General features: G+C 52.1%; 60 protein-coding genes and 1 other annotated feature (2 of these 61 only partly in view). Of the genes, 37 read left to right on the plus strand and 23 right to left on the minus strand.

All coding sequences use genetic code 11. The annotated features are described in order from the left end of the window. Positions 1 to 860, minus strand: partial view of a signal peptide peptidase SppA gene (gene sppA / locus AL515_RS11145; RefSeq protein WP_061067765.1) — the start only. Its footprint begins 997 nt before the window's first position; only the first 860 of its 1,857 coding nucleotides appear in the window; the start codon lies at positions 858 to 860; its stop codon lies off the left edge, out of view. Between the two features lie 174 nt (positions 861 to 1,034). Here sppA and AL515_RS11150 point away from each other — a divergent pair, with 174 nt between their 5' ends. The 3 genes from AL515_RS11150 to topB all read left to right on the plus strand — a co-directional run bounded on the left by AL515_RS11150 (position 1,035) and on the right by topB (position 4,694). Further along, on the plus strand, positions 1,035 to 1,586 hold the full coding sequence (locus AL515_RS11150; protein ID WP_061067766.1) for an NAD(P)H nitroreductase: 552 nt from the start codon (positions 1,035 to 1,037) through the stop codon (positions 1,584 to 1,586). Between the two features lie 116 nt (positions 1,587 to 1,702). Continuing rightward, positions 1,703 to 2,746, plus strand: coding sequence for a selenide, water dikinase SelD (gene selD / locus AL515_RS11155; protein WP_048211905.1), 1,044 nt, complete (start codon positions 1,703 to 1,705; stop codon positions 2,744 to 2,746). A 4-nt stretch (positions 2,747 to 2,750) separates the two neighbouring features. Then, positions 2,751 to 4,694 carry a DNA topoisomerase III gene (gene topB, locus AL515_RS11160; protein ID WP_061067767.1) on the plus strand — a complete coding sequence of 648 codons (1,944 nt, stop codon included), beginning with the start codon at positions 2,751 to 2,753 and terminating at the stop codon, positions 4,692 to 4,694. 88 nt (positions 4,695 to 4,782) lie between these two features. Here topB and gdhA read toward each other — a convergent pair whose 3' ends face one another. Next, on the minus strand, positions 4,783 to 6,126 hold the full coding sequence (gene gdhA, locus AL515_RS11165; protein ID WP_040233659.1) for an NADP-specific glutamate dehydrogenase: 1,344 nt from the start codon (positions 6,124 to 6,126) through the stop codon (positions 4,783 to 4,785). A gap of 237 nt (positions 6,127 to 6,363) precedes the next feature. Between gdhA and AL515_RS11170 the strand changes: the two genes are divergently transcribed. Then, positions 6,364 to 6,639, plus strand: a complete 276-nt coding sequence (locus AL515_RS11170; RefSeq protein ID WP_061067768.1) for a YnjH family protein — start codon at positions 6,364 to 6,366, stop codon at positions 6,637 to 6,639. Here the strand turns inward: AL515_RS11170 and AL515_RS11175 are convergent. Beyond that, a complete protein-coding gene (locus AL515_RS11175; protein WP_048211902.1) occupies positions 6,599 to 7,012 on the minus strand; it encodes a pyrimidine (deoxy)nucleoside triphosphate diphosphatase in 414 nt (137 codons plus the stop codon). The genes AL515_RS11170 and AL515_RS11175 overlap by 41 nt on opposite strands. A 79-nt stretch (positions 7,013 to 7,091) precedes the next feature. Here AL515_RS11175 and AL515_RS11180 point away from each other — a divergent pair, with 79 nt between their 5' ends. Together AL515_RS11180 and AL515_RS11185 are read left to right on the plus strand one after the other, a co-directional pair. Continuing rightward, positions 7,092 to 7,661, plus strand: a complete 570-nt coding sequence (locus tag AL515_RS11180; protein WP_061067769.1) for a carboxymuconolactone decarboxylase family protein — start codon at positions 7,092 to 7,094, stop codon at positions 7,659 to 7,661. Further along, positions 7,654 to 8,277 (plus strand): CDP-alcohol phosphatidyltransferase family protein, encoded by a 624-nt coding sequence (locus tag AL515_RS11185; RefSeq protein ID WP_061067770.1) that lies wholly within the window; start codon positions 7,654 to 7,656, stop codon positions 8,275 to 8,277. The genes AL515_RS11180 and AL515_RS11185 overlap by 8 nt, the downstream gene beginning before the upstream one ends. A 7-nt stretch (positions 8,278 to 8,284) precedes the next feature. On the opposite strand, the gene AL515_RS11190 is transcribed toward AL515_RS11185, so the two are convergent. From AL515_RS11190 to xthA, 7 genes are all read right to left on the minus strand, one after another. Next, positions 8,285 to 9,592 carry a rhodanese-like domain-containing protein gene (locus AL515_RS11190; RefSeq protein ID WP_061067771.1) on the minus strand — a complete coding sequence of 436 codons (1,308 nt, stop codon included), beginning with the start codon at positions 9,590 to 9,592 and terminating at the stop codon, positions 8,285 to 8,287. An 88-nt stretch (positions 9,593 to 9,680) separates the two neighbouring features. Then, entirely contained in the window at positions 9,681 to 10,313 is a 633-nt protein-coding gene (locus AL515_RS11195; RefSeq protein ID WP_048211898.1) for an ATP-binding cassette domain-containing protein, read from the minus strand. Continuing rightward, positions 10,313 to 11,848, minus strand: coding sequence for a hypothetical protein (locus AL515_RS11200; protein ID WP_061067772.1), 1,536 nt, complete (start codon positions 11,846 to 11,848; stop codon positions 10,313 to 10,315). Before AL515_RS11200 ends, AL515_RS11195 begins: the two co-directional genes overlap by 1 nt. After that, the gene (locus AL515_RS11205) at positions 11,821 to 12,990 is read right to left on the minus strand and encodes an ABC transporter substrate-binding protein (protein ID WP_061067773.1); all 1,170 of its coding nucleotides are present in this window, start codon (positions 12,988 to 12,990) and stop codon (positions 11,821 to 11,823) included. Before AL515_RS11205 ends, AL515_RS11200 begins: the two co-directional genes overlap by 28 nt. A 31-nt stretch (positions 12,991 to 13,021) precedes the next feature. Beyond that, complete coding sequence (locus AL515_RS11210) at positions 13,022 to 13,732, minus strand: TVP38/TMEM64 family protein (protein WP_048211895.1); 711 nt, start codon at positions 13,730 to 13,732, stop codon at positions 13,022 to 13,024. Continuing rightward, a complete protein-coding gene (locus AL515_RS11215) occupies positions 13,729 to 14,385 on the minus strand; it encodes a TVP38/TMEM64 family protein (RefSeq protein ID WP_192575277.1) in 657 nt (218 codons plus the stop codon). Before AL515_RS11215 ends, AL515_RS11210 begins: the two co-directional genes overlap by 4 nt. A gap of 222 nt (positions 14,386 to 14,607) precedes the next feature. Continuing rightward, entirely contained in the window at positions 14,608 to 15,414 is an 807-nt protein-coding gene (gene xthA, locus AL515_RS11220) for an exodeoxyribonuclease III (RefSeq protein ID WP_003030642.1), read from the minus strand. 444 nt (positions 15,415 to 15,858) lie between these two features. Between xthA and astC the strand changes: the two genes are divergently transcribed. The 7 genes from astC to ves all read left to right on the plus strand — a co-directional run bounded on the left by astC (position 15,859) and on the right by ves (position 23,645). Next, entirely contained in the window at positions 15,859 to 17,079 is a 1,221-nt protein-coding gene (astC, locus tag AL515_RS11230) for a succinylornithine/acetylornithine transaminase (RefSeq protein WP_061067774.1), read from the plus strand. Then, on the plus strand, positions 17,076 to 18,110 hold the full coding sequence (gene astA / locus AL515_RS11235) for an arginine N-succinyltransferase (protein ID WP_048211892.1): 1,035 nt from the start codon (positions 17,076 to 17,078) through the stop codon (positions 18,108 to 18,110). The genes astC and astA overlap by 4 nt, the downstream gene beginning before the upstream one ends. Further along, positions 18,107 to 19,585 carry a succinylglutamate-semialdehyde dehydrogenase gene (gene astD, locus AL515_RS11240; protein ID WP_061067775.1) on the plus strand — a complete coding sequence of 493 codons (1,479 nt, stop codon included), beginning with the start codon at positions 18,107 to 18,109 and terminating at the stop codon, positions 19,583 to 19,585. Before astA ends, astD begins: the two co-directional genes overlap by 4 nt. After that, entirely contained in the window at positions 19,582 to 20,925 is a 1,344-nt protein-coding gene (astB, locus tag AL515_RS11245) for an N-succinylarginine dihydrolase (protein WP_061067776.1), read from the plus strand. The genes astD and astB overlap by 4 nt, the downstream gene beginning before the upstream one ends. Further along, positions 20,918 to 21,883, plus strand: a complete 966-nt coding sequence (astE, locus tag AL515_RS11250) for a succinylglutamate desuccinylase (protein WP_061067777.1) — start codon at positions 20,918 to 20,920, stop codon at positions 21,881 to 21,883. Before astB ends, astE begins: the two co-directional genes overlap by 8 nt. Positions 21,884 to 22,231: 348 nt before the next feature. Then, complete coding sequence (gene spy, locus AL515_RS11255) at positions 22,232 to 22,717, plus strand: ATP-independent periplasmic protein-refolding chaperone Spy (RefSeq protein ID WP_061067778.1); 486 nt, start codon at positions 22,232 to 22,234, stop codon at positions 22,715 to 22,717. Between the two features lie 352 nt (positions 22,718 to 23,069). Further along, entirely contained in the window at positions 23,070 to 23,645 is a 576-nt protein-coding gene (ves, locus tag AL515_RS11260; protein WP_048211887.1) for an environmental stress-induced protein Ves, read from the plus strand. Positions 23,646 to 23,702: 57 nt separating this feature from the next. On the opposite strand, the gene nadE is transcribed toward ves, so the two are convergent. Further along, the gene (nadE, locus tag AL515_RS11265) at positions 23,703 to 24,533 is read right to left on the minus strand and encodes an ammonia-dependent NAD(+) synthetase (RefSeq protein WP_048211886.1); all 831 of its coding nucleotides are present in this window, start codon (positions 24,531 to 24,533) and stop codon (positions 23,703 to 23,705) included. A 210-nt stretch (positions 24,534 to 24,743) separates the two neighbouring features. On the opposite strand from nadE, the gene osmE reads away from it, so the two are divergent. The 8 genes from osmE (at position 24,744) to cedA (ending at position 31,083) form a co-directional block, all read left to right on the plus strand. Next, positions 24,744 to 25,085, plus strand: a complete 342-nt coding sequence (gene osmE / locus AL515_RS11270) for an osmotically-inducible lipoprotein OsmE (RefSeq protein ID WP_003030621.1) — start codon at positions 24,744 to 24,746, stop codon at positions 25,083 to 25,085. 298 nt (positions 25,086 to 25,383) lie between these two features. Continuing rightward, complete coding sequence (gene chbB, locus AL515_RS11280) at positions 25,384 to 25,704, plus strand: PTS N,N'-diacetylchitobiose transporter subunit IIB (RefSeq protein WP_003832547.1); 321 nt, start codon at positions 25,384 to 25,386, stop codon at positions 25,702 to 25,704. Between the two features lie 82 nt (positions 25,705 to 25,786). Beyond that, the gene (gene chbC / locus AL515_RS11285) at positions 25,787 to 27,145 is read left to right on the plus strand and encodes a PTS N,N'-diacetylchitobiose transporter subunit IIC (protein WP_040233680.1); all 1,359 of its coding nucleotides are present in this window, start codon (positions 25,787 to 25,789) and stop codon (positions 27,143 to 27,145) included. A 54-nt stretch (positions 27,146 to 27,199) separates the two neighbouring features. After that, the gene (gene chbA, locus AL515_RS11290; RefSeq protein ID WP_061067779.1) at positions 27,200 to 27,547 is read left to right on the plus strand and encodes a PTS N,N'-diacetylchitobiose transporter subunit IIA; all 348 of its coding nucleotides are present in this window, start codon (positions 27,200 to 27,202) and stop codon (positions 27,545 to 27,547) included. Positions 27,548 to 27,560: 13 nt separating this feature from the next. After that, the gene (chbR, locus tag AL515_RS11295) at positions 27,561 to 28,400 is read left to right on the plus strand and encodes a transcriptional regulator ChbR (RefSeq protein WP_005120798.1); all 840 of its coding nucleotides are present in this window, start codon (positions 27,561 to 27,563) and stop codon (positions 28,398 to 28,400) included. Between the two features lie 123 nt (positions 28,401 to 28,523). Next, a complete protein-coding gene (locus tag AL515_RS11300; protein ID WP_048211884.1) occupies positions 28,524 to 29,879 on the plus strand; it encodes a 6-phospho-beta-glucosidase in 1,356 nt (451 codons plus the stop codon). A gap of 12 nt (positions 29,880 to 29,891) precedes the next feature. Beyond that, the gene (chbG, locus tag AL515_RS11305) at positions 29,892 to 30,650 is read left to right on the plus strand and encodes a chitin disaccharide deacetylase (RefSeq protein ID WP_061067780.1); all 759 of its coding nucleotides are present in this window, start codon (positions 29,892 to 29,894) and stop codon (positions 30,648 to 30,650) included. 190 nt (positions 30,651 to 30,840) lie between these two features. Then, complete coding sequence (gene cedA / locus AL515_RS11310) at positions 30,841 to 31,083, plus strand: cell division activator CedA (RefSeq protein WP_231591575.1); 243 nt, start codon at positions 30,841 to 30,843, stop codon at positions 31,081 to 31,083. 65 nt (positions 31,084 to 31,148) lie between these two features. Here cedA and tcyP read toward each other — a convergent pair whose 3' ends face one another. From tcyP to hxpB, 4 genes are all read right to left on the minus strand, one after another. Then, entirely contained in the window at positions 31,149 to 32,540 is a 1,392-nt protein-coding gene (gene tcyP, locus AL515_RS11315; protein ID WP_061067781.1) for a cystine/sulfocysteine:cation symporter, read from the minus strand. A 135-nt stretch (positions 32,541 to 32,675) separates the two neighbouring features. After that, the gene (locus AL515_RS11320) at positions 32,676 to 33,275 is read right to left on the minus strand and encodes a metal-dependent hydrolase (protein ID WP_086523651.1); all 600 of its coding nucleotides are present in this window, start codon (positions 33,273 to 33,275) and stop codon (positions 32,676 to 32,678) included. Positions 33,276 to 33,358: 83 nt separating this feature from the next. After that, positions 33,359 to 34,120: a 2-dehydro-3-deoxy-D-gluconate 5-dehydrogenase KduD gene (gene kduD / locus AL515_RS11325; protein ID WP_061067782.1), complete on the minus strand. Its 762-nt coding sequence runs from the start codon at positions 34,118 to 34,120 to the stop codon at positions 33,359 to 33,361. Positions 34,121 to 34,267: 147 nt separating this feature from the next. Then, positions 34,268 to 34,936 (minus strand): hexitol phosphatase HxpB, encoded by a 669-nt coding sequence (gene hxpB, locus AL515_RS11330; protein ID WP_061067783.1) that lies wholly within the window; start codon positions 34,934 to 34,936, stop codon positions 34,268 to 34,270. 167 nt (positions 34,937 to 35,103) lie between these two features. Here hxpB and AL515_RS11335 point away from each other — a divergent pair, with 167 nt between their 5' ends. Beyond that, positions 35,104 to 35,640, plus strand: a complete 537-nt coding sequence (locus AL515_RS11335) for a YniB family protein (RefSeq protein ID WP_061067784.1) — start codon at positions 35,104 to 35,106, stop codon at positions 35,638 to 35,640. Between the two features lie 75 nt (positions 35,641 to 35,715). Here AL515_RS11335 and AL515_RS11340 read toward each other — a convergent pair whose 3' ends face one another. Both AL515_RS11340 and pfkB read right to left on the minus strand, forming a co-directional pair. Further along, on the minus strand, positions 35,716 to 36,576 hold the full coding sequence (locus AL515_RS11340) for a fructosamine kinase family protein (protein WP_061067785.1): 861 nt from the start codon (positions 36,574 to 36,576) through the stop codon (positions 35,716 to 35,718). Positions 36,577 to 36,845: 269 nt separating this feature from the next. Further along, positions 36,846 to 37,775 (minus strand): 6-phosphofructokinase II, encoded by a 930-nt coding sequence (pfkB, locus tag AL515_RS11345; RefSeq protein ID WP_061067786.1) that lies wholly within the window; start codon positions 37,773 to 37,775, stop codon positions 36,846 to 36,848. Positions 37,776 to 38,062: 287 nt separating this feature from the next. Here pfkB and AL515_RS11350 point away from each other — a divergent pair, with 287 nt between their 5' ends. Then, on the plus strand, positions 38,063 to 38,821 hold the full coding sequence (locus AL515_RS11350) for a DUF481 domain-containing protein (RefSeq protein ID WP_048211874.1): 759 nt from the start codon (positions 38,063 to 38,065) through the stop codon (positions 38,819 to 38,821). Between the two features lie 165 nt (positions 38,822 to 38,986). On the opposite strand, the gene yniD is transcribed toward AL515_RS11350, so the two are convergent. Further along, complete coding sequence (yniD, locus tag AL515_RS11355) at positions 38,987 to 39,094, minus strand: small membrane protein YniD (RefSeq protein WP_003030590.1); 108 nt, start codon at positions 39,092 to 39,094, stop codon at positions 38,987 to 38,989. A gap of 303 nt (positions 39,095 to 39,397) precedes the next feature. Between yniD and thrS the strand changes: the two genes are divergently transcribed. The 14 genes from thrS (at position 39,398) to selO (ending at position 52,190) form a co-directional block, all read left to right on the plus strand. Continuing rightward, positions 39,398 to 41,326 carry a threonine--tRNA ligase gene (gene thrS / locus AL515_RS11360; protein ID WP_040233697.1) on the plus strand — a complete coding sequence of 643 codons (1,929 nt, stop codon included), beginning with the start codon at positions 39,398 to 39,400 and terminating at the stop codon, positions 41,324 to 41,326. Positions 41,327 to 41,329: 3 nt separating this feature from the next. Beyond that, a complete protein-coding gene (gene infC, locus AL515_RS11365) occupies positions 41,330 to 41,872 on the plus strand; it encodes a translation initiation factor IF-3 (RefSeq protein ID WP_048997935.1) in 543 nt (180 codons plus the stop codon). 96 nt (positions 41,873 to 41,968) lie between these two features. Then, entirely contained in the window at positions 41,969 to 42,166 is a 198-nt protein-coding gene (gene rpmI / locus AL515_RS11370) for a 50S ribosomal protein L35 (RefSeq protein ID WP_003030583.1), read from the plus strand. A 55-nt stretch (positions 42,167 to 42,221) separates the two neighbouring features. Then, positions 42,222 to 42,578, plus strand: a complete 357-nt coding sequence (rplT, locus tag AL515_RS11375) for a 50S ribosomal protein L20 (RefSeq protein ID WP_003030578.1) — start codon at positions 42,222 to 42,224, stop codon at positions 42,576 to 42,578. A gap of 120 nt (positions 42,579 to 42,698) precedes the next feature. Then, positions 42,699 to 42,823: a sequence feature (Phe leader region), on the plus strand. Next, complete coding sequence (gene pheM, locus AL515_RS23800; RefSeq protein ID WP_001386830.1) at positions 42,704 to 42,748, plus strand: pheST operon leader peptide PheM; 45 nt, start codon at positions 42,704 to 42,706, stop codon at positions 42,746 to 42,748. It overlaps the preceding feature by 45 nt. Positions 42,824 to 42,947: 124 nt before the next feature. Further along, positions 42,948 to 43,931: a phenylalanine--tRNA ligase subunit alpha gene (gene pheS / locus AL515_RS11385; protein WP_003832580.1), complete on the plus strand. Its 984-nt coding sequence runs from the start codon at positions 42,948 to 42,950 to the stop codon at positions 43,929 to 43,931. Positions 43,932 to 43,946: 15 nt separating this feature from the next. Next, positions 43,947 to 46,334, plus strand: coding sequence for a phenylalanine--tRNA ligase subunit beta (pheT, locus tag AL515_RS11390; protein WP_061067787.1), 2,388 nt, complete (start codon positions 43,947 to 43,949; stop codon positions 46,332 to 46,334). A gap of 4 nt (positions 46,335 to 46,338) precedes the next feature. After that, positions 46,339 to 46,638, plus strand: coding sequence for an integration host factor subunit alpha (ihfA, locus tag AL515_RS11395; RefSeq protein WP_003030571.1), 300 nt, complete (start codon positions 46,339 to 46,341; stop codon positions 46,636 to 46,638). Between the two features lie 120 nt (positions 46,639 to 46,758). Beyond that, a complete protein-coding gene (gene btuC, locus AL515_RS11400; protein ID WP_101741707.1) occupies positions 46,759 to 47,739 on the plus strand; it encodes a vitamin B12 ABC transporter permease BtuC in 981 nt (326 codons plus the stop codon). Between the two features lie 74 nt (positions 47,740 to 47,813). Beyond that, positions 47,814 to 48,365, plus strand: coding sequence for a glutathione peroxidase (locus tag AL515_RS11405; protein ID WP_048211871.1), 552 nt, complete (start codon positions 47,814 to 47,816; stop codon positions 48,363 to 48,365). Continuing rightward, a complete protein-coding gene (gene btuD / locus AL515_RS11410) occupies positions 48,365 to 49,114 on the plus strand; it encodes a vitamin B12 ABC transporter ATP-binding protein BtuD (protein ID WP_061067788.1) in 750 nt (249 codons plus the stop codon). The genes AL515_RS11405 and btuD overlap by 1 nt, the downstream gene beginning before the upstream one ends. Positions 49,115 to 49,191: 77 nt before the next feature. Then, on the plus strand, positions 49,192 to 49,656 hold the full coding sequence (locus AL515_RS11415; RefSeq protein WP_003832591.1) for an NlpC/P60 family protein: 465 nt from the start codon (positions 49,192 to 49,194) through the stop codon (positions 49,654 to 49,656). A 316-nt stretch (positions 49,657 to 49,972) separates the two neighbouring features. Next, a complete protein-coding gene (locus AL515_RS11420; protein ID WP_061067789.1) occupies positions 49,973 to 50,683 on the plus strand; it encodes an EAL domain-containing protein in 711 nt (236 codons plus the stop codon). Between the two features lie 64 nt (positions 50,684 to 50,747). After that, on the plus strand, positions 50,748 to 52,190 hold the full coding sequence (gene selO, locus AL515_RS11425; protein WP_048211868.1) for a protein adenylyltransferase SelO: 1,443 nt from the start codon (positions 50,748 to 50,750) through the stop codon (positions 52,188 to 52,190). Here the strand turns inward: selO and AL515_RS11430 are convergent. The 5 genes in view from AL515_RS11430 to AL515_RS11450 are tightly spaced (at most 47 nt apart) and all read right to left on the minus strand, a layout consistent with a single transcriptional unit that may run on beyond the window. Further along, complete coding sequence (locus AL515_RS11430; protein WP_048211867.1) at positions 52,187 to 52,966, minus strand: heme ABC transporter ATP-binding protein; 780 nt, start codon at positions 52,964 to 52,966, stop codon at positions 52,187 to 52,189. The two genes, selO and AL515_RS11430, sit on opposite strands and share 4 nt — an antisense overlap. Then, complete coding sequence (locus AL515_RS11435) at positions 52,959 to 53,951, minus strand: FecCD family ABC transporter permease (protein ID WP_061067790.1); 993 nt, start codon at positions 53,949 to 53,951, stop codon at positions 52,959 to 52,961. Before AL515_RS11435 ends, AL515_RS11430 begins: the two co-directional genes overlap by 8 nt. Continuing rightward, positions 53,951 to 54,772, minus strand: coding sequence for a heme/hemin ABC transporter substrate-binding protein (locus AL515_RS11440; protein ID WP_061067791.1), 822 nt, complete (start codon positions 54,770 to 54,772; stop codon positions 53,951 to 53,953). The genes AL515_RS11435 and AL515_RS11440 overlap by 1 nt, the downstream gene beginning before the upstream one ends. Continuing rightward, positions 54,769 to 55,800: a hematinate-forming heme oxygenase ChuS gene (gene chuS, locus AL515_RS11445; RefSeq protein ID WP_061067792.1), complete on the minus strand. Its 1,032-nt coding sequence runs from the start codon at positions 55,798 to 55,800 to the stop codon at positions 54,769 to 54,771. The genes AL515_RS11440 and chuS overlap by 4 nt, the downstream gene beginning before the upstream one ends. Before the next feature lie 47 nt (positions 55,801 to 55,847). Further along, positions 55,848 to 56,396, minus strand: partial view of a TonB-dependent hemoglobin/transferrin/lactoferrin family receptor gene (locus AL515_RS11450; protein ID WP_061067793.1) — the final stretch only. It continues 1,437 nt past the right edge of the window; the window shows 549 of its 1,986 coding nt (coding positions 1,438-1,986); its start codon lies beyond the right edge, outside the window — the gene reads right to left on this strand; its stop codon occupies positions 55,848 to 55,850.

Below are 56,396 nucleotides of genomic sequence, written 5' to 3' on the forward strand. Positions count from 1 at the left end.
GAGGCCAGTGCATCCACCAGTTTGTTGTCGAGCGCATATTTCGCGGTATCACCATCGACTTTCGTCAAACCGTCAAGCATCGCCTGCGCGCCCGGGAACACCTGCTGCGCAGGGATTTGGCGGTTGGCGGCGACCGTGTCGAGATAGTTCTGCCACAGCTCGCCTATCCAGCGGCTGTCGGCTTCACGCGCGGCAGGAGACATATCATCGCGGATAAACGGTTCTACGGCAGACTTATAGGTACCGACGCGGAACACGTGCGTGGAAACTTTCAGCTTGTCGAGCAGGGATTTGTAGTACAGACCGTTAGTGGCAAAGCCGTGCAGATCAACGGAACCCTGTGGAGAAAGATAAATTTTATTGGCGAAACTGGCGAGGTAGTACTGCCCCTGGCTGAAGTTATCGCCTACGGCAAAGACCGGTTTACCGCTGTCGCGGAATTCACGTAGCGCTTTGCCAATATACTGCATGGACGGCTGGTCAGCTCCGGCAAAATTTTTCAGATCCATCACGATGCCGGTGATGTTGCGATCATCTTTTGCCTGGCGAATAGTATTCACGATATCGAACAGGGAGTTTTCCTGCAGGCGATCGGAACTGGCGCCAAACAGTTGACGACCAATAACGCTTAAGCGACTGGTGCTCGATGGCTTATCGACAATCACCCCCGAGATATCCAGCAACAGTGCGCCTCGCTCAGCATGTTCGCTGGTACTGCTGCTACTGACCTGCATCCAGATACCCACGCCAACCAGCACCAAAAAGATGAAGAACAGGTTAAGCACAAATTCACGGACGAAATTGAGTAATCGCCATGTCCATTTAAAAAATCCGGCAATAAATCGCCACAGGGTTCGCATGTATTCTCCCTACCGATTAACAACACGCCACCCGAAATTCCGGAGAAAGGCGTTAAGATGAGGCTATCGTAATGACCCGGCAGGCACTTGTCAGCAGGAATCGCCGCCTGTGCTGTAACAAAATCCGCCCACGTGTTAATTTTGTGAACAAATATCATTGTTGGAGTTAAGCAAATGGATGCACTCGAATTACTTATCACCCGTCGTAGCGCTTCTCGTCTTGTCGAACCAGCCCCGGCCGGAGAGCAACTGCAAAATATTCTGCGCGCCGGTATGCGTGCGCCAGACCACAAGTCGCTACAACCGTGGCAATTTTTTGTGATTGAAGGTGAAGGACGCGAACGCTTTAGTGCCGTGCTTGAAAAAGGCGCAATCGCCGCAGGTAGCGATGAGAAAGCTCAGGAAAAAGCGCGCAGCGCACCGTTTCGCGCGCCGCTGATTATTACCGTGGTGGCGAAATGTGAAGAAAGCGACAAGGTTCCGCTGTGGGAACAAGAAATGTCTGCCGGTTGTGCTGTGATGGCTATGCAGATGGCCGCAATTGCCCAGGGCTTTGGCGGTATCTGGCGCAGTGGTGCATTAACCGAAAGTGCGGTCGTTCGTGAAGCATTCGACTGTCGCCCGCAAGATAAAATCGTCGGTTTCCTCTATTTGGGAACGCCGCAGCTAAAAGCCTCCACGACAATTAACCTTGCCGATCCGAGCGCATTCGTCCGTTATTTCTGATATCAACGGCAAAACTGTCTGGATTATGAGCAAAGAGACCCGAATTCAGACAGTCACTCTTACCACATCATGGAATGAGCGCTACCATATCCGGATTGCAATGACAGGAGATGTCCATGAGCGAGCACGCTATTCGTTTAACGCAATACAGCCACGGAGCCGGTTGCGGTTGTAAGATTTCCCCCAAAGTACTGGAAACCATCCTGCACAGTGAGCAGGCGAAGTTTGTTGATCCGAACTTACTGGTGGGTAATGAAACTCGCGACGACGCGGCGGTATACGATCTGGGGAACGGCACCAGCGTTATCAGCACCACCGATTTCTTTATGCCGATTGTCGATAATCCGTTTGATTTTGGCCGCATCGCCGCGACTAACGCCATCAGCGATATATTCGCTATGGGCGGCAAACCGATTATGGCAATTGCTATTCTGGGCTGGCCGCTGGATAAGCTGGCGCCGGAAATCGCCCGCGAAGTCACCGAAGGTGGACGTTTTGCCTGCCGTCAGGCGGGTATCGCGCTGGCGGGTGGTCACTCTATTGACGCCCCTGAGCCTATCTTTGGCCTTGCGGTAACCGGCGTTGTGCCGACCGAACGCGTGAAGAAAAACAGCACCGCAGAGGCAGGGTGTAAGTTATTCCTGACCAAGCCTCTGGGGATTGGCGTTCTGACGACAGCAGAGAAAAAATCGCTGCTGAAGGACGAACACAAAGGACTGGCGACGGAAGTGATGTGCCAGATGAACATTGCCGGCGCGGCATTCGCCGAAATCGATGGCGTGAAAGCCATGACCGACGTTACCGGTTTTGGTCTGCTGGGGCATCTGAGTGAGATGTGTCAGGGCGCAGGCGTTCAGGCGCAGATTGTCTACCAGGCTATTCCTAAGCTGCCCGGCGTTGAAGAGTACATCGCGCAGGGTGCAGTACCCGGCGGTACCCAACGTAACTTTGCCAGCTACGGACACCTGATGGGTGAAATGCCGCAATCGGTACGCGATCTGCTCTGCGATCCGCAAACCTCCGGCGGTCTGCTGCTGGCGGTAACGCCGGAAGCTGAAGCCGAAGTGAAAGCCGCAGCGGCGCAGTTCGGTATCGATCTCACCGCCATTGGTGAGTTAGTGGAAGCTCGTGGCGGTCGCGCCATGGTTGAGATTCGTTAACCCGATGCGGTTGTTTATTGCCGAAAAACCAAGTCTGGCGCGCGCCATCGCCGATGTGCTACCCAAGCCGCATCGCAAAGGTGACGGCTTTATTGAATGCGGAAATGGACAAGTGGTGACCTGGTGTATTGGTCACTTGCTTGAGCAGGCGCAACCAGACGCCTACGACAGTCGTTATGCTCGCTGGAGTTTGGTCGATCTGCCGATTGTCCCGGAAAAGTGGCAACTGCAACCGCGCCCCTCGGTGACCAAACAACTTAACGTCATTAAGCGCTTTTTGCATGAGGCCAGCGAAGTTATTCACGCCGGTGACCCCGATCGTGAAGGGCAACTGCTGGTGGATGAAGTGCTGGATTACCTGCAACTGGCACCTGAAAAGCGCCAACAGGTACAACGTTGCCTGATTAACGACCTCAACCCGCAGGCCGTGGAGCGGGCTATTGAGCGTCTGCGCGCCAACAGTGAGTTTATTCCACTGTGCGTCTCGGCGCTGGCGCGTGCGCGTGCGGACTGGTTGTACGGTATCAATATGACGCGCGCTTACACTATTCTTGGACGTAACGCGGGCTATCAGGGCGTACTTTCGGTCGGGCGAGTACAAACGCCGGTGCTCGGGCTGGTTGTGCGTCGTGATGAAGAGATTGAGAACTTCGTCGCCAAAGACTTCTTCGAAGTGAAAGCGCATATCGTAACGCCCGCCGATGAGCGGTTTACCGCTATCTGGCAGCCGAGCGAAGCGTGTGAGCCGTATCAGGATGAAGAAGGGCGCTTGCTGAATCGCACGCTGGCTGAACACGTGGTGAACCGCATTAACGGTCAACCGGCGATAGTCACCAGCTATAACGATAAACGGGAATCAGAATCCGCGCCGTTGCCGTTCTCGCTGTCGGCGTTGCAGATTGAAGCGGCGAAGCGCTTCGGTTTAAGTGCGCAAAACGTTCTGGATATCTGCCAGAAGTTGTATGAAACCCATAAGTTGATTACCTATCCGCGTTCGGATAGCCGTTATCTGCCGGAAGAGCACTTTGCCGGACGTCATGCGGTGTTGAACGCGATTAGCGTCCATGCACCGGATCTGCTCCCGCAACCGGCGGTCAATCCCGATACGCGAAATCGCTGTTGGGACGACAAAAAAGTGGATGCGCACCACGCCATCATTCCTACCGCCCGCAGTTCGTCCATCAATCTGAATGACAACGAAGCGAAAATTTACAACCTGATTGCCCGTCAGTATCTGATGCAATTTTGCGCAGATGCGGTATTCAGGAAGTGCGTTATTGAGCTGGATATTGCCAAAGGCAAGTTTGTCGCTAAAGCGCGTTTTCTGGCGGAAGCCGGATGGCGCACGCTGCTCGGCAATAAAGAGCGCGACGAAGATAATGACGGGACGCCGCTGCCGGTGGTGGCAAAAGATGACGAACTGCTGTGCGAAAAAGGCGAAGTGGTTGAACGTCAGACTCAACCACCACGTCACTTTACCGATGCCACGCTGCTGTCAGCGATGACCGGGATTGCGCGATTCGTGCAGGATAAAGAACTGAAAAAGATCCTGCGCGCAACAGATGGTTTAGGTACGGAAGCGACGCGCGCCGGAATTATCGAACTGCTGTTTAAGCGCGGGTTCCTGGTGAAAAAAGGGCGTTATATCCATTCCACCGATGCCGGAAAAGCGCTATTTCACTCACTGCCTGAAATGGCGACGCGTCCGGATATGACCGCGCACTGGGAATCTGTCCTGACCCAAATCAGTGAAAAGCAATGTCGCTATCAGGATTTCATGCAGCCGCTGGTGGGGACGCTGTATCAGCTTATCGATCAGGCGCGCAGCACACCGGTACGACGCTTTCGTGGAATTGCTGCACCTGGCGGTAGTGGTGATAAGAAAAAGAGCGCGCCGCGTAAACGTCCGGCGAAAAAAAGCCCGCCATCTGAAGAGGCGGGCCTGTAAGTTTGTAGGCCTGACAAGCAGAGCGCATCAGGCTTAGCCGGATGCGGCACCTGTGTCTTATCCGACCTAATGGTCTACAGAGAAGATATTAAATCACACCCTGACCCAGCATCGCGTCGGCTACCTTCACGAAGCCCGCGATGTTGGCGCCACGTACGTAGTTGGTCTGCTTGCTTTCGCCGCCGTATTCAACACAGGCATGGTGAATATCCAGCATGATGTGGTGCAGACGCGCATCCACTTTCTCCGCTTTCCAGCCCAGACGTGCGGCGTTCTGCGCCATTTCCAGACCGGATGTGGCGACGCCACCGGCGTTGGCGGCTTTACCTGGTGCAAACAGTACGCCAGCTTCGAGGAACAGGTCGGTGGCTTCGATGGTGGTCGGCATGTTCGCGCCTTCAGCCACGGCCTTGACGCCGTTGGCGATCAGCATTTGCGCGGCTTCCACATCGAGTTCGTTCTGCGTGGCACACGGCAGGGCGATATCGACCGGAACTGACCACGGTTGTTTGCCTTCCAGGTAGGTCAGGCCAAACTCACGGGCATAATCTGCTACACGACCGTCACGGCTGTCTTTGATTGCGCACAGACGCGCCAGTTTTTCTTTGGTAAATCCGCTTTCGTCAACTACGGTACCGCTGGAATCGGAGGCGGTAACCACCCGCGCGCCAAACTCCATGGCTTTCTCAATGGCGAATTGCGCCACGTTACCGGAGCCAGAAACCGCTACGCGCATGCCTTCAAAGCCCAGACCATGGCGTTTGAGCATCGCTTCGGTGAAATACACCAGACCGTAGCCGGTGGCTTCCGGGCGAATCAGGCTGCCGCCGAAAGAGAGACCTTTACCAGTAAAGACGCAGGCGCTGTTGTTGGAGAGTTTTTTCATCATCCCGGCCATAAAGCCGACTTCACGGCCGCCCACGCCGATATCGCCCGCCGGAACGTCGGTATCGGGACCTAAATGGCGGAACAGTTCGGTCATCAGCGCCTGGCAGAAACGCATGATTTCGCCTTCGCTTTTCCCTTTCGGATCGAAATCGCTCCCGCCTTTACCCCCGCCCATTGGTAGCGTGGTGAGGGCATTCTTAAACGTCTGCTCGAAGCCAAGGAATTTCAGGATCGACAGGTTCACGGAAGGATGGAAACGCATACCGCCTTTGTATGGGCCAATGGCAGAGCTAAACTGCACGCGCCATGCGCGGTTGACTTGCACCTGATTGCGGTCGTCCAGCCAGACTACGCGGAACTGGATCACGCGCTCCGGTTCAACCAGACGTTCCAGCAATGACATCTGACGATAACGTGGGTTTTGCTCGAGGAAGGGCCACAGCGTGGTCATTACCTCACGAACGGCTTGCGCGAACTCGGTCTGATTCGGGTCGCGCTTTTGCACATGGTTAAGAAATGACTCCAGAGAACATGTCTGATCCATAGATATAAGAACCTCTTATGTATTGATATGGTTATATTTTTGATATTTGTGTTAAGTGTTTTGCAGTTTTTGACTATACCACCAGCACTGTGACGAGACGCAAGAAAAAATTAATCCCGCTAAGTAAATTAATATTGCGTCGTGGGTCATAACCAAAAACGATGATCGAAGAGGCTAAAGTTTCTGCCGGTTTATACCGTTATACTGAGCATAGATGTCAGTTAAAAAGGAAAGAATATGCGCCGTTTAATCATGGCAGGTGCGTTGGCACTGATGTCCAGCGCGACGCTGGCAAATCAGCTTTATCGCCCGGACGTGCAGGTGAATGTGCCGCCGGAAGTGTTTAGTTCCAGCGGCCAGCGCGCGCAGCCATGTAATCAGTGCTGCATTTATCAGGATCAAAACTATTCAGAAGGGGCGGTGATTAAAGCCGATGGCGTGCTGCTACAGTGCCAGCGCGATGAAAAAACCATCAGCACGAATCCGCTGGTCTGGCGTCGCGTAAAAGAATAAACGCTTCCAGTAGCGGGATATCGGCAGGCGCCAGCGGATAACGCAGCGCCTCTTCGGGTGAACACCAGACGATATCCTGATGCTCATACGCCTTCAGTTCTCCCTGATATGACGGTACATGCCAGGCATGTAAGTGAATCAGTCGGCCCGAAACCTCGCGTTGATGGCTGGCAATGTAGCGCCCCACGACTGCCTCAATGCCCAACTCTTCACGCAGTTCACGGGCCAGCGCATCTGGCTGACTTTCGCCCAGCTCAACCTTACCGCCGGCAAACTCCCACATGCCTGACTGATCCGCATGCTGCGGACGCTGAGCCAGTAAAATTTTGCCATCACGTTCAATAATAGCGGCGACCACGTCGAGGGTTTTCATTATATTCATCAAGATCTAACGACAGAAAATGACATACTATCGTTATCTTTGTTTTATCTAAAGTATTCAGGAGCCACCGTTGAACGAACCTCAGTCGTGGGTAAAGCCGTTAACGCGTATCCCTTCCAGTCTAAAACCGCTCGCTGCTACGCAGAAAAAACATTATGGCGATGTGCTACATCCTACGCGCTGGTGGGGGCGGATGCCGTTTCTGTTCTGGCTGGTAGCGCTGTTTGTCGGATTTCTGGAGCGTAAAAAGGCGCGTTTAACGCCGGTGATGCGCGCGCTGTTGATGACCCGCGTTTCTCAGGTGTGCCACTGCGCTTTCTGCGTTGATGCTAATAGTTTACGGTTGGCTGAACGCTGTGGCGCGCTGGATAAAGTCTTACAGGTTGCCAACTGGCAAGAATCGGCGCTATTTAGCGCAGAAGAGCGAGTAGCGCTGGCCTATGCCGATGCGGTCACTGCCACGCCGCCACAGGTTGATGCTGCGCTGAAAGCGCAGATGAAGCAGCATTTTACCGAGGACGCCATTACGGAAATGACCGCGTTGATTGCGTTTCAAAATCTCTCGGCGCGTTTTAATGCTGCTCTCGATATTCCTTCCCAGGGGCTGTGCGACAGCTTTATAGGACGCCCGCATGCTTGATCGTCATATTCATCCGCGATTAAAACCGCTTTTGCATCGCTGCGTAAGCATTATTGATAAACCGGCGATTACCCCGGACGGGCTTACGCTGGTCGGTTTTGCCATTGGCGTGTTGGCCTTGCCATTTCTGGCGTTAGGCTGGTATCTGGCAGCGCTGGCGGCCATTGTGCTCAATCGGCTTTTTGATGGGTTGGATGGGGCGCTGGCGCGGCGCAGAGGGCTAACCGACGCAGGCGGATTTATTGATATCTCGCTCGATTTTCTGTTTTACGCCTTAGTGCCGTTTGGTTTTATGCTCGCCGATCCGGTGGCTAACTCGCTGGCTGGTGGCTGGCTGCTGTTCGCCTTTATGGGAACCGGCAGCAGCTTTCTGGCCTTTGCCGCGCTGGCAGCGAAACATCAAATTGATAACCCGGGCTACGCGCATAAATCGTTTTATTATCTGGGGGGACTGACCGAAGGTACCGAGACGATTTTGCTGTTTGTGTTGGGGTGTCTGTTCCCGGACTATTTTGCCGTGATGGCGTGGGTCTTTGGCGCGCTGTGCTGGATGACGACGTTTACCCGGATCTGGAGCGGATACCTGACGCTGAAAACAGTTCAGCGCCAGGAATAATCAGAGATTACTTGCTGCTGTCCGGACCCCGTTCACCGCTGGCAACCGGATTTTTTGGATTGCTGCTCCACTCATACCAGCCGCCGTCGTAGACGGAGACGTTTTTCCAGCCCATCGCACGGGAATACATAAACGTTTCTGAAGCGCGCCAGCCGGTACCGCAATAGAAAGAGACCTGTTGATTCGGCAGGATATTCCATTGCTTCCACATGGCGGCGATGTCATCCGCGCTGCGCATGGTGCCATCCGGGTTATGAAAATCTTCCATATGCGTGGAGTCGCTGCCTGCGTGGCCCCAACGTGCGCCTGCAATCTCACCTTTTGGCTTAATGTAGCTGTAGCCACTGGTGGTACCGACAAATTCTGGCCATGAACGAATGCTCACCAAAGACGCATCCTGGCGATGCAGCAGACCGCGAGCCTGTTCCATATCGAGCATCAACTGCGGCTGGGCAGGAATGGTCACGCCGAAATCTGGTTCTGGTTTCACCGATGGCGCCGTGCCGCGTTCGACCGGTAAACCTGAGTCGGACCAGGTTTGCCAGCCGCCGTCGAGCAGACGAACATCTTTCACGCCGGCGTACAGCATAATTTGCGCCACGCGCGCAGCGGCATAGACATCGCGGCCATATAAAATCACCGTGGTGTCATGGCGGATACCGTGTTTCGCCAGCATCGTTTTGAGCTGTTCGTCGGACACTTTGTTCCACAGCGGTTCGCTTTCGACTTCGTTGGTATCAATGTAGCCCGCACCAGGGATGTGGCTCAGCAGATACAACTTCGGCGCGCCCCAGGCGGCCTCAATCACTTTCCAGTCGCCCGCCGGTTTAGCAGTTACGTTTTTACCCTGCTGCAGGTCGTGCAGCCACTGCGGGTACACCAGCTGTTCGAAGTGCGGCAGACGTTGCAGGCGGGCTGGGTCCGTAAGCGCATCGCTGAGGGTGGAGATATGGTTAAAGCCCACTTTTTGCAGGCGGGCTTTGACAGCCTGTATGTCGTTATCGCTGCCATACAGTGCCACCGGCGTGTCAGTGTTGAGTTGATGTGATTTAACCCAGGCGCTGAGTTGTTCATCATTCATCTTGTCGAGCCAGGCGGCAGACAGGTTCAGTGCGGAAGGTTCGTGTCCTGAAGGACCATTAAGCGACTGCGGCCAGCCGTTGTAAAAAGCGCTCTGACGGGTATCGATCGCCGCGCCTTGCTTTTGCTGTAACTGGTCGAGGGTGAGCGTCTGTGCTGTTTCAGCAGCCCAGGAAGAAGCGCAAGCGAGCCCTAAAGCCAGTGCCAGCGCGGTCATTTGAGAAACACGTTTCATCGAATAGCCCGACGTTGAAAAAAAGAGGACGACATTCTGTGCCGCCGGTTACGTAAAAACCTTGCGTTAACGCAGCATATCGCCACATTCACGCCCAGTTTTCCATCTGAAATACACGGCCTGCTGGCGGGACATCCTGCGCGTCATGGGTAACCTGTACCACTGGAATACCCAGCTTACGTACCTCGGTAAAGACCCACCGGCGAAAGGTATCGCGCAGCGACGTGTCCAGCCTGCTAAAGGGTTCATCGAGTAACAGCGCCTGGGGCTGCGCCAGTAGCGCGCGGAGCAGAGCGACTCGCGAACGTTGTCCGCCGGAGAGCGAAGCCGGATCGCGCGAATAAAAACCGGCCAGGTCCGCACGCGCGAGAGCGCTTTCCACCGCATGTCGTCTGGTGGAACCCTGTAGAGTGGCGGGTAGGGCCAGCAGTAAATTCTGCCCAACGCTGAAATGGTCAAACAGCAGTGCATCCTGAAACAGAATGCCAATCTGGCGCTGCGCCGTAGGCAGAGCGTCAACGCGTCGTGCGTTGAGCCACAGCTCGCCTGATGCCTGAAATTGAGGTGACAACGCCCCGACCATCCACGAAAACAGCGAAGACTTTCCACTGCCGGAGGAACCCATAATCGTGACAATGTCACTTTTATTAACCTGAAAGGTAACGTTCTTCAGCAGCGCAGTCGCACCCTGGTACAACGAAAGGTTTTGCACAATGAGCATTAGCGGAGTCCTTGTCGAAAGCGGCCAATCCACGCGGCGAGAATGGCTGCGAGTGCGAAAACGAGCAGTGGTAGAAGAAGCTGCCATAGCGCCTGAGTTGCCAGAATCGCAGTGCTACCGCCGCTGCTTAATGCCACCGCTTCGGTTGTCAACGTGGGAAAGCGTCCAGCGCCTAACCACAGCGTCGGCATATACTGGGCGATACTGACAGAGAATCCGACCGCGAAGGCAATCAGAGCCGGGCGAGCCAGTAGCGGGCATTTTACCTGCCAGAATATGCGGCCCCGCGTCCAGCCAAGCGTTTGTGCAATCAAAATCAATCGCGGGTCAATGCGCTGCCAGGCCGGTTTAAGCACAAATAGCATCCAGGGCATCACCCATAGCAGGTGTCCCCAGACAATGGTCCTCATCAGTCCATCCTGCCCGGCATATAACGCCAGCAAATACTGGCCGGTTACCAGCGGCAGTGCAGGCAAAATCAGCGGTAGCCAGACCCAACGGTGTCCGGTTTGCGGTCCCCATTCCAGCCAGGCAAAAAGTATCAGCAGAGCCAGCAGGCTGGAGACGAGTCCCAGTTGCAGACTATTGCCGAGCGCCTCGCTATTTAGCGATGAATAGTTGGCGAGCAGCGCCAGAACCAGTGCGCATAGCACACCGTTAAGGGGCAAAAGTTGTACTAATGAACGTTCGATTGTACAGGATGGAAAACGCAGGCGTTCACCATTTACTGCCGGGATAGTACGTCGCCAGACGCGCCACAACAAATAACCCACCAGCGCGATAATGAGGAGCAACAGCACCAGTAACAGGCTGGCGAGTGCGCCTTTCGCCTGCTGTTCGACATCGCCCTGACTGAGCCATTGCCAGCTCAAAACTGCCAGTGTTGGCGGATTTCCGGGGCCAAGGACGATTGCTACATCCACAACGGAGAGTGACCAGGCAACAATCGCCAGCATCGCTTTGCCTAAGGCCGGGCCGATAGCGGGCAGTACCAGCCAGTTCAGGCATTGCAGTCGGTTGTAACCCAGCGAATCCAGCACGATAACCTGCTGCGAAAGTTGTTTTTCACTCAGTAGAGCCGAGAGGATCCATAACAAAAAAGCGCTCTCTTTCACCGCCAGCGTCACGCCAAGCCCAATGCCGTAACGGTCTGGCTGTGGGCTGAGGAACGGTAGCCATTGCCAGATTTTACCGCCTTCGGCAAAAACCAACAGCACGCTGGTGGCGAAGGCAACATGCGGGATCGCCAGCAGCCACGGAAGACGGGTGCTTAGTCGCGCCCAGCCTGCGCCGGGCCATAAAGCGAGGATTGCCAGCAGCGCGATGATCAGTGCGCCGCCGGCAGCCAGTCCTGTGGAAACAAGCGTCGCCAGTAACGCCTGCGGAAGTTGAGGGTCGGCAAAGAGAGCCAGCCAATGGGTTAGGCTAAGGGCTGGCGCTATCAGAGAGAAAGCCGCTGGCGCCAGCGGCAGATAAACTGCCGCCATGATGGCCCAGAGTAGCAAAATTAATGCGTACCGTAGCGGCGTAGCCATTCTTGTTCCAGAGCGTTTACCCAGGCAGCATGCGGTTCCGGCAGAACGGCAGGGAGTCCCTGTGGGATCCGCGCCAGCAGCGCATCACGCTGTTCGACAGGTAATTTTTGTGGATCAAGCACCGAAGGATCTCCCCAGACAGTTGAGTCGGCTTTACGCAGTTGTGCTTCGGGCGAAAGCAGGAAGTTTGCCACGACTTTTGCTCCGGCACTGGCGCGGGCATTCGCCGGAATGGCAACAAAGTGCACGTTGCCGAGCATGCCCTGTGAGAAACCAAAACTGTAGCTGCTTTTAGGCAATTCGCCGCTGGCTACTTTTTGCTGCGCGTGGGCAGGGTTAAAGGTCAATGATAAACGCAGGGTGCCGCTATTGAGCAGTGCATCCATTCGTGCTGGCGTGGGCGGAAAATCTTTGCCTTCACGCCAAAGTACAGGGTGCAAGGTATCAAGATAATGCCACAATGGCGCGGTAACGTCGGCGAATGTCGCTGTATCAGGCGCGATTTTAAGTGCTTGTGGTTTGGTGGTGAGCGATATTAACAGCTGCTCCAGAAACGCCGTGCCGGTAAAGTCGGGCGGGCGCGGATAGGTCACCGTGCCAGGGTGCGCCTGCGCAAATTCAAGCAGTGCCTGCGGAGATTGCGGCGGCTGCGCGGTGAGATCGCGCCGGGCAATGAAGGTGAGTTGGGCACCGCCCCACGGTGATTCAGCTCCCTCCGTTGGAACGGAGAAATCTTCGGTCACCGGTTTCTGGGTATCAACATAGCGCCAGTTAGGCAGCGTTTGCGCCCACTGAGTTTGCAGCAGCCCGGCTTCTTTCAGGGTGCGGAAGTTTTCGCCGTTAACCCACAATAAATCGACAGAGCCGCCTGTTTTTCGCCCGGATGCCGCTTCCGTCTGGATGCGTTTTACAGCGTCGGCGGCATCTGCCAGGCGTACGATTTTCAGGTTAATGGCGTAGTGCGTTTTCATCTCACCGCTAACCCAGTCGAGATACTGGTTAACTGCATTGTCGCCACCCCAGGCGTTGAACCACACCGTCTGACCGCGGGCATCATTTTTGATTTGTTGCCAGCCGTCGTTCTGGGCAAACGTCGCCAGCGGACAGAGCATTAAACTCAGGCACAATAAGCAGTAACGCATAGTATCTCCATGGCTAAAAATGGGGGAAGTCTCAGGTTTTTTTTCGTTGATGTTCAAGATAAAGGCTTCTCGCCACTGAAATTATTACGCTCAGAGCGAACAGGATGAACAGGCCGGTTACAAACCAAAATGTACCGCCGGTTAACAGGCTACCCGCCCATGAATAGACGATAGTAGCGGGTAACTGTCCGATGCCGGTGGCGATGAAAAAATGACGAAAACGAATCGAGGTCAGGCCTGCCGCGTAGCTTACTGGATCGAACGGTACAAAAGGTAACAGGCGACAGACCAGAATGGTGTGCTTACCATAGCGCTCGAAAAAAGCGTCCATATTGTTCAGCACCGTTTTTCCGGTCAGCTTTTCTACCGCACCGCGACCTAAAATACGGGCAATAAAAAAGCACAGCGCCGCACCTGCCATCGCACTGCTCCAGGACAGTATGCCGCCCCAAAATGCGCCAAACAGCGAGGCGTTGGCAAAGGTGATCACAAAAGCGGGAAGCGGGGCGACGATGGCCTGCAAGATCATCAGGAAGAATGAAACGACCGCCGCCTGCGTTCCGTAAGAACGAATAAAATTCTCAAGAGCATGCTGATCGAGCGTGGTAAATGCAGTCAGGCTCTGCGTAAGAAAGTCTCTCACGTCGGGCAACCATGCCCACGCTATCAACGCGACTACCAACAGGGCAATGAACCCAGCCCGGCAATACTTTCTGGTCTGCGTTTTATTCAGCGTTCTCATTTACCGGCAAGCTCTCGATTTGCAGAGGGGTCGACATGTTTGTATCGGGCCCAGGCTTTTGCCGCCTGCACGAGGGCAAACAAGGCAATGCCTGCAATACTGAGCTTACCGATAAATACCAGGGTAATGCCTTCACTGGCGAGTTCGTGTGACATCAGCGTATAGATAAAGATACCTGGTAACGTGGTGATAGCTGAAATCAGAGTAAATGACCAGAACGGAATGGCAGTCAGCCCGTAAGCATAGTTTTGAATATTATAAGGAAACAGTGGAACGAGGCGGGTCAGGATCAGAAAGTCGATACCGCTATGGGCAATCCCTTTTTCGATCGCCTGAAACGTCGCCGTATGCCCGACATGTTTCAGTAATAGTTCCCGCCCAAGCCAGCGTGCCAGTAAAAATGACAATGCCGAGGCAACGGTTGCTGCCAGTAAAGAGATGAGCGTGCCAACCAGTGGGCCGAAAAGGATACCGCCGACAATCACCAGTATGCTGCCGGGTATCAGGCACAGCGCCGCAACGATAAATAGTAGAATATAAAGCGCGTAGCCGAACAGCCCGCTTTGGTGGATGACATCTTGCAAATGATGGAGATTGGTTATCAGGTCGGTCAGACCATAATGATGGAAAACTCCCGCCAGAACGCAGAACAGGACCGCGACAATCAGCAGTCGGTATTCTGCCTTATGCGAACTTCTTTTTCATGGGGGGTCTCCTGTAAAACCGAGTGCAATGGAGCATTTTCGTCAGCGAAAAGTGCGCGCGAAGATATAATAAATTCCCGGCCGCAACAATGTATTACCGCCGCTTTATTGATTTTGCACAGAATAAACAGACTCTCCAGGCCGGGCCCGGAGAGTAAAAAACATAGGAGGTCAGACGCGGAATTTAGCCCATACCGGCGCATGGTCGGACGGTTTTTCCATGCTGCGAATTTCATAGTCGATGCCGGTTTCTTCGCAACGTTCCGCCAGCGGATTGCTTGCCAGCAGCAGATCAATTCGCAGACCACGGTTATCGTCAAAGCCTTTTGAGCGGTAATCAAACCACGAGAACTGGTCATTCTTTTCAGGATTTGCGTGACGGTAGGTATCCACCAGACCCCAGCCCAGCAGGCGTTCCATCCACTCACGCTCCTCCGGCAGGAAGGAACATTTTCCGGTACGCAGCCAGCGTTTACGGTTCTCTTCGCCAATGCCGATATCGAGATCGGTTGGGCTAATATTCATATCGCCCATGATCAATACCGGATTGTCGCGCTTCAGCTCTGTCTCAAGATAGTTTTGCAGGTTCTGATAAAACGCGGCTTTGGCCGGGAATTTAGTTTCATGGTCACGACTTTCGCCCTGCGGGAAATAGCCGTTGATCACAGTGATGCTGCCCAGAGGGGACGGAATTTCTGCCATGATGATACGACGCTGCGCTTCTTCGTCATCGCCCGGGAAGCCACGACGTACCGCAATTGGCGTTTCTTTCGTTAACAACGCGACGCCGTAATGGCCTTTCTGGCCGTGATAAAAGACGTTGTAACCGAGCTTTGCTACCTCTTCGAGAGGGAACATATCGTCGTGAACTTTTGTCTCCTGTAAGCCAATCACATCCGGTTGGTGTTTTTCAACAATGGCTGCCAGTTGATGAGGACGGGCACGCAGGCCGTTGATATTAAAAGAGACAAATTTCATAGTCGCTGCCACTTTGTAAGATGAATAGTGCAAGGATGGTAGCAGAATTTCCACGAACTGACTGCTTCTTGTCACCTGATTCCAACAATGATTGCTAATGGTGTTAACGATGGAGCAAAAACTGCACCGTTTTGGTGCGAAGCGCGTCGCTATGGGGCAATAATTTCCGATAAATTTCGTATACGATCACAATTCCAGAATTATATTTGGCGACTGAATAAAATTTCGGTTTTTCCTCTAATTAGTCCCCTGTTACGCAAACATATTCACTTTATATGCACATGTAGTGAATATTGCTGTGTTGTAACCTGTTGATATTACGTCCTCGACCTCCGTTTATGCACTTTTTTCGCTGGCTGGCACGAACCCTGCAATCTACATTTACACCGCAAACACTATATTTATTAACATATAAATAACCTTTTATTTACCGTTGAGGTCGCTATGTCTCTGTCAATTACGCGTGAAAATTTTGATGAATGGATGATGCCTGTATACGCTCCGGCCCCTTTTATTCCGGTGCGGGGTGAAGGTTCACGTCTGTGGGATCAGCAGGGTAAAGAGTATATCGATTTCGCGGGAGGCATTGCGGTTAACGCGCTGGGTCACGCCCATCCGGCATTGCGCGAGGCATTAAACGACCAGGCGAGTAAATTCTGGCATACAGGAAATGGCTACACCAACGAGCCGGTATTGCGTCTGGCGAAAAAGCTGATTGACGCTACCTTCGCCGAGCGCATTTTCTTCTGTAACTCCGGCGCAGAAGCCAACGAAGCGGCACTAAAACTGGCGCGTAAATATGCCCACGATCGTTTTGGCAGCCAGAAGAGCGGGATTGTGGCGTTTAAAAATGCCTTCCATGGCCGCACGCTGTTTACCGTCAGCGCTGGTGGTCAGCCCGCCTATTCACAGGATTTCGCGCCGCTGCCGCCGGATATCCGCCATGCCGTGTATAACGATCTCGATTCTGCCAGCCAACTGATTGATGACACTACCTGTGCGGTCATCGTCGAGCCTGTCCAGGGCGAAGGCGGCGTGGTGCCGGCAACAAACGCGTTTTTGCAGGGGCTGCGTGAATTATGCGATCGCCATAATGCGCTGCTGATTTTTGATGAGGTTCAGACCGGGGTTGGCCGTACTGGCGAGCTGTATGCCTATATGCATTATGGCGTTACGCCGGACCTGCTGACTACCGCAAAGGCGCTGGGCGGCGGTTTTCCTATTGGGGCGTTATTGACCACAGAACGTTGCAGCAGCGTGATGACCGTGGGCACTCACGGTACAACTTACGGCGGAAACCCATTAGCCACTGCCGTAGCGGGTAAGCTGCTGGAAATTGTTAACACGCCGGAAGTCCTCAATGGTGTGAAACAGCGTCATGACTGGTTTGTGGAACGTATTAACGCCATTAACGAACGTTTTGGACTGTTTAGCGAAATTCGTGGGCTTGGACTGCTGATCGGCTGCGTACTGAATGCGGAATATGCCGGGAAAGCAAAACTCATCTCGCAAGAAGCGGCCAATGCAGGGGTGATGGTACTGATTGCTGGCGCTAACGTGGTGCGTTTCGCGCCAGCGTTAAACGTCAGCCAGGAAGAGGTGGCAACCGGGCTGGATCGTTTTGCGCTGGCATGCGAACGCATTAAAGCAGGAGGTTCATCATGATGGTGATTCGTCCCATTGAACGTGCTGATATTACCGCGTTGATGCAGCTTGCCGGTAAGACCGGCGGCGGATTGACCTCGCTACCGGCGAATGAAGCGACGCTAATGGCGCGTATCGAACGTTCGCTACAAACCTGGCGCGGTGAGTTGCCCAAAAGTGAGCAGGGATATGTGTTTGTGCTGGAAGACAGCGCCAGCGGAACTGTGGCCGGGATTTGCGCCATCGAGGTGGCTGTCGGGCTTAACGATCCCTGGTACAACTATCGGGTCGGTACTCTGGTGCATGCCTCGAAAGAGTTGAATGTCTATAACGCATTGCCGACGCTGTTTCTCAGTAACGATCACACCGGAAGCAGTGAGCTTTGCACGCTGTTTCTCGATCCGGACTGGCGTAAAGAAGGTAACGGCTATTTGTTGTCGAAGTCGCGCTTTATGTTCATGGCCGCGTTTCGTGACCGTTTTAACGAAAAAGTCGTTGCAGAGATGCGGGGTGTCATTGATGAACACGGTTATTCACCGTTCTGGCAAAGCCTCGGAAAACGTTTTTTTTCAATGGAATTCAGCCGCGCAGATTTTCTCTGTGGCACCGGACAAAAAGCCTTTATTGCTGAGCTGATGCCTAAACACCCTATTTACACCCACTTCCTGTCGGAAGAAGCACAAAGCGTGATTGGCGAAGTGCATCCGCAAACGGCGCCCGCGCGGGCGGTGCTGGAGAAAGAGGGCTTTCGCTATCGCAACTATGTCGATATTTTCGACGGCGGGCCGACGCTGGAATGCGATATTGACCGGGTGCGGGCAATACGTAAAAGCAGGCTGGTGGAAGTGGCGGAAGGTCAGCCAGCAACCGGCGATTATCCGGCTTGTCTAGTTGCCAATGAAAACTATCAAAACTTCCGCGTCATGCTGGTTCGCGCAGACCCGGATACCCAACGTCTGGTACTGACGGCGGCACAACTGGATGCCCTGAAATGCCACGCGGGCGACCATGTACGTTTTGTGCGTCTTTGTGCAGAGGAGAAAACAGCATGACACTATGGATAAACGGTGACTGGGTGACGGGGCTGGGCGAGCGTCGGGTGAAAACCAACCCAGTAGGTGGTGATGTGCTGTGGCACGGCAATGATGCCGATGCCACGCAGGTGGCGCAAGCGTGCCAGGCTGCGCGTGCAGCTTTTGCCGGTTGGGCTAAACAGCCCTTCAGCGAACGCCAGGCGATTGTTGAAAAGTTTGCTTCATTGCTGGAAAGCAATAAGTCCGAGCTAACCCAGATTATCGCCAAGGAAACCGGCAAACCACGCTGGGAAGCCGCGACTGAACTGACGGCGATGATCAATAAAATCGCCATCTCCGTCAAAGCTTACCATGCCCGTACCGGAGAGCAGCACAGCGAACTACCGGATGGCGCGGCAACGTTGCGCCATCGCCCACACGGCGTGCTGGCGGTTTTTGGTCCGTATAACTTCCCTGGTCATTTACCCAATGGCCATATTGTTCCGGCATTGCTGGCAGGCAATACGTTGATTTTCAAACCCAGCGAGCTGACGCCGTGGACCGGTGAAGCCGTGGCAAAGCTGTGGGCGCAGGCGGGATTACCGCCGGGCGTGCTGAACCTGGTACAGGGCGGGCGTGAAACGGGGCAGGCCCTGAGCGCGCTGGAAGACCTTGATGGTCTGCTGTTTACCGGCAGCGCCAATACCGGTTATCACCTGCATCGACAGTTATCTGGCCAGCCAGAAAAAATCCTCGCTCTCGAGATGGGAGGGAACAACCCGCTGATTATCGAGAACCCGGAAGATATTGATGCCGCCGTGCATCTGACCATTCAATCTGCGTTTGTAACCGCCGGACAGCGCTGTACCTGTGCCCGCCGCCTGTTAGTTAAAAAAGGCGCGCAGGGTGATGCGTTCCTGATGCGTCTGGTGGAAGTTAGTCAGCGTTTAATGCCCGGCAACTGGGATGCACAACCGCAGCCGTTTATGGGCGGACTGATTTCCGAACAGGCCGCGCAGCATGTCTATGATGCCTGGCAGCGTCTGGCATCGTTAGGTGGCCGTACGCTGTTAGCACCGCGTCTGGTGAAAGCCGGAACGTCACTGCTGACCCCCGGCATCATCGAACTGACCGGGGCGGCGAACGTACCTGATGAAGAGGTTTTTGGCCCTCTGCTTGGCGTCTGGCGCTATGACAGCTTTGATGACGCGATTCGCATGGCGAACAACACCCGTTTTGGACTGTCGTGTGGGTTAGTTTCACCCGATCGCAGCCAATTTGATCAATTGCTGTTGGAGGCGCGGGCAGGGATCGTCAACTGGAATAAGCCGTTAACCGGCGCGGCGAGTACAGCGCCGTTTGGCGGGGTTGGCGCGTCCGGGAACCATCGTGCGAGTGCGTGGTATGCCGCAGATTATTGCGCCTGGCCGATGGCAAGTCTGGAATCACCAGCCTTAACGCTGCCAACGGCGCTTAGCCCAGGACTCGATTTTTCTCGTGAGGATAAGCGATGAAAGCCCGTGAGATTAATTTTGATGGTCTGGTGGGACTGACCCACCACTATGCTGGATTGTCATTTGGTAATGAGGCCTCAACCAAACACCGTTTTCAGGTGTCGAACCCTCGTCTGGCGGCGAAACAGGGTTTGCTAAAGATGAAAGCGCTGGCGGATGCGGGATTTCCCCAGGCGGTGATCCCGCCCCATGAGCGGCCTTATATTCCGGTGCTACGGCAGTTGGGATTTAGCGGCAGTGACGAGCAGGTACTGGAAAAGGTGGCACGGCAGGCACCTCACTGGCTCTCCAGTGCCAGTTCCGCTTCGCCGATGTGGGTGGCGAATGCGGCAACGGTCTGTCCTTCGGCAGATTCGCTGGACGGAAAAGTGCATCTGACGGTCGCGAATCTGAATAACAAGTTCCACCGTTCACTGGAAGCGCCAACCACAGAAGCGTTGCTAAGCGCGATCTTCCGCGATGAGAGCCGCTTTACGGTCCATAGTGCATTGCCCCAGGTTGCGTTACTGGGTGATGAAGGCGCGGCAAACCATAACCGTCTCGGTGGTGATTACGGCGACCCCGGCATACAGGTGTTTGTCTATGGTCGTGAAGAGGGCAACGGCGCGCATCCGAAGCGTTATCCGGCGAGGCAATCCAGAGAAGCCAGCGAGGCTGTTGCGCGCCTGAATCAGGTGAACCCTAATCAGATTATCTTTGCTCAGCAAAACCCGGATGTTATCGATCTTGGTGTGTTTCATAACGATGTTATTGCGGTATCAAATCGTCAGGTGCTGTTTTGCCATGAATTGGCGTTTGCCAACCAGCAGGCTTTGTTACAGCAGTTGCATAGCCAGGTGGCGGGATTTACGGCGCTGGAAGTTCCCCTGGCTGAAGTGTCAGTGCAGGATGCCGTGGCAACATATCTGTTTAACAGCCAGCTACTCAGTCGTGATGACGGTTCAATGATGTTGGTCTTGCCGCAGGAATGCCGGGAGCATGCAGGGGTATGGCATTATTTAAACCGTCTGCTTGAAGATGACAACCCGATTGACGATCTACGGGTATTCGATCTGCGCGAAAGCATGTCCAACGGTGGTGGCCCGGCATGTCTGCGCCTTCGGGTCGTGTTAACCCCACAGGAGCAACAGGCGGTGAACCCGGCGGTTCTCATGAATGATGTGCTGTTTAACACGCTGAATAACTGGGTTGATCGTTACTATCGCGATCGTCTTACCGCCGCAGACCTTGCTGACCCGCAGTTGCTGCGCGAAGGGCGTGAAGCGCTGGATACGTTGACGCAATTACTCAACCTCGGTTCGGTGTATCCCTTCCAGCAGGAGCGTACACGCCATGGATAATTTCCTTGCGCTGACGCATGCGGGGGGGGCGCCAGATGCCACCCGGGGGAAAGCTCACGGTTTTGACTGGCAATGGATCGGGCATGGCATGCTGGAGCTGACGCCGGTTGTTCCGGTTGAGCGTTCGCTGGTTTTGTCTGCGGGCATTCATGGTAATGAAACCGCACCAGTAGAAATACTGGATACATTGTTGGCCGGGTTGTTTAGCGGCAAGCTGCCGCTGACATGGCGGCTATTGCTGATCCTGGGCAATCCGCAGGCGTTAGCTGCGGGCAAACGCTACTGTCATAGCGATCTGAACCGTATGTTTGGCGGCCGCTGGCAGATTTTTACCGCGAGTGAAGAAACGCGCCGAGCCCATGAACTTGAGCTGTGTCTGGACGATTTTTACGCGCGGGCGCAAGAGTCAGTACGCTGGCATCTGGATCTGCATACCGCGATTCGCGGCTCACAGCATCTGCGTTTTGGCGTGCTGCCACAACGTAATGTTGCCTGGGACGAAGATTTTCTGGGATGGCTGGGAGATGCAGGACTTGAGGCGCTGGTGTTCCATCAGACGCCTGGCGGTACGTTCACCCATTTTAGCGCTGGACATTTTGGCGCGCTGGCCTGTACGCTGGAACTGGGTAAAGCGCTGCCGTTTGGACAAAACGATCTGTCCCAGTTTGCGCAGACGGCGGATGCGCTGGCGAAACTGCTGCAAGGCGAGCGAATCCCTACGGGAGAAACATCTCCGCTGCGCTATCGCGTGGTGGCGCAAATTACACGACGCAGCGACGATTTTATTCTCCATATGGATAACCAGACGCTCAACTTTACCCCCTTTAAAGAGGGGACCTTGCTGGCGCAGGATGGTGATGAACGTTTTATCGTCACCCATAACGTTGAATATGTTCTCTTTCCTAATCCAAATGTGGCCTGTGGTTTACGCGCGGGACTGATGCTGGAAAGGTTGTAAAAGATATATCCGCCCTCGGGTTAATCTCTGAGGGCTTATTATTGCGTGCTGTTTGTATTTATTACGGATTATTCCTGGTAAGCTGCTTTCTTAATAACCAGGTTTCAGGTATAGTTCTTCATAATTCTTTCAAAATCATCGTGTTGTAATTTTTTATTTCAACTCTCCGCAATTTATTCTTTTTTTCTTCATAATTGATGAAAGTTTGTTTTTTACACTTTCATTGTTTTACCGTTGCTCTGATTAATTGACGCTTAAGTCGGTAAAGTTAATCCCGTCAACACGACATCACATTGCATAAGCTTCGCATGAATGTCGTAAGAATAACTGAAAGGAAGGATAGAAATTATGCGTAAATTGACTGCTCTGTTTGTTGCCTCTACCCTGGCGCTGGGCGCTGCAAACCTGGCTCATGCCGCTGACGCTACCACAGCAGCTCCGGCAGATGCCAAACCGATGATGCACCACAACGGTAAATTCGCCCCGCATCACGACATGATGTTTAAAGACCTGAACCTGACCGATGCACAGAAACAGCAGATCCGCGACATCATGAAAGGTCAGCGCGATCAGATGAAACGTCCTCCGCTGGAAGAACGCCGTGCAATGCACTATATCATCGCCAGCGATAGCTTCGATAAAGCGAAAGCTGAAGCGCAGATTGCGAAGATGGAAGAGCAGCGCAAAGCTAACATGCTGGCGCATATGGAAACGCAGAACAAAATTTACAACATTCTGACCCCGGAACAGAAAAAACAGTTTAATGCCAATTTTGAGAAGCGTCTGACAGAACGAGCAGCGCAGAAAGGTAAAATGCCACAAGCTGCCGAATAATCGGTAGGCGTCTATACTCAATCATTCATGCTGTGTCGGAGCAGATTGCCCCGGACAGCGTGAAAAAAAACTCAAGACCGCCGGCCTTGTCCACAACACGTTTAACGATGTGGGCAGGATCGGCGGTTTTTTCTTTCCTACCTATTGCACAGCGCTTGGGACAGGTTATGCTCCTGAGGCCCGCGAAAATGCTACCTGGATCAGCGCGTTAAACTTTTTTGCAAAACGCCATGGTCATCGCTAAGGCAAATCAACTCTGCTGCCGATAACAACGAGCAGGGTGAATGATAACAATGATGATTTGGCTGCCTGATGACGGCATGTCGGCGCACAGTGCCTTTCTGGAGGGATGATGGAGTACTTTGATATCCGCAAAATGCCGGTTAATCTCTGGCGTAATGGTGCGGGAGAAACGCGTGAAATATGTTGTTTTCCGCCAGCAACGCGCGACTTTCACTGGCGGGCGAGTATTGCCTCCATTGCTGCGAACGGCGAATTTTCACTCTTTCCCGGAGTTGAGCGCGTTATTACACTGCTCGAAGGGGGAGAAGTCACATTGGAAGGTGCTAACACGTTACCGCATACGCTAAAACAGCATCAGCCTTTTACGTTCGCCGGTGACCGCGTGGTAAAAGCGAAGCTGACGGAAGGACAGATGTCGATGGATTTTAATATCATGACCCGTCGGGATGTTTGCCAGGCTAAAGTTCGTGTGGCTGACCGGACGTTTACGACCTTTGGTTCGCGTGGCGGCGTGGTATTTGTTATTAGCGGAGCCTGGCAACTGGGGGATAAGTTGCTGACGGCTGACCAGGGGGCGTGCTGGCATGACGGTAAGCATACGTTGCGACTGTTGGAGCGCGAGGGGAAGTTGTTGTTTAGTGAGATTAACTGGAAGCCAGGTTTTTCGCCTGATTCGGTGCAATGACGTCGTTTGGGCCGGATAAACCATTTTGTGGTTATCCGGCACGGGTAAATCAGCGAATTACGATTTTTTCCAGAAGTCGTCAAACACCGTAATCGGTGGGCGACGTTTGTGTTCTGTTTTCACGTACCAGCCTTCAATTTTCTTCGCAACGTCGGCATTCAACGTTTTTCCTTCCAGATAATCGTCAATGTTGTCGTAGGTAACGCCTAATGCTGCTTCATCTGGCAGAGAGGGACGATCGTCTTCGAGGTCGGCGGTTGGCGCTTTCTTGTATAAATGCTCAGGGCAACCCAATGTCGCAAGAAGCTGCTTACCCTGACGCTTGTTGAGGCGGAATATTGGGTTAATGTCAGTGCCGCCATCGCCATATTTGGTAAAGAATCCGGTAATGGCCTCTGCGGCGTGATCGGTACCCACGACAACACCGCTGGTCATTCCGGCGATACTGTATTGTGCCTTCATACGCTCGCGGGCTTTTTCATTGCCGCGCACAAAATCACTCAGTTCAATACCTGCTTCGCGCAATGCCTGCTCGCTGGCCAATACCGCGCCTTTGATGTTGACGGTGAGTACACGGTCAGGTTGTATAAACGCTATCGCGTCCTGACAGTCCTGTTCATCGGCCTGCACACCATAAGGCAGTCGCACGGCAATAAACTGCAAAGCATCGTTACCCGTTTCTTCACGTAACTCGGAAATCGCCATTTGGCATAACTTTCCGGCCAGGGTTGAGTCCTGTCCGCCGCTAATCCCTAACACCAGCGATTTAAGGAAAGGGTAGGTTTTGAGGTACGATTTCAGAAAATCCACGCTGCGGCGAATTTCCTCTTCTGCATTAATATGTGGTTTGGCGCCAAGTGCCCGGATTATCTCTTGCTGCAGAGTCATTTAACCCCCTATGGAAAATAAAATGATCAAAAATAACGATGTGTTAAAGCTAACGCGTTGACGTCCAAACGACAAGGGATGCAGCCGGATATAACATCATTTTGTTTTGATAGAATTTTCTGAAATGACCCGAGTATCAACTGACAGCTTGAAAAATGCGTTGTTGTGCTCCAGGCTTATATAACACGCTGAAAAACAAGAGGACGGAATATGAACAAGAATCTAACAGGAATTCTGAGTGCAGCGGCGGTATTGACTATGCTGGCAGGCTGTACGGCTTACGATCGTACCAAAGACCAATTTGTGCAGCCCGTGGTGAAAGATGTGAAGAAAGGGATGAGCCGGGCGCAAGTGGCGCAGATTGCCGGTAAACCTTCTTCTGAAGTCAGCATGATCCATGCGCGTGGTACATGTCAGACCTACATCCTGGGTCAACGAGATGGTAAAGCAGAGACCTATTTTGTTGCATTAGATGATACTGGGCACGTGATTAATTCCGGCTACCAGACCTGTGCGGAGTACGACACCGACCCGCAGGCAGCGAAGAAGTAACAACTGTTTATTGCCTGAGCACTCTGACGAACCGGCCGCTGTGCCGGTTTTTTTGTGTCACGCGATCTTATTTATTGTCGCGAATTATTTGCCCGAAGTGTGAGGGGTGTCATAACCGCAGGTCAAGGAGAGACAATTTAGTTGGTCAATGAAATACCATCCGCGGGTGCAATCCCGTATACTCATTTCAGCCACCTAAAAAAGTAATTTAGCTGACGCAAGTTACCCAGAGCATGGATGCAGGTTATGGCTTGCGGAGTGTCTGGTACACAGATAATCGCACATGAGGATCGTTTTAATGGAAAAGAAACACATTTATCTGTTTTGTTCTGCGGGCATGTCGACTTCTTTGTTGGTCTCGAAGATGCGTGCTCAGGCTGAAAAATACGAAGTGCCGGTTATCATTGAAGCGTTTCCCGAAACGCTGGCCGGAGAAAAAGGCCCAGTAGCCGATGTTGTGTTATTAGGTCCACAGATTGCTTATATGTTGCCCGAAATTCAGCGTTTGTTACCCAACAAACCTGTAGAAGTGATTGACTCGCTGTTGTATGGCAAAGTCGATGGTTTAGGCGTGCTTAAGGCTGCAGTTGCAGCAATTAAAAAAGCCGCAGCAAATTAATTATTTTAAATTTTCCCGTCAAAGAGTTATTTCATTAACATTCACCGCAATTGTTAATTGCGGTATTTAAGGGTATTTTTCTATGAGTAACGCTATTGCTTCACTTGAAAAGGTACTCCTTCCTTTTGCTGTAAAAATTGGAAAGCAGCCACACGTTAATGCAATCAAAAACGGTTTTATTCGTTTAATGCCGTTAACCCTCGCAGGGGCTATGTTTGTATTAATCAATAACGTTTTCCTGAGCTTTGGGGAGGGGTCGTTTTTTTATTCCATGGGCATTCGACTTGATGCTTCAACTATTGAAACACTAAATAGTTTAAAAGGCATCGGTGGGAACGTCTATAACGGTACGCTGGGTATTATGTCATTGATGGCGCCATTCTTTATCGGTATGGCGTTGGCGGAAGAACGCAAGGTCGATGCGCTGGCTGCTGGTTTATTATCTGTCGCCGCATTTATGACAGTCACACCTTACAGTGTGGGTGAAGCCTATGCCGTGGGTGCTAACTGGCTGGGCGGTGCGAACATTATTTCCGGTATTATTATCGGCCTGGTGGTCGCGGAAATGTTCACCTTCGTCGTGCATCGTAATTGGGTTATTAAATTACCTGATAGCGTTCCGGCTTCTGTTTCTCGCTCCTTCTCTGCACTGATTCCTGGCTTCATTATCCTCTCTATTATGGGGATCATCGCCTGGGCGTTGAACACCTGGGGAACGAACTTCCACCAGATCATCATGGATTCCATTTCAACTCCGCTGGCGTCACTGGGTAGTGTGGTGGGTTGGGCGTACGTGATTTTTGTTCCGCTGTTGTGGTTCTTTGGTATTCACGGTTCTTTGGCACTGACTGCACTGGACAGCGGTATCATGACCCCCTGGGCGCTGGAAAACATCTCTATCTACCAACAGTTTGGTTCCGTAGACGCGGCACTGGAAGCGGGTAAGACGTTCCACGTCTGGGCGAAGCCGATGCTGGACTCCTATATTTTCCTGGGAGGGAGTGGGGCAACGCTGGGTCTGATTATTGCTATCTTCCTGGCATCTCGTCGCGCTGATTATCGTCAGGTAGCAAAACTGGCACTGCCATCAGGTCTGTTCCAGATTAACGAACCCATTCTGTTCGGTCTGCCGATTATCATGAACCCGGTTATGTTTATTCCATTCATCCTGGTTCAGCCGATTCTGGCAGCGATTACCCTGGCCGCTTATTACACAGGCATTATTCCACCAATTACCAACATTGCACCGTGGACTATGCCAACCGGTTTGGGCGCATTCTTTAACACCAACGGTAGCGTCGCTGCTCTGCTGGTCGCGTTGTTTAACCTTGGCATCGCAACGCTGGTGTACCTGCCATTTGTGGTCGTCGCCAACAAAGCTCAGAACGTCATTGATAAAGAAGAAAGCGAAGAAGATATCGCTAACGCATTGAAATTCTAAATTTAATCCGGCATGGCTATGCGGCCATGCCGGACTGAACCAGAGGAAAAAAGTATGTTGGATATCGAGAACATCGTCGACACGCAGTCAGAAGCAGAAGAGCTTGAAGAAGTGGTGATGGGGCTCATCATCAACTCGGGTCAGGCGCGTAGCCTGGCGTATGGCGCGCTCAAAATGGCCAAACAGGGTGATTTTGAGTCAGCGAAGACCATGATGGAACAGTCTCGCATGGCGCTGAACGAAGCACACCTTGTCCAGACTAAACTGATTGAAGGCGATCAGGGTGAAGGTAAAATGAAAGTCAGCCTGGTGCTGGTCCATGCACAGGACCACCTGATGACGTCGATGCTGGCACGTGAACTGGTGGCAGAACTGATTGAGCTTCACGAGAAGCTGAAATAGCGAGGAGTGCAGAATGCAGCTACAGATTAACGCACCGGAAATCAAAACCGTCTATGAGCAGCAGCTTTTTAATGGCAAAAATTTTCATGTGTTCATCTATAACAAAACTGAGAGTATCAGTGGGCTGCATCAGCATGATTACTACGAATTTACCCTTGTATTAACTGGACGTTACTATCAGGAAATCAACGGTAAGCGTGTACTGCTTGAGCGCGGAGACTTTGTCTTTATCCCGTTGGGATCGCATCACCAAAGTTTCTATGATTTCGGCGCGACGCGAATTCTTAACGTTGGTATCAGTAAACGTTTTTTTGAACAGCACTACCACCCGTTGCTGCCATTTTGTTTTGTCGCATCGCAGGTGTATCGGGCGAACAGCTCGTTTCTTACCTACATCGAAACGGTTATAGCATCACTGAACTTTCGTGAAAGCGGACTGGATGAATTTGTAGAAGTGGTCACCTTCTATATTATTAATCGGTTACGCCATCATCGGGAAGAGCAGGTGCTGGATGATATTCCACAATGGCTTAAAACTACCGTGGAAAGCATGCATGACAAAAGGCAGTTCAGCGAAAATGCGCTGGAAAATATGGTACACCTGTCCGCAAAATCCCAGGAGTATCTGACCCGTGCAACCCAGCGTTATTACAGTAAAACGCCAATGCAGATTATTAATGAAATCCGCATTAATTTTGCTAAAAAACAGCTGGAAATGACTAACTATTCTGTAACTGATATTGCCTATGAGTCTGGTTACAGTAGTCCGAGCTTGTTTATTAAAACGTTTAAAAAGCTGACGTCGTTTACACCAAATAGCTATCGTAAGAAATTAACGGAATTTAATCAGTAAATTTTATTTACCAATAACCAATTTTTATAGCTTGCCCAAAATAGCGCCGGGACTGCCACGCTATACCTGACGAATGGGTTGAGCATAATACGTGTCAGTGTTTTTACACTGAAGGGAGAAATTATGAGCCAGAAATTAAAAGTCGTCACTATCGGTGGCGGGAGCAGCTACACCCCTGAATTACTTGAAGGCTTTATTAAGCGTTATCATGAATTACCGGTCTCTGAATTGTGGCTGGTGGATGTCGACGGTGGTAAAGAGAAGCTGGACATTATTTTTGACCTCTGCCAGCGCATGATTGATAAAGCTGGCGTCCCGATGAAAGTGTATAAAACGCTGGATCGCCGCGAAGCGCTGAAAGATGCTGATTTCGTTACTACCCAGTTGCGGGTTGGGCAACTGCAAGCCCGTGAAAAGGATGAACGCATTCCTCTGAGCCACGGGTATCTGGGGCAGGAAACCAACGGCGCTGGCGGGCTGTTCAAAGGCCTGCGTACCATTCCGGTTATCTTTGATATTGTGAAAGATGTGGAAGAACTGTGCCCGAATGCGTGGGTGATCAACTTCACTAACCCAGCCGGGATGGTGACTGAGGCGGTTTATCGCCATACGAATTTCAAGAAATTCATCGGGGTATGTAATATTCCGATCGGCATGAAAATGTTCATCAGCGACGTGCTGGCGCTGAAAGAGAGCGATGACTTATCCATCGATCTGTTTGGTCTGAACCATATGGTCTTCATTAAGGATGTTCTGGTCAACGGTGTGTCACGCTTTGATGAACTGCTGGACGGCGTTGCGTCGGGTCAGTTGAAAGCCTCTGGCGTGAAGAACATCTTCGATCTGCCGTTCAGTGAAGGGCTGATTCGTTCACTGAGGCTGCTGCCGTGCTCGTATTTGCTGTACTACTTCAAGCCAAAAGAGATGCTGGCGATTGAAATGGGCGAATATTACAAAGGTGGTGCACGCGCACAGGTGGTACAGAAAGTAGAAAAGCAACTGTTTGATCTGTATAAAAATCCTGAGTTGAATGTTAAGCCGAAAGAGCTGGAACAGCGTGGCGGGGCTTATTACTCTGATGCCGCGTGTGAAGTCATCAATGCTATCTACAACGACAAACAGACCGAACATTACGTCAACATTCCTCATCATGGCCATGTTGATAATATTCCTGCGGACTGGGCCGTTGAGATGACCTGCACGCTGGGGCGCAATGGTGCAACTCCGCACCCACGTATCACCCATTTCGATGAAAAGGTTCTGGGGCTTATCTATACCATTAAAGGTTTTGAAGTGGCGGCGAGCAACGCAGCACTGAGCGGCGAGTTGAATGATGTGCTGCTGGCGTTGAACCTGAGCCCGCTGGTGCATTCCGACACTGATGCTGAAATTCTTGCCCGTGAGCTGATTCTGGCGCATGAAAAATGGCTGCCAAATTTCGCCGGATGCATCGAGAAACTTAAAAGCGAACAACACTAACTGAGGTTGGCTATGGAACGCGTACTGATTGTGAATGCGGATGATTTTGGCCTGAGCAAAGGACAAAACTACGGCATTGTTGAAGCCTGTCGCAATGGCATTGTCACCTCAACCACGGCCCTGGTGAATGGCGAGGCGATAGAGCATGCGGTACAGCTTAGTCGCGATATACCGGAGCTTGCCGTTGGGATGCACTTTGTCCTGACGCTCGGCAAACCGTTAACGGCTATGCCGGGTCTGACGCGTGACGGTGTGTTAGGGAAATGGATCTGGCAGATGGCAGAGGAAGAAACGTTGCCGCTGGAAGAGATTTCTCGGGAGCTGGCTGCACAGTATCAGCGTTTTATTGACCTGTTCGGGCGGGAGCCGACGCATCTGGATAGTCATCACCACGTGCATATGTTCCCGCAGATTTTCCCGATTGTCGCCAGTTTTGCCGTGGAGAGAGGGGTTGCGTTGCGGATCGATCGGCAGACAGTGTTCCAGGCGTCCGATTTACCGGAAACGTTGCGTACCTCCCAGGGATTTAGCAGTGAGTTTTATGGCGACGCGATTTCTGAGGCCCTGTTTTTGCAGACGCTGGACGCGTCCGCAGACCGGGGAGAGTCCTCGCTGGAAGTGATGTGTCATCCGGCGTTTATCGATGACATCATTCGACAAAGTGCCTACTGTTACCCCCGCTTAACTGAGCTTGACGTACTGACGTCTTCGTCATTGAAATACGCTATTGCGGAGCGCGGTTATCGTCTTGGCAGTTTTCTGAACGTTTAATTCCTGAGTTGGCGGCGCGTCGGTGCGCCGCATTTTTTTGTCTGCGTCATTGATGTTTGCTGCAACTTATCTGTTCCCCCCATTATCGCCACCCACTTCACGAATTCACTGTTTTTGCACCGTCCAGGGGTAAAATCAGCTAAGATAGCGTTTTTCAGATTTTTAGAATTTGTCTTTAGTGAAGCAACTGATTATGAAACCTCTTCGCCAACAAAATCGTCCGGTCATCAGCTATGTTCCTCGCGTGGAGCCCGCTCCGCCAGAGCATGCGGTGAAAATGGATGCGTTTCGTGACGTATGGATACTGCGCGGAAAATATGTCGCTTTTGTCTTAATGGGGGAGGCGTTTCAGCGTTCGCCTGCATTTACGGTTCCGGAGTCGGCCCAGCGCTGGGCTAACCAGATTCGCCAGGAAAACGAACTGAGCGATTAATCGGATATAAAAAAACCGCCGGAGCATAACTCACTGGCGGTTTTTTGTTTTGCGCAGACAGGCTTTTAGCGATGCGCCAGTTCGGCGTGATCGTCGCTGTCCAGAATCGATTTATCGGTCTGTTTCAGCCATTGGCTGGTCAGCGTACCAGCGGTCATGGAACCGCTAACGTTCAATGCAGTACGCCCCATATCGATCAGCGGTTCAACTGAGATCAACAGAGCAACCAGTGTGACCGGCAGACCCATGGCAGGCAGTACGATCAGTGCCGCGAAGGTCGCGCCGCCGCCCACACCCGCAACGCCTGCGGAACTGACGGTCACGATACCCACCAGCGTGGCAATCCACATTGGGTCCAGCGGGTTAATGCCGACAGTTGGTGCCACCATCACGGCCAGCATCGCCGGATACAGACCCGCACAACCGTTTTGACCAATCGTTGCACCAAAAGAGGCGGCAAAGCTGGCGATGGACTCAGGGACGCCCAGACGGCGGGTTTGCGCTTCAACGTTCAGTGGAATAGAAGCGGCACTGGAACGGCTGGTGAAGGCGAAAGTCAGTACTGGCCAGACTTTGCGGAAGTATTTCAGTGGGCTAACGCCGTTAATACCCAGCAGGATGCCGTGTACGACGAACATAATGCCCAGGCCGAGATATGAGGCAACGACGAAGCTACCCAGCTTAATGATGTCCTGCAGGTTGGAACCGGCAACCACTTTGGTCATTAGCGCCAGAACACCGTACGGAGTCAGTTGCATCACCAGACGAACCAGCTTCATCACCCAGCTTTGCAGGGTATCGATAGCCGTTAATACGCGCTCGCCTTTTGGCGCATCATCTTTCAGCAGTTTAAGTGCCGCAACGCCCAGGAAGGCCGCGAAAATAACGACGCTGATAATCGACGTCGGGTTAGCACCGGTCAGATCGGCAAACGGGTTTTTCGGGATAAACGACAGTACCAGCTGCGGAACGCTGAGGTCAGCCACTTTGCCAACATAGTTGGCTTCAATAGCGTTCAGACGTGCAGTCTCGGCACCACCTTGCACCAGGCCTTCGGCGGTCAGGCCGAACAGGTTGGTTACCAGAACCCCGACCAGTGCGGCAATCAGCGTAGTAAACAGCAGCGTGCCGATGGTCAGGAAGCTGATTTTACCTAACTGAGAGGCGTTGTGCAGACGCGCAACGGCGCTGAGAATAGACGCAAATACCAGCGGCATGACAATCATCTGCAGCAACTGGACATAACCGTTGCCGACAATGTTGAACCACTGTACGGAATCTTTAAGAACCTGGCTGTCGGAGCCATAAATGGTATGCAGGGCGAGACCAAACACCACGCCCATGACCAGACCGACCAGTACTTTTTTGGCCAGACTCCACTGTTTGTGGCGGGCTTGCGCCAGCACGAACAGCAGTACTACGAACACGATAATGTTCGCGATTAATGGAAAGTTCATCCCCGTTCTCCTGATCTTATTATGCGTATCACCATGCAATGGTGATTCTGTTGGCGCAAGATTAGCAGAACTGTGACTTGCCTCTTATATTCAAATGGAATTGTTTATACCTAAAATGACATTTTGGCCGATTTATTAGTCAACCTGGTGCGTTATAAAACGATTAAACTGCATTTGCAGCGTATTAATCATCTGTGATGACCAGCGTACCGCGCTGTTCTCTTGTACGGTCTGCGGCATCCAGATAGCCCAGGCAAACAGCGCCATGCACAGGAACCGTTCCAGTTGGTTGCCTTTTTGCGGCACGAGGATGGGCAGACGAAAACGCCAGCGGCAGGGCCAAAGCAGGGGAACGCCTGCCGGAGTCAGCATGTCAGCCAGAATGTGACTGAGATAACCGAGAACCATACCTTGTAAGGCATCGGCCGGGATTATCCAGCTATCCGGAACTTTCAGATAAAACGTGGCCAGCAGGGCAAAGACGGCCAGCAGGCTGTGAGTAAACCCGCGATGGCCAAATGCCCGGGCAATAGGCTTTGATATCCACTTCAGCCGCTGCCCGAGCAGAGATTTCGGGTGATCGATATCGGGTAGCAGGCAGGTTAAAATGGCCGAAGGTACAATATGCCACCAATCACCCTGAGCAAGAACGGGCGTCAGCTCGGCATTTTTGGCAAATACCGCACAGGCAATAGAAAAAAGAAGATGGCCTTCCGCCGTCATGATAAAACCCAATGAACTGTCAATTCATACAGTATAGGGGTTTTATACAGTAGGCGGAAGAGGTGACGTTGTAACCCTTTGTCACAAGTGCACGATTAACGCGCCAACCAACCGCCGTCCACGGCAAGCGTGTAACCATTGATATAGTCAGAAGCCTGGCTGGCGAGAAAAACGACCGGGCCTTGCAAGTCATCCGGTGTTCCCCAGCGCCCTGCGGGAATGCGATCGACAATTTGCTGATTACGCGTACTGTCTTCGCGCAGCTGCTGCGTATTGTTTGTCGCCATATAACCGGGTGCGATGGCATTGACATTAATTCCTTTGGCCGCCCATTCATTAGCCAGTAAGCGGGTGATTCCAGGCACGCCACTTTTTGATGCGGTGTAGGAAGGAACGCGGATTCCGCCCTGAAAAGAGAGCATTGAGGCAATGTTAATGATTTTTCCGCCGTTGCCCTGAACCAGAAACTGGCGCGCCACTGCCTGTGACAGGAAAAAAACGGATTTGAGATTCAGATTCATCACGTCATCCCAGTCTTTTTCACTAAAATCCAGCGCATCCTGACGACGTATGGTTCCCGCATTGTTGACCAGAATATCGACCCGGCCAAACGTGGCCACAGTTTGGGTCACTATGCCAGACAGCGCCTCTTGTTGGCTGAGGTCGGCCTGAATGGCCATAAAACGCCGACCGAGGGCGTTAATTTTCTCTGCGGTTTCATGTGGTATTTTACGATTCACGCCGACTACATCGCAGCCCGCTTCAGCCAGCGCCACTGCCATACCCTGCCCAAGGCCGGTGTCACATCCAGTGACGATGGCTACTTTACCTTCGAGACGAAAAGCTTCCTGAATCATGTTTACCTCAACTATTTATGTCATTAACGCTTGCTCTATAGGGCAAGGATAGGAGAGGTTAAACAGAAACACAATTAAAAGTGAAACGATGTTTTAAAAATAAAAAATCTGAGAGGGCGGGCAATACGATCATTGCCCGTTACAGGATTAGCCGCGCAGATGAACGGCAGTGAGTTCGGTGAGTGAGGTTAATTTGACATCGGCAAGAACGAAGCGAGGATCGTCCTGATTCTCATGCGCTGGTACGACGATGGAACGCATACGGGCGGCTTTTGAAGCAATCATGCCATTTACCGAGTCTTCCAGCGCAACGCAGTTTATAGGGTCAATGCCCAGTTTCGCCGCACAATCGAGGTAAACCTGCGGGTGCGGTTTGCTGTAAGGCAGTTTTTCTGCAGAAGCCAGCGCGTCGAAGTCGTTGCGCAGATCAAACATGGTCAGCACTTTTTCCAGCATATGCAGCGGCGAAGCGGATGCCAGTCCTACTTTGATTCCCTGAGATTTGCACAACGCCACGGCTTCACGCACACCCGGCAGCAGCGGTTTTGTTTCTTCCACTAACGCAATGGCCCGGGTGATGATGCGCTCGGTGACCTCCTGACGTGAGGGACCGTTCCACGGTTGCTGCGCAAACCAAAGATCAACAACCATATCGATACGTAAACCAAGCGTGTCGGGAAGTTCATGGCGGCGGGTGATATCTACGCCTAAACTTGCAATCACATCCAGTTCGGCCTGATCCCAAAGCGGTTCTGAATCGACCAGTAATCCATCCATATCGAAAATTGCAGCAAGAATTTGACGCGGGGTTGGCATCACAACCTCTCCTTTAGGGTGATAACAGGGATTAAGAGCCCACCAGAACGAGCTCTAAGCGTTCATTATGGCTAATTTGGCAGTATACCGCCTTTAAAGATCAGGCGAAAACGGTTATCAACGGGTAAACTTAGGCCAAAATGACACGTCTTTATCAAGGGGAACTCATGACGTATCAACAAGCTGGACGCATTGCCGTCTTGAAAAGGCTGGCGGGATGGGTAATTTTCATTCCCGCGCTGATTTCAACACTGGTTTCTGTACTGAAGTTTATGTATGCGCACAGCGAAAAGCAGGAGGGGATTAATGCGGTAATGCTCGATTTTGCCCACGTGATGATCGACATGATGCGGGTGAATACGCCGTTTCTTAATCTGTTTTGGTATAACTCGCCGACACCGGATTTTCAGACCGGACTTAATCTTGTTTTTTGGTTGATTTTCATTCTGATATTCATCGGTCTGGCATTGCAGGACTCTGGCGCCAGAATGAGTCGTCAGGCGCGTTTTTTACGCGAGGGCGTTGAAGATCAGTTGATTCTGGAACAGGCAAAAGGCAGTGAAGGGTTATCGCGTGAGCAAATTGAGTCGCGTATTGTCGTGCCACATCATACGATTTTTTTACAAATCTTCCCGCTCTATATTTTGCCGGTGATCGTTATCGTGATCGGCTATTTCTTCTTTTCATTACTGGGATTTTTGTAAGTCCGATATTATCAGGCCTGGACTACGTGAAGCGTCAGGCCTGATAAGCAAAGCCGCTTTCGGGCTATTTATACGTTAAGCCGCCAGTAACCTTTCCATCGCTTTTTGCGCCACCACCAGGTGCTGTCCGCCAAACAGAATTGCCCGATTCAGCAACGTATACAACTGATAGATAGGCTGCCTGTCGAGAAAATCTAACGGTAGCGGCGAGACAGACTGGTAACCGTCATAAATCTGCGGCGGTTGATCGGTATGTAACGGCAACATTGCCAGATCGCACTCTCTGTCACCCCAGTAACAGGCGGGGTCAAAGATGTAGGGGCCATTCGGCCCGAGCGCACAGTTTGCCGACCACAAATCGCCGTGCAGGAGAGAAGGTTGTGGCTGATGGGAGGAGAGTCGTTGCTGAACATGATCGACAATGGCGTCAATATTGCCAAACGCAATGCCTTTTTCCGCCGCAAGTTCCAGTTGCCAGCCGATGCGTTGCTCGGCGAAGAAGGTTGACCAGCGACGCTGCCAGGCATTGGGTTGTGGCGTAGTGGAGAGTGCATTATCGAAGTCGAGGCCGAACTGTGGTTGATCGCTCCATTCATGCAAATGCGCAAGCTGTTGTCCGAGAATAAACGCGTTATGCGCATCAAGCGGGCGGGGAGGGAGGAAATCCATCACCAGAAAGCTGTAATCTCTGTCTGCGCCTACTGCCCAGACTTTCGGTACAGATACAGTTTGACTGCGGGAAAGTAGCTCCAGCTGATCGGCTTCTGCCATAAAGCCGGTTAACAGCTCTCTTACATCGCATTTGACGAAAAAATCTCTCCCCGCATAGCGTAAATGCCATGCGGCGTGAATCTCTCCGCCGGGCAGTTCATTACGGAGTTCGATTTCGCCTTCACCTAATTGCTCGCTTAAAAGACGACTGATAGCCTGCCACATGATGTCTCTCCCCATGTTGTCTGCCAGATCATAAGGTTAGCGCAAGAATGCGGTTAAAAAACACGAACTGACGCACACCACGGACGCGTCATCGCTGGAAAGGCACTTAATGTTTGTCGCTCTTCTTCACCCCGTACCGTTGTGGAGACGTCTGACTGCACATGATTCACTTCTTTGTAATCACGTGATTTTTTATCATAGTCGCATAACACCCATGCTGACAGTTTTACGCGAGAATCCCCTTTCTCTTCAAAAGAGGGACGGTGTCATTACTGAGTGAGATACGAATAAATTTTTTGCGTGTCGTCCAAAGAGCACAGGCGCGTACCCTGATTGAGCGTTGCTGCGCTACCTGCGGCGACGCCGTAACGGACAATATCCTCAAAAGGTGCATTCTCAGCCAGTTTAAGCGTCATGGCCCCGACCATGCTGTCGCCCGCGCCTACGGTGCTTTGACTTTTCACCGGCGGAGGGACGACCTGGACGCACGTTTCTTGATTGACGCCCAACGCCCCTTGTGGCCCAAGAGAGACCACAACGCGAAGCGCTTTCCCACTATGTACGATTTCCTGCGCGGCCTTGCGCACATCATCGGGTTGCGTGAGTTCGCGGTTTACCAGCGCACTCAGTTCTTTGAGGTTGGGTTTGACCAGTTCGATATTGCCGATGGCTAACGCCGCCGTCAGTGCTTCGCCTGAGCTGTCGACAATACAGCGGATCCCCTGTTTTTGTGCGGTAGTGATGAGCCGGGTCATTTTTTCTATTTGTACACCGGGCGGCAAACTGCCGCTAATGACCAGTATCGCACCCGATTCAATTTCCAGTACCTGATCCTGCAATTGGTAGAATTCGTCATCAGTCAGCGCTGCACCGGGCATGACAAAACGATACTGCTCGCCGCTGGATTCGACGTGGACATGGAGATTTTGTCGGGTCCAGTCTTTAGCCTCGATAGTCGAGACGGGAACATTTTCGTCGGCAAGTAAAGAAACTAAGTGCTCGCCGGTCGCACCACCGACCGGAAAGATGGCCGTTGCAGTTCCGCCAAGATGTGCAATGGCGCGGGCGACGTTGATGCCTCCGCCGCCAGGTTCAAAAACTGGTGAGGTACAGCGAAGTTTACCTTCGGGGTAGATTTGTGGAGTGGTTGTTGCGCTATCGAGAGAGGGCGCAAGTGTTAACGTATAGATACGTACCATCTTTACCTCCTGTTAGGCTGACCCCAGTCTGGCACTTAACGCCACGAAAGTGAAGTAATTAACAACATGATTTCTCGCAGCTTTATTTAAAATTCTCGTGCCAAAGATATATAAATAAAATAAAGGATTAGGAACGCTCTTATTCAAAAAATGAAATAAGAATTTATTGCTATGTTATTCGAGTCTTTTTATAATTTGTTACCTTTCAAGGGTCTTTTGTCATTGATCCACATGAAAGTTTCCGAGACCGTTATGGTCTCTTTTTTTGTTGTACGGACTCTTTATAAATGAAGCTTTTGAAGACAGTGCCCGCAGCAGTATTGCTGACGGGGTGCGTGTTTGCGTCAATGCATGCCGCCGCCGATGATTCCGTTTTTACTGTCATGGATGACCCTTCCAGCGCGAAAAAACCCTTTGAAGGTAACCTGAACGCGGGATATCTTGCCCAGTCAGGCAACACAAAAAGTTCTTCTTTAACCGCCGACACCACCATGACCTGGTATGGTCAATCTACGGCGTGGTCTCTGTGGGGAAATGCCAGCAACACCTCCTCAAATGATGAGCGTTCATCTGAGAAATATGCTGTAGGTGGTCGTAGTCGTTACAACATGACTGACTATGACTATCTCTTTGGCCAGGCCAGTTGGTTAACAGACCGTTATAACGGATACCGTGAGCGTGACGTGCTAACGGCCGGTTATGGTCGCCAGTTTCTTAATGGACCGGTACACAGTTTCCGCTTTGAATTCGGTCCTGGTGTACGTTATGACGAGCACACTGATGGCACCACTGAAACGCAACCGTTAGGTTATGCGTCCGGGGCTTATGCGTGGCAGATGACGGACAACACCAAGTTTACGCAGGGTGTGTCGGTATTTGGTGCAGATGATACAACGCTTAACTCTGAAACGGCCTTAAACGTTGCCATCAACGAACACTTTGGATTGAAGGTCGCGTACAACGTCACCTGGAACTCCGAACCGCCGGCAACCGCGCCGGAACATACCGATCGCCGCACGACGCTTTCGCTCGGCTATCGTATGTAATGACAAACCGGGCCAAATAATTGGCCCGGCTTTTATCTATTAACGTTAAGTTTATTTAAAAGTTAATCTGTGTTTTATTTTTAATGCTTATCGATAACTCGCTATTTTTCAGATGAATTCGATTTAATTGATAAATACAACGGAACCAGAAAAGCGGCCAGTATTTTAACCCCAGATCATTGCTGCCCAACGCAGCATCAGCATTGCCGCACAAATAACCAGCAGGATCACCACCATCTTCCAGTGTTTCTTCGCAAAGCGGTTTGTTGGCATTGTTTTTTCCTGCTCCGGTGAAATGACTTTCTACAAGTGTAACAAAGACGTCAGGGTGTCAGTGAATTGATTTACATCATAGAGTGCACGTTGATTGTTGCTTTGATCGCATCCTAATGCCGTGTACACTGTCAAACGGTGTTATCAAAAAACGGGCGTAGGTCCAGTGTTACCAGTCAGGTGACCTGTGACATATTTCGCAGAGTGAAGCGGGAATCAGCCCAGACCTTTTTGATAATTTTAAATATTGAATCTTTGTATGTGCTCTTACGTGTGGGGCACCACTGCAAATAAGGATATAACATGCCTGTTATTACTCTTCCTGATGGCAGCCAACGCCATTACGACCACGCTGTAAGCCCCATGGATGTTGCGCTGGACATCGGTCCAGGTCTGGCTAAAGCGACTATTGCTGGCCGTGTTAACGGTGAGCTGGTAGATGCTTCCGATCTGATTGAACATGATGCGAAACTCTCCATCATCACCGCGAAAGATGAAGAAGGTCTGGAGATCATTCGTCACTCTTGTGCGCACCTGTTAGGGCATGCGATCAAACAACTTTGGCCGAACACCAAAATGGCGATCGGACCGGTTGTTGACAACGGTTTTTACTACGATATCGATCTTGACCGTACGTTAACCCAGGAAGATGTCGACGCGCTCGAGAAGCGGATGCACGAGCTCGCTGAGAAAAACTACGATGTCATTAAGAAGAAAGTCAGCTGGTACGAAGCGCGCGAAACCTTCGTGAAGCGTGGCGAGACCTATAAAGTCTCTATTCTTGATGAAAACATCGCCCATGATGACAAGCCTGGCTTGTACCATCATGAAGAATATGTCGATATGTGCCGTGGCCCGCACGTGCCGAACATGCGTTTCTGCCATCACTTCAAACTGATGAAGACCGCAGGGGCATACTGGCGTGGCGACAGCAATAACAAGATGCTGCAGCGTATTTATGGTACTGCATGGGCCGATAAAAAAGCCCTGAATGCCTACCTGCAACGCCTGGAAGAAGCGGCCAAGCGAGACCACCGCAAAATTGGTAAGCAGCTTGACCTGTATCATATGCAGGAAGAAGCACCGGGTATGGTGTTCTGGCATAACGATGGCTGGACTATCTTCCGCGAGTTGGAAGTTTTTGTTCGCTCGAAACTGAAAGAATATCAGTACCAGGAAGTTAAAGGTCCGTTCATGATGGACCGTGTGCTGTGGGAAAAAACAGGTCACTGGGACAACTACAAAGATGCAATGTTCACGACCTCGTCTGAGAACCGTGAGTACTGCATTAAACCTATGAACTGCCCGGGCCACGTGCAGATCTTTAACCAGGGTCTGAAATCCTATCGCGATTTGCCGTTGCGTATGGCTGAATTTGGTAGCTGTCACCGTAACGAGCCGTCAGGTGCGCTGCACGGTCTGATGCGTGTACGTGGCTTTACCCAGGATGATGCACATATCTTCTGTACTGAAGAGCAGATTCGCGATGAAGTTAACGCCTGCATTCGTATGGTCTACGATATGTACAGCACCTTTGGCTTCGAGAAAATCGTCGTCAAACTGTCCACTCGCCCCGAAAAACGTATCGGTAGCGATGAAATGTGGGACCGTGCTGAAGCTGACCTGGCCGTTGCGCTGGAAGAAAACAACATCCCGTTTGAGTTCCAACTGGGTGAGGGTGCATTCTACGGTCCGAAAATTGAATTTACCCTGTATGACTGCCTCGATCGTGCATGGCAGTGCGGTACTGTACAGCTGGACTTCTCTCTGCCGTCCCGTTTAAGCGCCTCTTATGTTGGCGAAAACAACGAACGTCAGGTGCCGGTTATGATTCACCGCGCAATTCTTGGGTCGATGGAACGTTTCATTGGTATCCTGACCGAAGAGTTCGCTGGCTTCTTCCCGACCTGGCTTGCGCCGGTTCAGGTTGTGGTCATGAACATCACCGATTCTCAGTCTGAATACGTCAACGAATTAACGCAGAAACTACAAAATGCGGGTATTCGTGTAAAAGCAGACTTGAGAAATGAGAAGATAGGCTTTAAAATCCGCGAGCACACTTTACGTCGTGTCCCTTACATGTTGGTCTGTGGCGACAAAGAGGTAGAAGCAGGCAAAGTTGCCGTGCGCACCCGTCGTGGCAAAGACTTGGGCAGCCTGGACGTAAATGAAGTGATTGAGAAGCTGCAACAAGAGATTCGCAGCCGCAGTCTTCAACAACTGGAGGAATAAGGTATTAAAGGCGGAAAACGAGTTCAAACGGCACGTCCGAATCGTATCAATGGCGAGATTCGCGCCCTGGAAGTTCGCTTAACAGGTCTGGAAGGCGAAGCTTTGGGTATTGTGAGTCTGAGAGAAGCGATCGAAAAGGCTGAAGAAGCTGGAGTAGATTTAGTTGAAATCAGCCCTAACGCCGAACCGCCAGTTTGTCGTATTATGGACTACGGCAAGTTCCTTTATGAAAAGAGTAAGTCTTCTAAGGAACAGAAGAAAAAGCAAAAAGTTATCCAGGTTAAGGAAATTAAATTCCGTCCTGGCACCGACGATGGCGATTACCAGGTAAAACTCCGCAGCCTGGTACGCTTTCTGGAAGATGGCGATAAGGCTAAGATCACGCTGCGTTTTCGCGGTCGTGAGATGGCCCACCAACAGATCGGTATGGAAGTGCTCAACCGCGTCCGTGACGATCTGAGTGAACTGGCAGTAGTCGAATCCTTCCCTACGAAGATCGAAGGCCGCCAGATGATCATGGTGCTCGCTCCTAAGAAGAAACAGTAAGGCCTTCAAGTAGCAATGTCTGTGGAGCCTACGGGTTCCACAGCCGTTGTTCGCCTACGTTTCGTTTATTAACAATGCGAAGTGGAAGTTATTAAAATGCCAAAAATTAAGACCGTACGCGGTGCTGCTAAGCGTTTCAAAAAAACCGGTGGTGGTGGATTTAAGCGTAAGCACGCAAACCTGCGTCATATTCTGACCAAAAAATCTACTAAGCGTAAACGTCACCTGCGTCCAAAAGGCCTCGTGTCTAAAGGCGATCTGGGTCTGGTTATCGCGTGCCTGCCGTACGCATAAGCCGTTAACGTTTAATTCATTTTTTTACTAAGAATATAGAGACAGGAGAGCACATATGGCTCGCGTAAAACGTGGTGTAGTTGCCCGTGCACGTCACAAGAAAATTTTGAAACAAGCTAAAGGCTACTACGGTGCGCGTTCTCGCGTATACCGCGTTGCCTTCCAGGCTGTTATCAAAGCTGGTCAGTACGCTTATCGTGACCGTCGTCAGAAAAAGCGTCAGTTCCGTCAACTGTGGATTGCGCGTATCAACGCAGCAGCACGTCAGAACGGTATTTCTTACAGCAAATTCATCAACGGCCTGAAAAAAGCCTCTGTTGAAATCGACCGTAAGATCCTGGCTGACATCGCAGTATTCGACAAAGTAGCGTTCACCGCTCTGGTCGAAAAAGCGAAAGCAGCTCTGGCATAAGCCGGTGAAAAGAGGGAGCCTGGCTCCCTCTCTTTTATTTGCAGTACAATCAATTAGTTGACAATTTATCCGTAAGCCTTTTCAATAAAGGTTGTCCGGTTTTTACCACACAAGGTAACGCAAGCATGAATGCTGCTATTTTCCGCTTCTTCTTTTACTTTAGCACCTGAAATCAGGAGGCTTGCGCGTGAAAGAAGAAACGGAAAACAGCGCCTAAAAGCCTCCCTGGTGGAGGCTTTTTTTATACGCGTCATCCTTCAAGTTGTCTCTGTATTGGCTGCATTCGCTCTTTTGCTGCGTTGATACAACTTGAATGATTTTGCGTATATATGAGCGACTAGTGAATATCGCAACATAACGAGGAAAACCATGTCACATCTCGCAGAGCTGGTTGCCAGTGCAACGGCCGCCATTAACCAGGCTTCAGATGTTGCCGCGTTAGACAATGTCCGCGTCGAATATTTGGGCAAGAAAGGGCACCTGACCCTTCAGATGACAACCCTGCGCGAACTGCCGCCAGAAGAGCGCCCGGCAGCAGGTGCGGTGATAAACGAAGCCAAAGAGCAGGTGCAGCAAGCGCTGAACGCGCGTAAGGCCGAATTAGAAAGTGCTGCCCTGAATGCCCGTCTGGCAGAAGAAACTATCGATATCTCCCTGCCAGGGCGTCGTATCGAAAACGGCGGTCTGCATCCTGTAACGCGTACAATTGACAGGATTGAAAGTTTCTTTGGTGAGCTGGGCTTTACCGTGGCGACTGGTCCGGAAATCGAAGATGACTATCATAACTTCGATGCGCTGAACATTCCTGGCCATCATCCGGCGCGCGCTGACCACGACACTTTCTGGTTTGACGCGACGCGTTTGCTGCGTACGCAGACTTCCGGCGTGCAGATCCGCACCATGAAGGAAAAACAGCCGCCGATCCGTATTATCGCCCCGGGCCGCGTTTATCGTAACGACTACGATCAGACGCACACCCCGATGTTCCATCAGATGGAAGGCTTGATCGTTGATACCAATATCAACTTCACCAACCTGAAAGGTACGCTGCACGATTTCCTGCGCAACTTCTTTGAAGAAGACCTGCAGGTTCGTTTCCGTCCTTCTTACTTCCCGTTCACTGAACCTTCTGCGGAAGTTGACGTCATGGGCAAAAACGGAAAATGGCTGGAAGTACTGGGCTGCGGAATGGTTCACCCGAACGTGCTGCGTAACGTCGGTATCGATCCAGAAATCTACTCCGGTTTTGCCTTCGGAATGGGGATGGAGCGTCTGACCATGCTGCGTTACGGCGTTACCGATCTGCGTTCTTTCTTCGAAAACGATCTGCGTTTCCTCAAACAGTTTAAATAAAGGCAGGGTAATACAATGAAATTCAGTGAACTGTGGTTACGCGAATGGGTTAACCCGGCGATTGATAGCGATGCGCTGTCAAACCAAATTACGATGGCGGGTCTGGAAGTTGACGGTGTGGAACCTGTTTCCGGCGCGTTCAACGGCGTTGTGGTGGGTGAAGTGGTTGAATGTGGCCAGCACCCGAATGCTGACAAACTGCGTGTCACCAAAGTGAATGTAGGCGGCGACCGTCTGCTGGATATCGTCTGCGGTGCGCCAAACTGCCGTCAGGGGCTGAAAGTGGCCGTGGCAACCGTGGGTGCCGTTCTGCCGGGCGATTTCAAAATCAAAGCCGCAAAACTGCGCGGTGAGCCGTCTGAAGGTATGCTGTGCTCATTCTCTGAGCTGGGTATTTCCGATGATCATAACGGGATTATCGAACTGCCTGCCGATGCGCCAATTGGCACCGATATCCGTGAATACCTTAAGCTTGACGACAACACTATCGAAATTAGCGTCACGCCGAACCGCGCCGACTGCTTAGGCATTATCGGTGTCGCACGTGATGTCGCTGTGCTGAACAAAGCACCGCTGGTTGAGCCGGAAATCGCGCCTGTAGCGGCAACCATTAGCGACGTCCTGCCGATTCAGGTCGAAGCCGTAGAAGCCTGCCCTCGCTATCTGGGCCGCGTGGTTAAAGGCATCAATGTTAAAGCGCCGACACCGCTGTGGATGAAAGAAAAACTGCGTCGTTGCGGTATTCGTTCAATCGATGCCGTGGTTGACGTGACTAACTATGTGCTGCTCGAACTGGGCCAGCCGATGCACGCATTCGACAAAGACCGCATTGAAGGCGGAATTGTTGTCCGTATGGCAAAAGAGGGTGAACCCCTGGTATTGCTGGATGGCAGCGAAGCGAAGCTGAATGCGGATACGCTGGTGATTGCGGACCATAACAAAGCGCTGGCGATGGGCGGCATCTTTGGTGGCGAACATTCCGGCGTGAATGATGAAACGCAAAACGTCCTGCTGGAATGTGCATTCTTCAGCCCGCTGTCTATTACCGGTCGCGCACGTCGTCACGGTCTGCACACCGATGCTTCACACCGCTATGAGCGTGGTGTTGATCCGGCTCTGCAACATAAGGCCATGGAACGTGCAACGCGCCTGCTGATCGATATCTGCGGTGGCGAAGCGGGTCCAGTCATTGACGTGACAAACGAAGACACGCTGCCAAAACGCGCAACCATTACGCTTCGTCGTAGCAAACTGGATCGTCTGATCGGACACCATATTGCGGATGAGCAGGTGAGCGACATTCTGCGTCGTCTGGGTTGTGACGTGACGGAAGGGCAGGATGAGTGGAAAGCAATCGCGCCGAGCTGGCGTTTCGATATGGAAATCGAAGAAGACCTGGTCGAAGAAGTCGCCCGCGTATACGGCTACGACAATATCCCGAACACACCGATTCAGGCGGGTCTTATCATGGGTACGCATCGTGAAGCGGATTTGTCGCTGAAACGTGTAAAAACCATGCTGAATGACAAAGGCTACCAGGAAGTAATTACCTACAGCTTCGTCGACCCGAAAGTCCAGTCGCTGCTGCACCCGGGTGAAGAAGCGCTGCTGCTGCCAAGCCCAATCTCTATCGATATGTCAGCAATGCGTCTGTCTCTGTGGACCGGTTTGCTGTCCACGGTGGTTTATAACCAAAACCGTCAGCAAAACCGTGTGCGTATTTTTGAAACAGGTTTGCGTTTTGTACCGGATACGCAGGCTAACCTCGGGATCCGTCAGGATCTGATGCTGGCGGGCGTGATCTGCGGCAACCGTCATGATGAACACTGGAATCTGGCGAAAGAGACGGTTGATTTCTATGATCTGAAGGGCGATCTGGAAGCGGTTCTCGACCTGACAGGCAAACTGGCGGACATCCAGTTCAAAGCTGAAGCGAATCCAGCCCTGCATCCGGGTCAGTCTGCGGCGATTTATCTGAAAGGTGAACGTATTGGTTTCATTGGGGTTGTTCATCCTGAGCTGGAACGTAAACTGGATCTGAACGGTCGCACTCTGGTGTTCGAACTGGAGTGGAATAAGCTCGCAGACCGCGTGGTGCCTCAGGCGCGTGAAGTTTCTCGCTTCCCGGCGAACCGCCGTGACATCGCCGTTGTTGTGGCAGAAAACGTTCCCGCAGCGGATATTTTATCCGAATGTAAGAAAGTTGGCGTAAATCAGGTAGTTGGCGTAAACTTGTTTGACGTGTACCGCGGTAAGGGTGTTGCGGAGGGTTATAAGAGCCTCGCTATCAGCCTGATCCTTCAGGATACCAGCCGTACACTTGAAGAAGAGGAGATTGCCGCTACCGTCGCCAAATGTGTAGAGGCATTAAAAGAGCGATTCCAGGCATCATTGAGGGATTGAACCTATGGCGCTTACAAAAGCTGAAATGTCAGAATATCTGTTTGATAAGCTTGGGCTTAGCAAGCGGGATGCCAAAGAACTGGTCGAGCTGTTTTTCGAAGAGATCCGTCGTGCTCTGGAAAACGGTGAGCAGGTAAAACTCTCTGGTTTTGGTAACTTCGATCTGCGTGATAAGAATCAACGTCCGGGACGTAACCCGAAAACGGGCGAAGATATTCCCATTACAGCACGGCGCGTGGTGACCTTCAGACCCGGGCAGAAGTTAAAAAGCCGGGTTGAAAACGCAACGCCCAAAGAAGAGTGATTTAACGATACGCAAAGTATGACGCGTATAACTAAAAAGGCCGCTATGCGGCCTTTTTCCTTTTCACTACTGAATCAGCACCGTAGAATCTCCCCATCTTTTTTCAGCAGAATGGAAAACATGCTGACTTTCGCCCACCAACAGCAGCGACGAAACGTGCGCTGGATACTGTCTCTGTCAGTGCTGATGCTGCTGGCAACCATGATAAGTTTATGCGCAGGAGAACAGTGGATTGCTCCCGGCGATTGGTTTAGCGCTCGCGGCGATCTGTTCGTCTGGCAAATTCGACTGCCCCGTACACTTGCCGTATTGCTGGTAGGCGCCGCACTGGCCCTGGCTGGCGCGGTGATGCAGGCGCTGTTTGAAAACCCGCTCGCGGAGCCTGGTTTACTCGGCGTGTCTAATGGCGCGGGGGTAGGGCTTATTGCGGCTGTGCTGTTGGGGCAAGGGCGATTGCCCGGCTGGGCATTGGGCCTATGCGCCATTGCTGGCGCGCTGATTATCACCCTCATTCTTCTTCGTTTTGCCCGCCGACATTTATCGACCAGTCGTTTGCTGTTGGCCGGCGTGGCGCTGGGGATTATCTGCAGCGCGCTGATGACTTGGGCTATCTATTTTTCCACCTCTTTTGATCTTCGACAGTTGATGTACTGGATGATGGGGGGCTTCGGCGGCGTAGACTGGCATCAGGCCTGGCTCATGGTGGCATTGATTCCGGTGCTGGTGTGGATCTGCTGTCAGTCGCAGCCGATGAATATGCTGGCGCTGGGGGAAACCTCCGCGCGCCAGCTGGGGCTGCCTTTATGGTTCTGGCGCAACTTGCTGGTGGTTGCCACGGGATGGATGGTTGGCGTGAGCGTGGCGCTGGCAGGGGCAATTGGTTTTATCGGGCTGGTAATCCCTCATATTCTGCGACTGTGTGGATTAACCGATCACCGCGTTTTACTCCCTGGGTGTGCGCTGGCGGGGGCAATTGCACTACTGTTTGCTGATGTTGTCGCACGTCTGGTACTGGCATCGGCTGAATTACCCATTGGCGTGGTGACGGCCACGATGGGCGCACCGGTATTTATCTGGTTATTGTTAAAAGCTGCGCGCTAGAAAGCGCAGGTTCGGTCTATGCTTAAAAGCTGAACAGGGTCATCCCACTATTCACCTGTTGTTCTGGAGATGCTATGCAAAACACGCTTTTTAATACGGAAGTGACAACCATCGACGGCGAGGCGACCTCATTGCAGGCGTATGCCGGAAATGTACTGTTAATCGTCAACGTAGCCTCAAAATGTGGGTTAACGCCGCAGTATGAGCAACTGGAAAACCTGCAGAAAACCTGGCATGGGCAGGGTTTCACCGTTCTGGGATTCCCCTGCAACCAGTTTCTGGGGCAGGAGCCCGGCAGTGAAGACGAGATTAAGACGTATTGCAGCACAACCTGGGGCGTTACCTTCCCGATGTTCAGTAAGATTGATGTCAATGGCGAAGCCCGCCATCCGTTGTATCAGAAGCTGATTGATGCGGCACCCACTGCGGTTGCACCTGCAGATAGCGGATTTTATGCGCGTATGGCGAGTAAAGGCCGGGCACCGCTCTACCCGGACGATATTCTGTGGAACTTCGAGAAGTTCTTAGTCGGTCGGGATGGACAGGTGCTGCAGCGTTATTCACCTGATATGACGCCTGAGGACCCGGTTCTTGTACACGCTATAAAGACTGCATTGGCTAACTAATGTCCCGATTAATGCTGCTACAGGATGTTGCGGAATCGACCCGACTCGGCCCGCTATCTGGTGAAATTAAAGCAGGAGAGATCCTGCATTTAGTGGGCCCCAACGGCGCGGGGAAAAGTACGTTGTTGGCGCGAATGGCGGGACTGACGACCGGAGAGGGGTGCATCACCTTTGGTGATACACCCCTCGGTGATTGGCCGGCAGCGAAGCTGGCGCAATATCGTGCTTATCTTGCGCAACAGCAAAATCCGCCTTTTGCGATGCCGGTCTGGCATTTTCTGACGCTGCATCAGCCTGATAAAGCGCGAACAGACCTGCTGCAGGAGGTGGCTGATGCGCTTGGGCTGGGAGATAAACTAGGACGTGGTGTTAATCAGCTTTCAGGGGGTGAATGGCAACGTGTGCGTCTGGCGGCCGTCATCCTGCAAATGAGCCCCCAGTCTAATCCGCATGGGCAACTTTTGTTGCTGGATGAGCCGATGAATAGCCTGGACGTGGCGCAACAAAACGCGCTGGACAGATTGTTGAGCCAGCTGTGTCTGCAGGGAATCGCCATTGTGATGAGCAGTCATGATCTTAACCATACGCTACGCCATGCGCACAAGGCGTGGTTGCTCAAGCGCGGAAAGCTGCTGGCGAGCGGTGCGCGTGATGTGGTGCTAACGCCAGCCAATCTGTCGTTAGCCTACGGTGTAAATTTCCGTCGCCTGGATATTGAAGGCCACAGAATGCTCATATCAACCACTTAAGTTAAATGGGTTCTTGAAAATCACATAATTTCCACGCTAAATTGACACAAAAATAAAAATCAGAGGATTCGTCCTGAATGCGCTTTTGGCTCCTTTTCATCACAGCATTGTTTTTGGCGGGGTGCAGCAGCCATCGTGCTCCTGCGCCAAATGCCCGACTGTCGGACTCTATCGCCGTTATCGCAGGTCTTAACGATCAGTTGCAAACCTGGCATGGTACTCCCTATCGCTATGGCGGTATGAGCCGTAGCGGGGTGGATTGTTCGGGATTTGTGTTGATGACAATGCGTGACAAATTCGATCTGCAACTCCCGCGCGACACGCGTACGCAATCAAAGATTGGTACTGAGATCGATAAAGATGATTTGCTACCCGGCGATCTGGTTTTCTTTAAAACGGGTTCCGGTGAAAGTGGTCTGCATGTCGGGATTTACGATACCAATAATCAATTTATCCATGCTTCAACCAGTCGCGGAGTGATGCGTTCTTCGCTGGATAACGTCTACTGGCGTAAAAACTTTTGGCAGGCGCGCCGAATTTAATCATTGCGGGTGACGAGATCGGCTCGCGGCTTTCTCGTCATCCGCATTTTAAATGTCAACTTTCACTTCTGCTGTTTGTCGGTCTATAACCCTGAACATTAAGAGCGTATCTTGCTAAAAATATGATTTATCCCGAGATATTAAAAAGTGCAAGGCTGGATATTCGTTTATAATCAGGATAAGCTAAAAAAAAAGGATTCGATTTACTGGCTAAAAAGGGAAAAATGAAAGGGCCTCAATTTGTATCAGCAGCAACGTATTTTTCCATCCTTTGCTACAGGATGCCGGATTACACCCATGCAGAGGGGCTGGCACAATGATTGTTTCACTGGATTATCTTTATCATTCAGAGTTCTCTTTTCTTCCTGCACGAAGTGAAAAAGGTGACCTTGAGTTCGTCGATATTGTTACAAACTTTGTCAGCCCGGATGGCGACGTACACATGCCAACAGAGCTGGTTATGCCCCGGATGTCAGACGACGAGCAATGCCGCTTATTTGCCGAGAAGTTGGAATTAATCGAAACGTGCCAACACTTTTTTATTCAACGCAAAATTCCGGCCTGGATTAATTTAACGCCAGCGGTCGCTAATATTTTATTATCAGACGCTGAATATGCTTCACGTGTTGAACGATTTTCATTTATTGAACTGACGATTAATGAAAGTTATCCAGAGTTAAACAGTGGCAAAGAAAATCCCACGCTGGCGGCTCTGGCTGCGCGATTCCCATTAATACTGACAAACTACGGTGCCGGGGGCATATCCACGCGGGCAATTTTTGATGGTCTTTTCAAACGGGTCGTGCTGGATAAAAACTTTGTTCAACAACGGATTACACATATTTCGTTTGAGCCGTTTATGCGGGCTATTCTGGCGCAATTATCTCCCTGCTGCGAATCAATCATCATTAGCGGTATTGATACACAAGAGATGCTGACGCGGGTATTACCTTTGGGATTCAGCGCGATGCAAGGGGGACTGTGGCCGGCGGTATCACCGGCAAAAATTATTTCACTGGTAAAATGATAACCCTTTTATTTGCTGGTGTTTAACAGGCTATTAACAGTCTACACTAGAGACAGGAGGCCCTATGACCCTGTCTTTTACTACTCGCTGGCGTGATGAATTACCAGCAACCTATACCGCTCTTTCGCCCACCCCCCTGAAAAACGCGCGCATCATCTGGCATAACGATGCTCTGGCTGCGCAATTGGGTATTCCAGCTGCGTTGTTTGATGTTTCTGATGGGGCAGGTGTATGGGGGGGCGAATCGCTATTACCTGGGATGTCGCCTTTGGCGCAAGTTTATAGCGGGCATCAGTTCGGTGTCTGGGCTGGGCAGCTTGGCGATGGCCGCGGGATCCTGCTGGGCGAACAACAACTTGCGGATGGTTCAACATTTGACTGGCATCTGAAAGGCGCTGGATTAACGCCTTATTCCCGCATGGGGGATGGGCGCGCTGTGCTGCGCTCGACGATTAGAGAGAGCCTGGCCAGTGAAGCCATGCATTATTTGGGGATACCTACAACCCGGGCCTTGTCGATTGTCACCAGCGAGACTCCGGTGCAGCGAGAGACCACTGAAGCAGGCGCGATGCTCATTCGCGTGGCACAAAGCCATATGCGTTTTGGCCATTTTGAGCACTTTTATTATCGTCGTGAACCGGAAAAAGTACGTCAGCTTGCTGACTTTGCGATCCGTCATTACTGGCCACAATGGCAGGAAGAGGCAAATAAGTATCAGTTGTGGTTTACGGATGTTGTTACGCGTACCGCGACGTTAATGGCCGACTGGCAAGCCGTAGGCTTTGCGCATGGGGTGATGAACACGGACAACATGTCGATTCTTGGTCTGACGATGGATTATGGTCCCTTCGGTTTCCTTGATGATTACGTGCCAGATTTTGTCTGCAACCACTCCGATCATCAGGGGCGCTATAGTTTTGATAATCAGCCTGCTGCAGCTTTGTGGAACCTACAACGTCTGGCGCAGACGCTGTCGCCATTCATCCCGGTTGATGTGCTCAATGATGCGCTGGACGGTTATCAACTGGCCTTGCTAACCCGCTATGGGCAACGAATGCGGCAAAAACTGGGTTTCTTTAGTGAGCAGAAAAACGATAACGAAATCCTTAGCGAACTGTTTAGCCTGATGGCGCGGGAAGGTAGCGACTATACGCGAACGTTCCGCATGCTCAGCCAAACTGAGCAACACAGCACCTTGTCCCCACTGCGCGATGAGTTTATTGACCGTGCGGCATTTGACGACTGGTTCACTCGTTACCGCACGCGCCTGCAACAAGACAATGTGGCTGACGTTGTCAGACAAGCGCAGATGAAGACGGAGAATCCGGCTATGGTGCTACGTAACTGGCTGGCACAGCGGGCAATTAGCCAGGCAGAGCAGGGTGATTATACCGAACTACATCGGTTACACGCTGCGTTACGTACGCCGTTTATCGATCGGGATGATGATTATATCAGCCGTCCACCTGACTGGGGCAAACGGCTGGAGGTGAGCTGTTCGAGCTAAGGCGCGAGAAAAACTTGTGGGGATGCGTTGGCCGGGTGTTGGCCAACGTGAACCTGAGCACCGTACCAGCGTATCAGATCATCAGCCTGTAACACGGCGTCGGGCGTCCCTTGAGACACAATGCTTCCTTGATGGAGCAGTATGATCCGGTCAGCCCACAGTGCTGCCAGATTGAGATCGTGAAGGATGATGCAAACATGCAATTCTCCTGAAGCGGTGAGTGTCTTTAGTAATCTCAGCAGATGTTGCTGATGGTACAGATCTAACGCTGACGTCGGTTCGTCGAGAAATAGCCAACCGCGAGGTCCGGCGTTGCACCACAATTGTGCCAGCGCACGGGCTAACTGAACGCGTTGTTGTTCGCCACCGGAAAGCGCGGCGTATTGCTTGCCCGCCAACGGTGTGCAGCCGGTGACTGCCATTACCTGTGCGATAAGCTCGTGCTCGGGATGTTGGGACCAGGGGGCACGGCCCATCGCGATAACGGCTTCTGTCTGCCAGTCAAAACCTACCTGCGTTTGCTGACGCATAACCGCGCGATGGCGTGACAGCGACTGCGTACTCCAGTCAGCCAGTGATTTGCCATCTAACAAACAGCGTCCGGCAGTCGGTTTAAGAAAGCCGGTCAACAGACGTAGCAGGGTGGATTTTCCCGCACCATTCGGCCCGATTAACGCGACCAGTTCACCTTTAGCGAGTTTGAGCGATACGTCGTCAATTACTGAGCGATAAGCAAGGCGATAGTGAAGTCCTTCGGCAATAAAATGTTCAGCCATGCGCTCCTCGCTGACGAAAAATAAGCCATAAAAACCACGGTGCGCCGAGAAGACTGGTCAACAGACCGACCGGCATTTCCGCAGGCGCAACTGCGGTGCGGGCGAGAGTATCGGCAATCAGTAGTAAAAATGCGCCAGCCAGAACGGAACCGGGGATCACGGCCCGATGGTCTGATCCGAGCCACATACGCATTAAATGCGGAACAACCAAACCGATGAACCCAATGACTCCGCTGACCGCTACAGCAGCGGCCACGAGTAATGCGCTGCACAACAACAAAATACGTTGGATCATCCGAACATCAACGCCGAGATAATGCGCCTCCTCCTCACCCAGTTGTAGCAGGTTCAGCGCCGGAGCCAGACGCCAGATGATCAGCACCGTCGGGATAGTCAGTGACGTGACAGCCAGTAGCGTGGACCACTGCGCGGCTCCCAGACTTCCCATCCCCCACAACGACAACTGGCGCAATTGCGCATCATTACTGACCCACGACAAAACGCCAACCGCCGCCCCGCAGAGTGCGTTGATGGCAATTCCGACCAACAACAGACGCGATAGCGAACCGTCACGCTGTTGGCTGAGGATAAAAATCACCACGGTAGCAGCCAGTGCACCGAGAAATGCCGCCATCATTGGCGCATACAGCATGAGTAACGCGGGTAATGAGACCGGTAACACCACCCACAGGGCGACGGCGCAGGCCGCACCGCTGCTAATACCCAGTAGCCCTGGATCGGCAAGCGGGTTGCGAAACAATCCCTGCATGACGCAACCTGCCAGTGCCAGTGAGCCGCCAATCACCAGCGCCAGCAGAACGCGCGGTAGCCGAATGGTGAGCCAGATTTGACGCAAAGCATCATCTCCGTCCTGCCAGAGCAGGCTTACCGGCAGGCGCAACGCGCCAAAACCGGTCGCCAGTATCGTCATTACACCCAGCATAAAGGCCAGCGTCCATAACGAGCAGGTGATTCGTCGGGCCATCAGGGCAATTGCTCCGCTTTGGCGCGTAGCTGCAAAATGGCCTGTGGCGTGCGAACGCTGAAGCCCAGTAATGCCATATCATCAATCTGCAGTACCTGCTTATTGCGTCCGGCAGGCGTTTGCGCAAGTCCCGGTAGCGCCCACAGGTTATCTTCGCCACCCATCGCCTTAACGCCGTCCTGCGAAATCACCACCAGATCGGGCTGGCTGGCAATGACGCCTTCTTGTGATAACGGCTGGTAACGGCTAAAACCCTGCATTGCGTTACGTAAGCCGGCTGCTCGAATAGCGGCATCAGCCCCCGTATCCTGTCCTGCAGCCATTGCGGTCATTCCACCATGATTGAGAATAAACAGAACGCGTTTATCAAGCTTCGTGGCGGGTAATGCCGCGAGTTCCTGGCGTAATGTGTTGCGCAGGGCTTCGCCTTTAGCCTCCTGGTGTGTCGCCTGCGCGATGACCTGCACTTTCTCATCAATCACGCTAAGCGTATTACTGGCAGGGACCGTGACAACCCTGACGTTGCTGTGTTCGACCTGCTTCAGGGCCAGAGAAGGCTGCGCTTGTGCGCTGGCTAACACCAGAGTAGGGCGGGTAGCCAGGATACCTTCGGCGTTGAGCTGACGTAAATAGCCTACATCGGGTAATTGGGTCGCTTCCTGTGGCCACTGACTGGTGCTGTCACGTGCCACGAGGGATGATTGCGCATCCAGCGCATACACAATTTCGGTGACGTCGCCACCGAGAGCCACAACGCGTTCTTCGTCAGCAGCCAGCGCTGCGATGGGCAGCAGCGCAATCAGGACCAGCAGTTTTTTCATGCGGCCAGTCCTTTTGGCGTTAAGGCATCGATCTGCGCTCGCCATTGTGTTTGCTCTGGTTCACCTTCCGTACGCTGTCCATAAAGCTGGGCAATTTGCGTGCCATCGGCAGCAAACAGTTCCAGGCTGGTGACGTGGCCATCGGCGGTCGGTTTGCGCGTTACCCACGTTTCGGCTACGCACTCTTCCAGCAGATGCAGGGTAAAGGTCGGGTTGAAAATATTTAGCCAGCCTTTCATCGGCACCAGTTTTTCTATTACGCCGGTAAAAATCTGTACGCAGCCGCGATTACCCACGAAAACCATAATTTCATTGCCATCCTGGCGCGCGGTATCAAGTAACTGCGCCAGTGCGCTATTAGAAACTTTACAGGCCAGATCGTCGCCCACCAGATTAAATGCCTGTTGACGGGTGAGATTGTGGCGTTTCAGCAAACCGAAGAACTGATGTACATCAGTCATCGCTCGCCACTCTTGATCAACAGTCTGCGCATCGACCGTGATGACGGCTGGCGCAGAAGTGTTGGCAGGTTGCAGTACCAGTGGCGGGTTTTCAGCGAAGATGAAACGGGTCAGCAACGCAGCCCATTCCTCAACGAGGGTATTCTGTGTGGCATAGACTTTCAGCAGCGCATCCCCCTGATGGTCAAAGAACTGAATGCTCTGACGCTCGCCGTGGGCGGTGGTCTCACTGATATGAAAGGCGCTTGCCCACTGATTAAGGAACAGGCGCAGGTCGAGGGCGCGCGGATTAAGAACCAGTCCGGCATGACCGTTCAGGTGTTGATTGGTAAAAGCGCCAACCTGTTCATGCACCGCATATTCGTTGCGGCAAATGCATTTGGTTTCGCCTACGGCTTCCAGAGCGCCGAGTATTTCGCGGACTTCGCCACGCAAGCGCCAGGCGTCATGGCCGACGCGCGCAAAGGTCAGTTCGGCTTCGCTAATATTCATCAACCCTGCAATGTCACGTGCGTATTTACCGGGATTTTCTTTCTTCAGTTCCAGCCAGCGTGTGTAATGATTCATTGTCTCTTCCTTCCAGATTGCTACCCCGGCGAACCGGGGAAAAGTGATTACCACTGATAACTCACGAAAATTTTGCCATTGCGACCATCCTGTGGGATGCCCTGCGGCGACCAGTACTCTTTGTCGAAGGCGTTGCCCAGCACCAGCGTGGTGGTCATGCCTTTCAGCGCTTGTTGCCCCTGATAGCTCACGTAGAAATCGTTTACCGCATAGCCAGGCTGTTTAGCGTAGCTGCTGCTGATATGCGTGGAGCGGTCCGCAAACGTGCCTATCCAGCCGACTGAGAAACCGCTGTGTGCCACGGGTATGTTCAGTTTGCTGGTGACGGTATCCGGGTTAATGCTGGAAATGTATTCGCCCGTGTCAGTATCTTTGCCGCGTGTGCGGTTATAGGCCATATCGAGACTGAACAGATCGGCGGAGTACTTCGCCATCACGTCCCAGCCCCAGATTTTGGCATTGGGGACGTTATAGGACATGGTTGTCGCGGCAGCAAAGTCGACGCTGGTGGAGATGTAATCTTTCGCTTTGGTGTCGAAATAGCTGGCTTTAAATTCGAGCGCATCGCTCGCCATCAGCAGATCGTCAAAGCGCAG

It is taken from the genome of Citrobacter sp. FDAARGOS_156 (assembly GCF_001559235.2).
Classification (GTDB): Bacteria; Pseudomonadota; Gammaproteobacteria; order Enterobacterales; family Enterobacteriaceae; genus Citrobacter; species Citrobacter youngae.

Excerpts from the sequence above, each read along its gene's own strand:
- AL515_RS11150 (WP_061067766.1), top strand. The coding sequence starts at position 1,035 with ATGGATGCACTCGAATTACTTATCACCCGTCGTAGCGCTTCTCGTCTT.
- selD (WP_048211905.1), top strand. The coding sequence starts at position 1,703 with ATGAGCGAGCACGCTATTCGTTTAACGCAATACAGCCACGGAGCCGGT.
- topB (WP_061067767.1), top strand. The coding sequence starts at position 2,751 with ATGCGGTTGTTTATTGCCGAAAAACCAAGTCTGGCGCGCGCCATCGCC.
- gdhA (WP_040233659.1), bottom strand. The coding sequence starts at position 6,126 with ATGGATCAGACATGTTCTCTGGAGTCATTTCTTAACCATGTGCAAAAG.
- AL515_RS11170 (WP_061067768.1), top strand. The coding sequence starts at position 6,364 with ATGCGCCGTTTAATCATGGCAGGTGCGTTGGCACTGATGTCCAGCGCG.
- AL515_RS11175 (WP_048211902.1), bottom strand. The coding sequence starts at position 7,012 with ATGAAAACCCTCGACGTGGTCGCCGCTATTATTGAACGTGATGGCAAA.
- AL515_RS11185 (WP_061067770.1), top strand. The coding sequence starts at position 7,654 with ATGCTTGATCGTCATATTCATCCGCGATTAAAACCGCTTTTGCATCGC.
- AL515_RS11190 (WP_061067771.1), bottom strand. The coding sequence starts at position 9,592 with ATGAAACGTGTTTCTCAAATGACCGCGCTGGCACTGGCTTTAGGGCTC.
- AL515_RS11195 (WP_048211898.1), bottom strand. The coding sequence starts at position 10,313 with ATGCTCATTGTGCAAAACCTTTCGTTGTACCAGGGTGCGACTGCGCTG.
- AL515_RS11200 (WP_061067772.1), bottom strand. The coding sequence starts at position 11,848 with ATGGCTACGCCGCTACGGTACGCATTAATTTTGCTACTCTGGGCCATC.
- AL515_RS11205 (WP_061067773.1), bottom strand. The coding sequence starts at position 12,990 with ATGCGTTACTGCTTATTGTGCCTGAGTTTAATGCTCTGTCCGCTGGCG.
- AL515_RS11210 (WP_048211895.1), bottom strand. The coding sequence starts at position 13,732 with ATGAGAACGCTGAATAAAACGCAGACCAGAAAGTATTGCCGGGCTGGG.
- xthA (WP_003030642.1), bottom strand. The coding sequence starts at position 15,414 with ATGAAATTTGTCTCTTTTAATATCAACGGCCTGCGTGCCCGTCCTCAT.
- astC (WP_061067774.1), top strand. The coding sequence starts at position 15,859 with ATGTCTCTGTCAATTACGCGTGAAAATTTTGATGAATGGATGATGCCT.
- astA (WP_048211892.1), top strand. The coding sequence starts at position 17,076 with ATGATGGTGATTCGTCCCATTGAACGTGCTGATATTACCGCGTTGATG.
- astD (WP_061067775.1), top strand. The coding sequence starts at position 18,107 with ATGACACTATGGATAAACGGTGACTGGGTGACGGGGCTGGGCGAGCGT.
- astB (WP_061067776.1), top strand. The coding sequence starts at position 19,582 with ATGAAAGCCCGTGAGATTAATTTTGATGGTCTGGTGGGACTGACCCAC.
- astE (WP_061067777.1), top strand. The coding sequence starts at position 20,918 with ATGGATAATTTCCTTGCGCTGACGCATGCGGGGGGGGCGCCAGATGCC.
- spy (WP_061067778.1), top strand. The coding sequence starts at position 22,232 with ATGCGTAAATTGACTGCTCTGTTTGTTGCCTCTACCCTGGCGCTGGGC.
- ves (WP_048211887.1), top strand. The coding sequence starts at position 23,070 with ATGGAGTACTTTGATATCCGCAAAATGCCGGTTAATCTCTGGCGTAAT.
- nadE (WP_048211886.1), bottom strand. The coding sequence starts at position 24,533 with ATGACTCTGCAGCAAGAGATAATCCGGGCACTTGGCGCCAAACCACAT.
- osmE (WP_003030621.1), top strand. The coding sequence starts at position 24,744 with ATGAACAAGAATCTAACAGGAATTCTGAGTGCAGCGGCGGTATTGACT.
- chbB (WP_003832547.1), top strand. The coding sequence starts at position 25,384 with ATGGAAAAGAAACACATTTATCTGTTTTGTTCTGCGGGCATGTCGACT.
- chbC (WP_040233680.1), top strand. The coding sequence starts at position 25,787 with ATGAGTAACGCTATTGCTTCACTTGAAAAGGTACTCCTTCCTTTTGCT.
- chbA (WP_061067779.1), top strand. The coding sequence starts at position 27,200 with ATGTTGGATATCGAGAACATCGTCGACACGCAGTCAGAAGCAGAAGAG.
- chbR (WP_005120798.1), top strand. The coding sequence starts at position 27,561 with ATGCAGCTACAGATTAACGCACCGGAAATCAAAACCGTCTATGAGCAG.
- AL515_RS11300 (WP_048211884.1), top strand. The coding sequence starts at position 28,524 with ATGAGCCAGAAATTAAAAGTCGTCACTATCGGTGGCGGGAGCAGCTAC.
- chbG (WP_061067780.1), top strand. The coding sequence starts at position 29,892 with ATGGAACGCGTACTGATTGTGAATGCGGATGATTTTGGCCTGAGCAAA.
- tcyP (WP_061067781.1), bottom strand. The coding sequence starts at position 32,540 with ATGAACTTTCCATTAATCGCGAACATTATCGTGTTCGTAGTACTGCTG.
- kduD (WP_061067782.1), bottom strand. The coding sequence starts at position 34,120 with ATGATTCAGGAAGCTTTTCGTCTCGAAGGTAAAGTAGCCATCGTCACT.
- hxpB (WP_061067783.1), bottom strand. The coding sequence starts at position 34,936 with ATGCCAACCCCGCGTCAAATTCTTGCTGCAATTTTCGATATGGATGGA.
- AL515_RS11335 (WP_061067784.1), top strand. The coding sequence starts at position 35,104 with ATGACGTATCAACAAGCTGGACGCATTGCCGTCTTGAAAAGGCTGGCG.
- AL515_RS11340 (WP_061067785.1), bottom strand. The coding sequence starts at position 36,576 with ATGTGGCAGGCTATCAGTCGTCTTTTAAGCGAGCAATTAGGTGAAGGC.
- pfkB (WP_061067786.1), bottom strand. The coding sequence starts at position 37,775 with ATGGTACGTATCTATACGTTAACACTTGCGCCCTCTCTCGATAGCGCA.
- AL515_RS11350 (WP_048211874.1), top strand. The coding sequence starts at position 38,063 with ATGAAGCTTTTGAAGACAGTGCCCGCAGCAGTATTGCTGACGGGGTGC.
- yniD (WP_003030590.1), bottom strand. The coding sequence starts at position 39,094 with ATGCCAACAAACCGCTTTGCGAAGAAACACTGGAAGATGGTGGTGATC.
- thrS (WP_040233697.1), top strand. The coding sequence starts at position 39,398 with ATGCCTGTTATTACTCTTCCTGATGGCAGCCAACGCCATTACGACCAC.
- rpmI (WP_003030583.1), top strand. The coding sequence starts at position 41,969 with ATGCCAAAAATTAAGACCGTACGCGGTGCTGCTAAGCGTTTCAAAAAA.
- rplT (WP_003030578.1), top strand. The coding sequence starts at position 42,222 with ATGGCTCGCGTAAAACGTGGTGTAGTTGCCCGTGCACGTCACAAGAAA.
- pheS (WP_003832580.1), top strand. The coding sequence starts at position 42,948 with ATGTCACATCTCGCAGAGCTGGTTGCCAGTGCAACGGCCGCCATTAAC.
- pheT (WP_061067787.1), top strand. The coding sequence starts at position 43,947 with ATGAAATTCAGTGAACTGTGGTTACGCGAATGGGTTAACCCGGCGATT.
- ihfA (WP_003030571.1), top strand. The coding sequence starts at position 46,339 with ATGGCGCTTACAAAAGCTGAAATGTCAGAATATCTGTTTGATAAGCTT.
- btuC (WP_101741707.1), top strand. The coding sequence starts at position 46,759 with ATGCTGACTTTCGCCCACCAACAGCAGCGACGAAACGTGCGCTGGATA.
- AL515_RS11405 (WP_048211871.1), top strand. The coding sequence starts at position 47,814 with ATGCAAAACACGCTTTTTAATACGGAAGTGACAACCATCGACGGCGAG.
- btuD (WP_061067788.1), top strand. The coding sequence starts at position 48,365 with ATGTCCCGATTAATGCTGCTACAGGATGTTGCGGAATCGACCCGACTC.
- AL515_RS11415 (WP_003832591.1), top strand. The coding sequence starts at position 49,192 with ATGCGCTTTTGGCTCCTTTTCATCACAGCATTGTTTTTGGCGGGGTGC.
- AL515_RS11420 (WP_061067789.1), top strand. The coding sequence starts at position 49,973 with ATGATTGTTTCACTGGATTATCTTTATCATTCAGAGTTCTCTTTTCTT.
- selO (WP_048211868.1), top strand. The coding sequence starts at position 50,748 with ATGACCCTGTCTTTTACTACTCGCTGGCGTGATGAATTACCAGCAACC.
- AL515_RS11430 (WP_048211867.1), bottom strand. The coding sequence starts at position 52,966 with ATGGCTGAACATTTTATTGCCGAAGGACTTCACTATCGCCTTGCTTAT.
- AL515_RS11435 (WP_061067790.1), bottom strand. The coding sequence starts at position 53,951 with ATGGCCCGACGAATCACCTGCTCGTTATGGACGCTGGCCTTTATGCTG.
- AL515_RS11440 (WP_061067791.1), bottom strand. The coding sequence starts at position 54,772 with ATGAAAAAACTGCTGGTCCTGATTGCGCTGCTGCCCATCGCAGCGCTG.
- chuS (WP_061067792.1), bottom strand. The coding sequence starts at position 55,800 with ATGAATCATTACACACGCTGGCTGGAACTGAAGAAAGAAAATCCCGGT.